This is a genomic window from Rhodomicrobium sp. (assembly GCF_047605405.1).
GTDB lineage: Bacteria > Pseudomonadota > Alphaproteobacteria > Rhizobiales > Rhodomicrobiaceae > Rhodomicrobium > Rhodomicrobium lacus.
Genome location: NZ_JASGFR010000028.1, coordinates 1 through 53451, shown reverse-complemented (window position 1 = coordinate 53451; position 53451 = coordinate 1). Strand labels below are relative to the sequence as shown.

49 protein-coding genes and 1 riboswitch are annotated in these 53451 nt (G+C 63.8%); of the genes, 18 read left to right on the top strand and 31 right to left on the bottom strand.

What is annotated here, in order from left to right; all coding sequences use genetic code 11:
• From QM659_RS12115 to QM659_RS12090, 6 genes are all read left to right on the top strand, one after another.
• Positions 1 to 1718, top strand: a 1718-nt coding sequence (locus tag QM659_RS12115) for an OmpA family protein (RefSeq protein ID WP_415188601.1), incomplete at its 5' end; no start/stop codon positions are given.
• A gap of 58 nt (positions 1719 to 1776) precedes the next feature.
• Positions 1777 to 2160: a hypothetical protein gene (locus QM659_RS12110; RefSeq protein ID WP_127077830.1), complete on the top strand. Its 384-nt coding sequence runs from the start codon at positions 1777 to 1779 to the stop codon at positions 2158 to 2160.
• 636 nt (positions 2161 to 2796) lie between these two features.
• Positions 2797 to 3096, top strand: coding sequence for a hypothetical protein (locus QM659_RS12105; protein WP_127077832.1), 300 nt, complete (start codon positions 2797 to 2799; stop codon positions 3094 to 3096).
• 23 nt (positions 3097 to 3119) lie between these two features.
• Complete coding sequence (locus QM659_RS12100) at positions 3120 to 3530, top strand: hypothetical protein (RefSeq protein ID WP_303484672.1); 411 nt, start codon at positions 3120 to 3122, stop codon at positions 3528 to 3530.
• Positions 3531 to 3606: 76 nt separating this feature from the next.
• A complete protein-coding gene (locus tag QM659_RS12095; protein WP_415188600.1) occupies positions 3607 to 4149 on the top strand; it encodes a hypothetical protein in 543 nt (180 codons plus the stop codon).
• A gap of 141 nt (positions 4150 to 4290) precedes the next feature.
• The gene (locus tag QM659_RS12090) at positions 4291 to 6420 is read left to right on the top strand and encodes a heavy metal translocating P-type ATPase (protein WP_303484669.1); all 2130 of its coding nucleotides are present in this window, start codon (positions 4291 to 4293) and stop codon (positions 6418 to 6420) included.
• A 39-nt stretch (positions 6421 to 6459) separates the two neighbouring features.
• On the opposite strand, the gene cobN is transcribed toward QM659_RS12090, so the two are convergent.
• Genes cobN through QM659_RS12075 form a run of 3 tightly spaced genes read right to left on the bottom strand, consistent with a single transcriptional unit; the run spans position 6460 to position 11228 of the window.
• Entirely contained in the window at positions 6460 to 9786 is a 3327-nt protein-coding gene (cobN, locus tag QM659_RS12085; RefSeq protein ID WP_415188599.1) for a cobaltochelatase subunit CobN, read from the bottom strand.
• A 3-nt stretch (positions 9787 to 9789) separates the two neighbouring features.
• Positions 9790 to 10821: a cobalamin biosynthesis protein CobW gene (gene cobW, locus QM659_RS12080; protein WP_415188598.1), complete on the bottom strand. Its 1032-nt coding sequence runs from the start codon at positions 10819 to 10821 to the stop codon at positions 9790 to 9792.
• The gene (locus tag QM659_RS12075) at positions 10821 to 11228 is read right to left on the bottom strand and encodes a DUF1636 family protein (RefSeq protein WP_415188597.1); all 408 of its coding nucleotides are present in this window, start codon (positions 11226 to 11228) and stop codon (positions 10821 to 10823) included. The genes cobW and QM659_RS12075 overlap by 1 nt, the downstream gene beginning before the upstream one ends.
• Positions 11229 to 11353: 125 nt before the next feature.
• Positions 11354 to 11546: riboswitch (cobalamin riboswitch) on the bottom strand.
• A 94-nt stretch (positions 11547 to 11640) separates the two neighbouring features.
• Between QM659_RS12075 and QM659_RS12070 the strand changes: the two genes are divergently transcribed.
• The gene (locus QM659_RS12070; protein ID WP_415188596.1) at positions 11641 to 13155 is read left to right on the top strand and encodes a cobyric acid synthase; all 1515 of its coding nucleotides are present in this window, start codon (positions 11641 to 11643) and stop codon (positions 13153 to 13155) included.
• A gap of 274 nt (positions 13156 to 13429) precedes the next feature.
• Here QM659_RS12070 and QM659_RS12065 read toward each other — a convergent pair whose 3' ends face one another.
• On the bottom strand, positions 13430 to 13651 hold the full coding sequence (locus QM659_RS12065; protein ID WP_127077846.1) for a hypothetical protein: 222 nt from the start codon (positions 13649 to 13651) through the stop codon (positions 13430 to 13432).
• A 210-nt stretch (positions 13652 to 13861) separates the two neighbouring features.
• Here QM659_RS12065 and QM659_RS12060 point away from each other — a divergent pair, with 210 nt between their 5' ends.
• From QM659_RS12060 to gor, 4 genes are all read left to right on the top strand, one after another.
• Positions 13862 to 15310, top strand: a complete 1449-nt coding sequence (locus QM659_RS12060; RefSeq protein ID WP_415188595.1) for an NAD-dependent succinate-semialdehyde dehydrogenase — start codon at positions 13862 to 13864, stop codon at positions 15308 to 15310.
• Entirely contained in the window at positions 15307 to 16032 is a 726-nt protein-coding gene (rpiA, locus tag QM659_RS12055) for a ribose-5-phosphate isomerase RpiA (RefSeq protein WP_415188594.1), read from the top strand. Before QM659_RS12060 ends, rpiA begins: the two co-directional genes overlap by 4 nt.
• A 145-nt stretch (positions 16033 to 16177) precedes the next feature.
• Positions 16178 to 17395 (top strand): hypothetical protein, encoded by a 1218-nt coding sequence (locus QM659_RS12050; protein ID WP_415188593.1) that lies wholly within the window; start codon positions 16178 to 16180, stop codon positions 17393 to 17395.
• A gap of 86 nt (positions 17396 to 17481) precedes the next feature.
• The gene (gor, locus tag QM659_RS12045; RefSeq protein WP_415188592.1) at positions 17482 to 18852 is read left to right on the top strand and encodes a glutathione-disulfide reductase; all 1371 of its coding nucleotides are present in this window, start codon (positions 17482 to 17484) and stop codon (positions 18850 to 18852) included.
• Positions 18853 to 19257: 405 nt separating this feature from the next.
• Here the strand turns inward: gor and QM659_RS12040 are convergent, their stop codons facing one another.
• The 5 genes from QM659_RS12040 to pufB (QM659_RS12020) all read right to left on the bottom strand — a co-directional run bounded on the left by QM659_RS12040 (position 19258) and on the right by pufB (QM659_RS12020) (position 22574).
• Complete coding sequence (locus tag QM659_RS12040; protein WP_415188591.1) at positions 19258 to 20706, bottom strand: PucC family protein; 1449 nt, start codon at positions 20704 to 20706, stop codon at positions 19258 to 19260.
• A 455-nt stretch (positions 20707 to 21161) separates the two neighbouring features.
• Positions 21162 to 21359, bottom strand: a complete 198-nt coding sequence (locus QM659_RS12035) for a light-harvesting protein (RefSeq protein WP_127077859.1) — start codon at positions 21357 to 21359, stop codon at positions 21162 to 21164.
• 32 nt (positions 21360 to 21391) lie between these two features.
• On the bottom strand, positions 21392 to 21547 hold the full coding sequence (gene pufB / locus QM659_RS12030) for a light-harvesting antenna LH1, beta subunit (protein WP_127077862.1): 156 nt from the start codon (positions 21545 to 21547) through the stop codon (positions 21392 to 21394).
• A gap of 648 nt (positions 21548 to 22195) precedes the next feature.
• Positions 22196 to 22393 carry a light-harvesting protein gene (locus tag QM659_RS12025; RefSeq protein WP_127077866.1) on the bottom strand — a complete coding sequence of 66 codons (198 nt, stop codon included), beginning with the start codon at positions 22391 to 22393 and terminating at the stop codon, positions 22196 to 22198.
• A 28-nt stretch (positions 22394 to 22421) separates the two neighbouring features.
• Positions 22422 to 22574 carry a light-harvesting antenna LH1, beta subunit gene (pufB, locus tag QM659_RS12020; protein ID WP_127077868.1) on the bottom strand — a complete coding sequence of 51 codons (153 nt, stop codon included), beginning with the start codon at positions 22572 to 22574 and terminating at the stop codon, positions 22422 to 22424.
• Positions 22575 to 22872: 298 nt separating this feature from the next.
• On the opposite strand from pufB (QM659_RS12020), the gene QM659_RS12015 reads away from it, so the two are divergent.
• Positions 22873 to 23493, top strand: coding sequence for a glutathione S-transferase family protein (locus tag QM659_RS12015; protein ID WP_303484650.1), 621 nt, complete (start codon positions 22873 to 22875; stop codon positions 23491 to 23493).
• A gap of 169 nt (positions 23494 to 23662) precedes the next feature.
• Here the strand turns inward: QM659_RS12015 and QM659_RS12010 are convergent, their stop codons facing one another.
• From QM659_RS12010 to QM659_RS11995, 4 genes are all read right to left on the bottom strand, one after another.
• Positions 23663 to 24259, bottom strand: coding sequence for an ABC-type transport auxiliary lipoprotein family protein (locus QM659_RS12010; RefSeq protein WP_127077872.1), 597 nt, complete (start codon positions 24257 to 24259; stop codon positions 23663 to 23665).
• 283 nt (positions 24260 to 24542) lie between these two features.
• A complete protein-coding gene (locus QM659_RS12005) occupies positions 24543 to 25478 on the bottom strand; it encodes an MlaD family protein (protein ID WP_415188590.1) in 936 nt (311 codons plus the stop codon).
• A 1-nt stretch (position 25479) separates the two neighbouring features.
• Positions 25480 to 26274 carry an ABC transporter ATP-binding protein gene (locus QM659_RS12000; RefSeq protein ID WP_415188589.1) on the bottom strand — a complete coding sequence of 265 codons (795 nt, stop codon included), beginning with the start codon at positions 26272 to 26274 and terminating at the stop codon, positions 25480 to 25482.
• Positions 26275 to 26276: 2 nt separating this feature from the next.
• Positions 26277 to 27434: an MlaE family ABC transporter permease gene (locus QM659_RS11995; protein ID WP_415188588.1), complete on the bottom strand. Its 1158-nt coding sequence runs from the start codon at positions 27432 to 27434 to the stop codon at positions 26277 to 26279.
• A 207-nt stretch (positions 27435 to 27641) separates the two neighbouring features.
• Here QM659_RS11995 and QM659_RS11990 point away from each other — a divergent pair, with 207 nt between their 5' ends.
• Both QM659_RS11990 and QM659_RS11985 read left to right on the top strand, forming a co-directional pair.
• Positions 27642 to 28133 (top strand): hypothetical protein, encoded by a 492-nt coding sequence (locus tag QM659_RS11990; protein WP_127077880.1) that lies wholly within the window; start codon positions 27642 to 27644, stop codon positions 28131 to 28133.
• A 413-nt stretch (positions 28134 to 28546) separates the two neighbouring features.
• Positions 28547 to 29221 carry a response regulator transcription factor gene (locus tag QM659_RS11985; protein ID WP_127077882.1) on the top strand — a complete coding sequence of 225 codons (675 nt, stop codon included), beginning with the start codon at positions 28547 to 28549 and terminating at the stop codon, positions 29219 to 29221.
• 224 nt (positions 29222 to 29445) lie between these two features.
• On the opposite strand, the gene QM659_RS11980 is transcribed toward QM659_RS11985, so the two are convergent.
• Entirely contained in the window at positions 29446 to 30645 is a 1200-nt protein-coding gene (locus QM659_RS11980; RefSeq protein WP_415188587.1) for an acetate/propionate family kinase, read from the bottom strand.
• A gap of 341 nt (positions 30646 to 30986) precedes the next feature.
• Here QM659_RS11980 and sauS point away from each other — a divergent pair, with 341 nt between their 5' ends.
• The 3 genes from sauS (at position 30987) to QM659_RS11965 (ending at position 33583) form a co-directional block, all read left to right on the top strand.
• On the top strand, positions 30987 to 32411 hold the full coding sequence (gene sauS, locus QM659_RS11975; protein WP_415188586.1) for an acylating sulfoacetaldehyde dehydrogenase: 1425 nt from the start codon (positions 30987 to 30989) through the stop codon (positions 32409 to 32411).
• A gap of 57 nt (positions 32412 to 32468) precedes the next feature.
• Positions 32469 to 32864 carry a hypothetical protein gene (locus QM659_RS11970; protein WP_415188585.1) on the top strand — a complete coding sequence of 132 codons (396 nt, stop codon included), beginning with the start codon at positions 32469 to 32471 and terminating at the stop codon, positions 32862 to 32864.
• Between the two features lie 179 nt (positions 32865 to 33043).
• Entirely contained in the window at positions 33044 to 33583 is a 540-nt protein-coding gene (locus tag QM659_RS11965) for a hypothetical protein (protein ID WP_415188584.1), read from the top strand.
• 29 nt (positions 33584 to 33612) lie between these two features.
• Here the strand turns inward: QM659_RS11965 and trmD are convergent, their stop codons facing one another.
• The 9 genes from trmD to QM659_RS11920 form a co-directional block, all read right to left on the bottom strand.
• Positions 33613 to 34311 (bottom strand): tRNA (guanosine(37)-N1)-methyltransferase TrmD, encoded by a 699-nt coding sequence (gene trmD, locus QM659_RS11960; RefSeq protein WP_415188583.1) that lies wholly within the window; start codon positions 34309 to 34311, stop codon positions 33613 to 33615.
• A gap of 1 nt (position 34312) precedes the next feature.
• The gene (locus tag QM659_RS11955; RefSeq protein WP_415188582.1) at positions 34313 to 34774 is read right to left on the bottom strand and encodes a metallophosphoesterase family protein; all 462 of its coding nucleotides are present in this window, start codon (positions 34772 to 34774) and stop codon (positions 34313 to 34315) included.
• Entirely contained in the window at positions 34774 to 35346 is a 573-nt protein-coding gene (gene rimM, locus QM659_RS11950) for a ribosome maturation factor RimM (RefSeq protein ID WP_415188581.1), read from the bottom strand. The genes QM659_RS11955 and rimM overlap by 1 nt, the downstream gene beginning before the upstream one ends.
• Positions 35343 to 35576, bottom strand: coding sequence for a hypothetical protein (locus QM659_RS11945; protein WP_415188580.1), 234 nt, complete (start codon positions 35574 to 35576; stop codon positions 35343 to 35345). The genes rimM and QM659_RS11945 overlap by 4 nt, the downstream gene beginning before the upstream one ends.
• A 96-nt stretch (positions 35577 to 35672) precedes the next feature.
• Positions 35673 to 36029, bottom strand: a complete 357-nt coding sequence (gene rpsP, locus QM659_RS11940) for a 30S ribosomal protein S16 (RefSeq protein ID WP_127077898.1) — start codon at positions 36027 to 36029, stop codon at positions 35673 to 35675.
• A gap of 92 nt (positions 36030 to 36121) precedes the next feature.
• Complete coding sequence (ffh, locus tag QM659_RS11935) at positions 36122 to 37639, bottom strand: signal recognition particle protein (RefSeq protein ID WP_127077900.1); 1518 nt, start codon at positions 37637 to 37639, stop codon at positions 36122 to 36124.
• A gap of 274 nt (positions 37640 to 37913) precedes the next feature.
• Complete coding sequence (locus QM659_RS11930) at positions 37914 to 39185, bottom strand: multidrug effflux MFS transporter (protein WP_415188579.1); 1272 nt, start codon at positions 39183 to 39185, stop codon at positions 37914 to 37916.
• Between the two features lie 130 nt (positions 39186 to 39315).
• Positions 39316 to 40668: an EipA family protein gene (locus QM659_RS11925; RefSeq protein ID WP_415188578.1), complete on the bottom strand. Its 1353-nt coding sequence runs from the start codon at positions 40666 to 40668 to the stop codon at positions 39316 to 39318.
• 251 nt (positions 40669 to 40919) lie between these two features.
• On the bottom strand, positions 40920 to 42311 hold the full coding sequence (locus QM659_RS11920) for a carotenoid oxygenase family protein (RefSeq protein WP_415188577.1): 1392 nt from the start codon (positions 42309 to 42311) through the stop codon (positions 40920 to 40922).
• A 126-nt stretch (positions 42312 to 42437) separates the two neighbouring features.
• Between QM659_RS11920 and QM659_RS11915 the strand changes: the two genes are divergently transcribed.
• Complete coding sequence (locus QM659_RS11915) at positions 42438 to 42947, top strand: NUDIX hydrolase (RefSeq protein ID WP_415188576.1); 510 nt, start codon at positions 42438 to 42440, stop codon at positions 42945 to 42947.
• Positions 42948 to 42962: 15 nt separating this feature from the next.
• Here the strand turns inward: QM659_RS11915 and QM659_RS11910 are convergent, their stop codons facing one another.
• The 8 genes from QM659_RS11910 to QM659_RS11875 form a co-directional block, all read right to left on the bottom strand.
• Positions 42963 to 44216, bottom strand: coding sequence for an acyl-CoA dehydrogenase family protein (locus QM659_RS11910; protein ID WP_415188575.1), 1254 nt, complete (start codon positions 44214 to 44216; stop codon positions 42963 to 42965).
• Positions 44217 to 44270: 54 nt separating this feature from the next.
• A complete protein-coding gene (locus tag QM659_RS11905) occupies positions 44271 to 45320 on the bottom strand; it encodes a phosphotransferase (RefSeq protein ID WP_415188574.1) in 1050 nt (349 codons plus the stop codon).
• A 5-nt stretch (positions 45321 to 45325) separates the two neighbouring features.
• On the bottom strand, positions 45326 to 46099 hold the full coding sequence (locus tag QM659_RS11900) for an SDR family NAD(P)-dependent oxidoreductase (RefSeq protein WP_127077914.1): 774 nt from the start codon (positions 46097 to 46099) through the stop codon (positions 45326 to 45328).
• A gap of 99 nt (positions 46100 to 46198) precedes the next feature.
• On the bottom strand, positions 46199 to 48286 hold the full coding sequence (locus QM659_RS11895; protein ID WP_415188573.1) for a 3-hydroxyacyl-CoA dehydrogenase NAD-binding domain-containing protein: 2088 nt from the start codon (positions 48284 to 48286) through the stop codon (positions 46199 to 46201).
• A 184-nt stretch (positions 48287 to 48470) separates the two neighbouring features.
• A complete protein-coding gene (locus QM659_RS11890) occupies positions 48471 to 50141 on the bottom strand; it encodes an ABC transporter ATP-binding protein (RefSeq protein ID WP_415188572.1) in 1671 nt (556 codons plus the stop codon).
• Positions 50142 to 50145: 4 nt separating this feature from the next.
• Positions 50146 to 51288, bottom strand: a complete 1143-nt coding sequence (locus QM659_RS11885; protein WP_415188571.1) for an ABC transporter permease — start codon at positions 51286 to 51288, stop codon at positions 50146 to 50148.
• Between the two features lie 3 nt (positions 51289 to 51291).
• Complete coding sequence (locus tag QM659_RS11880; protein ID WP_127077922.1) at positions 51292 to 52395, bottom strand: microcin C ABC transporter permease YejB; 1104 nt, start codon at positions 52393 to 52395, stop codon at positions 51292 to 51294.
• Positions 52396 to 52836: 441 nt separating this feature from the next.
• Positions 52837 to 53451 (bottom strand): ABC transporter substrate-binding protein (locus QM659_RS11875; protein ID WP_415188570.1); only part of this gene is annotated, 615 nt, incomplete at its 5' end.

The window sequence follows — 53451 nt, the reverse complement described above, 5'->3', positions numbered from 1 at the left end:
GCTCGGCGGGCGGTCAGGGCACCCAGCAGCCCGGCGGCGCGGGTCAGCCGCAAGGTGGACGCTTCGGCGAGGGTGCGCCGCAAGGCACTCCCGGCGGCAGGCAGCCACAGGGACAGGGCACGACCGGCTTCGGCTCGGCGGGCGGTCAGGGCACCCAGCAGCCCGGCGGCGCGGGTCAGCCGCAAGGCGGCCGCTTCGGCGAGGGTACGCCGCAAGGCACACCCGGCGGCAGGCAGCCGCAGGGACAGGGCGCGACCGGCTTCGGCTCGGCGGGCGGCCAGAGCACCCAGCAGCCCGGCGGCGCGGGTCAGCCGCAAGGCGGGCGCTTCGATCAAGGCGCGCCGGGTGGCGCTTCCGAGCAATCGGGCGGTTTGAAGCCCGGCTTTCCCGGCGGCCAACCGGGCCAGACGGGCGGATCGCAGGCGCAGGGACAAGGCCCGGCAGGATTCGGTCAGGGCGCGCAACCGGGACAGCCCGGTTTCCGCCCGGGTGATCGCCCGCAGTTCGGTGGTCAGCCCGGTCAGCCGGGCGCTCAGCCGCCGTTCGGTGGCGGTGCCGGTGGCCAGCCCCAATTCGGCGGTGCGCAGCCGCAGCCGGGTAACCGCCCGCCGTTCGGCGCGGGCTTCTCGCCCGAACAGCGCCGCGAGGTCGAGGAACGCGACACGCGCCGCATCGAACTGGGCCGCAAGATCGAGGAAGATCAGCGCCGTCAGGCCGACCGCGAGCGCAGCCGCGAGGGGCTTGAGGAGCGGACGCGCCTTCAGAACGAACGCTTCCGCGATATCCACGCGCAGCGGCACGAGCGCTTCGACCCGAACGGCGTCCGCTTCATCGAGGAGCCGGGCAACCGCAAGATCTTCCGGCTTAACAACCAGACGTTCATCCGCCACGACGAGACTGCGAACTTCGGCCATTTCGGCGGGCGCCCGGATCGCCGTCCGATTCCCGGCGGGGGCGAGTTCGCGACGTTCCATCGTCCGGACGGTTCGCGCGTGGAAGTGGAAGTGGACCGCTTCGGCCGTCCGATCCGCCGCGTTCGCATCCTGCCCGACGGTCGCCGCTTCACGCTGTTCGAGAACCGCGCGCTTGCTGCGGGCCTCGGCCTTGCGGCCATCGGGGCGGCGATTGTGATGCTGCCGCCCCCGGCCATCGCGATCCCGCGCGACGATTACATCGTGGACGCGGGCGTGGCGTCGGAAGAGGTCATCTACGATACGCTGTACGCTCCGCCGGTGGAGCCGCTGCCGCGCAGCTACTCTCTCGACGAAGTGCTCGCCAGCGCGAGCGTGCGCGACCGCATGCGCAGCGTCAGGCTGAACACGATCCATTTCGACTTCGGATCGTGGGAGGTGCGGCCCGATCAGGCGCCGCTGCTTCAGGGCATCGCGGATTCGATCAACCGCATCGTGCAGCACAACCCGGGCGAAGTGTTCCTGATCGAAGGGCACACGGATGCGGTCGGGACCGACGAGGATAATCTGTCGCTGTCGGACCGGCGCGCGCAGGCCGTGGCCGACGTGTTGACGCAGTATTATCAGGTTCCGCGCGAGAACCTTGTCACGCAGGGCTACGGCGAGCAGTTCCTGCTCATACCGACGCAGGGACCGGAAATCAGGAACCGCCGCGTCGTTATTAGGCGGCTCACGCCCCTTTTGCAGAGTGACCAAGGCCGCTACAGCAATAGCGAACAAGGGCCGCGGAACGATTACCGGCCCTGATCGCCAAAGGAAGTGACGAAAGCGGGCTCCTGCGCCCGCTTTCCGGCAGGGGGAAGCGATGGACATCCTTTCTTACATCTGGACAGTCCTGAGTTTCTTCCTGAGCGTCGTCTGGACGGTCGTGTGGTTCGTGCTGCGCGACCTCATCTCGACGGTGCTCTGGATTCTGATCGTTGCGTGGATGCTTCTCAGCGTCCGCTATCGAAGCTTTACCGGCGGCACGCTGGCGCTGCTGCGCTACGGGCGCTGGGCCTTGAACCTGTTCTGGCGGTGGCTTCGCGGGACGCCGAACCCGGCACTTCCGCCGCCCCCGCCGAAGGTCATCACCAAGGAAGTCATCAAGGTCGTGGGCAAGCGCCGCAAGCGCTTCGGCTCCATGAACGTGTCCGAGCAGCTGAATGTGCTGCTTCTCGGCGCAATCTGGCTTCTGTTCGTGATTTAGCCAGAGCGGGAACGGCTCAGGCAAAACCGGAACGAGAGCATGCCAAGCCGCGATAGGTAGCGTCCCCATCGACCCCGACCGCAAACGGAACAAGGCCGTCGACATGTGGGGAAGGAGAAGGGCTTGCGCCCGGAACCTCGGTATTCTTGTTCATCACCCGATCCACGCGCCGCGTTTTTTGAGGGAAACCTTCGAGCAATCCCCCGGTCGACAACCGTTGGATAGTTCGTCGTCCTTCGGGGTCATTTGCTGCTTGCCGCCAGGGATGTCGTCATGGCGCACGAAAATATCGGAGCGGGGACCGGCTTACGTTCAAGCTCACCGCAGGCACGGGTATCTTTCCATGGATAGGCAGAATGTTCGGCGGGGCGCGCCTCTCGCAGCCGCAATAATCTACAGAAATGTTAATCGACAAAAAGGATTCTATAATTAGAATTATTCCAGTTTTAATTTTTAATTACGCATTGACTTTTGGTTTCGTTGTTATGTAGCTGTATTCGTGGCGCGTTTATTAACACATGCATTGCACAATCGATAGAAGAGGCTCGTCTTATGGGGTTTTGAAAGCGAGCCCTCCGGCCTCCCGGCAGTACTTCCCCAGCCATCGACGTCGGTGCGAAACGTCCGGAGACAACGATGTCCTACGATGACACGCTTTCCAACCTGCTCCATGCCATGCGGCACGGCGATAAGCTTGTGGAGCAGCTTCTGCACGGCTCCCATGGATCGCCCTTCGATCCGATGGCACAAGTCGGTCTTCTGGATCGCGCGACCGTCTCGGATCGCCGCTTCTGGACGGGCGCCGCCATCGGTGCCGCCGCAGTGCTCGTCGCGGCCGCCGTTCGCAACAAGAGAACGGCAACCGTCGTGGAGGATGATCGGGACGCCCCGGCGACCGACGGCGACCGGCTGCGGAAGTCGAACGGACGGTATTGAGAGAGTACCCAAGGAGAAAAATCATGTCGCATAGGCACCATCTTCCCGGCGAAGCTGCAGATGCGGCGATTCGCTTCGGCGCTTTCGGCGCCCTCATAAGCGGCGGTATCGTTGCGGGCCAGTCCATTGCGGCGGCGCAGCAGGGGGACAAATCGGTCCCGCAGGCGGTGACGGACACCGTTGCTGCGGCGACGAAAGCCGGTATCGCGGCGGCGGTCGGCGGCGCGGCGGCTGCTGCAATCGGCGGGCACGGTTTTTCGCGCGCGGTGTCGTTTCTCGCGGGGGCCGCGGCGGCAGCCTGGATCATGTCGCCTCCGAAGCGCCAGAAAGCGCTCTCCGACGCAGCGGAAGGCAGAGACGAGCCTTCGGCAAAGCAAGGTGACGACATCATCCTCGCGTCATCGACGCAGGGCGCCAACCCGAAGGCGGTCTGATCCGGCGTCTCGTCACGCAACCCACAGAATTTCGAGTCCCGGACGGGAACCGGCAAGCTTGAGGCAGGAGACATTCATGAGCGATCACAACAACGAAAACAAGACGTATACCGCGCAGGGGCCAAACCCGGCACAAGCCCCGCAAGGCTGGTATCCGGGCTACCCGGCGGCGGCATATGGCGCACCTTACGGCTATCCGGGCTGGGGCCCGCAGGGTCAGCCGCAGCCGCAGGAACAGGCAGCCCAGCCGCAAGCCCCGCTCTGGTACGGTCCCGCTCCCGCCTATGGCCCCCATCCCTGGTATGGGCATCACCACCACCCGCATTTTCCTCCCTACGGTCACGGCCCGCAGGCGGCCCCTCAGCCGGAAGCCCCCGCGCAGCAGAAAGCCACCGGCGGCTTTTTCTCGTCGGGCTTCGACATCCATAACGACGCGCTCGTAAAGGGCGTCGTGATCGGCGCGGGCCTGACTTACCTCCTGACCAACGAGACGGTGCAGAGGAACCTGATCGGTGCGGCGGTGAAGCTCTGGTCGACGCTTCAGGGCGGGGTGGAAGAGGTCAAGGAGCGGTTCCGCGATGCGGAAGCCGAGATCCATACCGGGGACAACCACCAGTAACAGCCAATCGCGAGCAGTTCCTTGGCGCGTCTGTCCCAGTTTTGGAGGCGCTCCAAGGATTCGTTTATCGAAATCCCGGCCACATAATTGCTCTAGCGGAAGCGGGGCGCTTCGCGCCGTGCTTGTCGAGGGAAACGACGCATGACGATTCGCATTGTGCATGAGACGCCGAAGCGGTTGCGGTTCCGTGTCCGCGACGCCGCGACGATGGGCCAGCGGATCGCGGCCTCCATCGAAGCACTGCCGGGCGTTTCCTCGGTCCGCCTCAACGCGCCTGCGAAAAGCCTTGTCGTTCATCACGATGGAGATCGGCGCACGCGCGCGAGCATTGTGCGCGCCGTCAGTCACCCTGCGCCTGCGGATGCCGTTCCGGCAGCAGAGGAAGAGACACCCGACCTTGGCCATGTGTTCGTTTCGGGCGGCATCCTTCTCGCGAGTTTCATCCTGCCGCCGCCGCTGCGCGCGCTCATATCGGCGGCGAACGTCGCGCCGGTGCTCGTTCGCGGCGCGCGAAACCTCGCCGGTCGCGGCTTGACCGTCGAAGTGCTCGACGCCATCGCCATCACGCTGCCCGCGTTCCGGCGTGACTGGCGCACGGCAAACTTCACGCGCTTCCTGCTCGACCTCGGCGGCCACATCGAGGCGAGCACGTCGGCGCGGTCGGACACGCTGCTGCGCAACCTCCTGAAGGCCCGCCCGGACGCTGTGACGATTGAAACAGATGACGGCGCGCTCCGCAGCATTCCTTACGACGAAGTGACGGAGGGCGCGCGCGTGGTCGTCAACACGGGCGACCGCATCCCGGTCGACGGCGTCGTGCTTTCAGGCAATGCGTGGGTCAACCAGTCGGCTGTCACGGGCGAGAGTCTGCCCATTCCCCGCGAGGAAGGCGACGAGGTGCTGTCCGGCTCCGTCGTGACCGAAGGCCGTCTCGTCATCGTGGCTGAGCGCGTCGGCGACACCACGACCACGGCGCGCATCTCCCGCTATATCCTCGAAGGCTTGACCGATCCCTCCGGCATCCAGAGCGAAAGCCATCGCCTCGCCGACCGCCGCGTGTTCATCACGCTTGCATCCGGCGCGGCAGTCTTTGCCGCGACGGGCGACTGGCGGCGGCTGGAATCGGTGTTTCTCGTCGACTATTCCTGCGCGGTGAAATTCGGCACGCCGATCGCGGTCAAATCGGCCATGTATCGCGCGGCGAAGGAAGGCTGCCTCATCAAGAGCGGCCGCGCGCTCGAAACCGTGGGCTCGGTCGATACGGTCGTCTTCGACAAGACGGGCACGCTCACGCACAACACGCTGGAAGTGACGGACATTCATCGTCCGACCGACTCGAATCTCGATGACGAGGCCCTTCTGGCGCTGGTCGCGTCGCTCGCCGAGCACACGAGCCACCCCGTTGCCGCCGCCGTGGTCGATGTCGCGCGCCGTCGCCATCTTGCGCATATCAGCCACGAAGAGGTGGATTTCCTCGTCGGCCACGGCATCGGCTCGCACGTCAACGGGCAGACGATCCGCATCGGCTCGCGCCATTATCTGGAGGAGCACGAGGGCGTTTCGTTCGCGAGCGCGGAAGCGATCATCGAGCGGCTCGCGGGCGCGGGCAAGTCCATGCTGTTCGTCGCGGCTGAAGGCAGGCTGATCGGCGTCATCGGGCTGCGCGACCGGCTTCGCGAGGAAGCGCTGCCCGTGCTGCGCCAACTTCGCGAGAACGGCGTGAAGTCGATCATCATGATCACGGGCGACCACGAGGCGAAGGCGAAGCAGATCGGCCAGATCCTCGAACTCGACCGCGTCTATCACGACCAGAAGCCCGAGGATAAGGCGAGTATCATCGAAGCGCTGAAGGCCGAAGGCCGCGTCGTGGCGTTCGTCGGCGATGGCGTGAACGACGGCCCTGCGTTGATGGCGGCCCATGTCGGCATCGCCATGCCGCGCGCCGCCGACATCGCGCGGGCGACCGCCGACATCCTGCTGCTCGACGACCGGCTCGACGGTCTCGCCAAGCTGCGCGTCCTCTCGGGCGAAACGCTGAAGCTGATCCGCTCGAATTTCCGCGCGTCCGTCGGCATCAACTCGGCGATCATGGCGCTCGCGGTGCTCGGCAAGCTGTCGCCCATCGCGACGGCCTTCCTGCACAACGGCACCACCATCGGCATCCTCCTGCGCGCGCTCGCCTCGAACAAGCTGCCGAGAAAGCCTGCGGTCGCGCGCCTTGCGCCGCCACGCAAGCTGCCCGCGCCATCGCGACAATCCGCGATGAACTGACTTGACCGCGGCAGGTGCGCGCGCGGCTGGCGGCGGCGTTCACGATCCGACCGGGTGATCATCTTCGATGACGGCGATGACGCTGTTGCGCTGCGTTCGCCAGTATCCCGCCTCGATGAGCGCACGGAACTGGCTGCGCATTGCGGCGGCCGCTTTCGGATTCGCCGCTTCGAGGAAGGCGCGCACCTCGTCCGCTCCAAGCGTCGCGTCGTAATAAAGGTCGAAGTGATGGCTTTCGACCGCGCCCGCGAGGTGAGCGAAAAGCGCCATCTGGTCGAGCGTCCAGGCGATTTCCGCGGCGCCGCGAAAACCATGCCTCATCTGGCCCGCAACCCAGGCGGGGTTCGCGGCGCGCGCGCGGACCACGCGGGCGATTTCCTCGCCGAGCGTGCGCATGCGCGGTGCTTGCGCGCGCGCCGAGTCGGCATGATAGAGCGCCGGGTCGCCGCCGAGGGAGCGGGCCGCCGCCGCGAAACCGGCTTCATGGGCGGCGTAGTCGGGAGCCATGAGAAGGTCCGTTTCGGGCAGATCCTGCGTGTGAACGAACGCATCGGCGGAAGCCGCGCGGGCTTCGAGCGCGGCGCGGGCGGCTGTGCCATCGGCGCCGACACCATAGGCGAACGCGCTGGCCGAAAGCCACGCCGTCGCCGCCGCCTCGCGCGCTTCGTCGGTCAGCGCGGCCACGGCCTCGGCGACGCCCACGCCGTAGCTGCCGGGAGCCGGACCGAAGACGCGAGGGCCCTGCAAACCGCCGAGATACGGATTTTCCTCCACCGGCTCGTCGCGCGCCGCCAGAGTTGCCACCGTCTGCTCGAACAGCGCGGGCAGCGAAGGGAAAACGTCGCGGAAAAGGCCGGAGATGCGAAGCGTCACGTCGATGCGCGGTCGGCCGAGCTTTGCCAGCGGCACGATTTCGAAGCCGGATACGCGATCGGAGGTGTTGTCCCACACCGGTGCGACGCCGATCAGCGCCAGCGCCATGGCGAACTCTTCGCCCGCGGTGCGCATGGTCGCCGAACCCCAGAGATCCACAATCAGCGCGCGCATGTAATCGCCATGGTCCTGAAGATGGCGCGTGATGAGGGCGTCGGCGAGGCGCCTGCCCTGCTCGGCTGCGGCGCGGCTCGGCACGGCGCGCGGATCGACGGTGAAGAGATTGCGGCCTGTCGGCAGGACATCGCGGCGCCCACGCCAGGGCGACCCGGCAGGACCGGGCGGCACGGAGCGACCGTCGAGCGCGGCGAGAAGGCCGTCTCGTTCCGCGTTCGCGCAGGCATCGAACGGCATGGTGGCGAGCGCCCCGTCCGTGGTCTCCGGCAGTTTCGGCGCTCGCCCGAAGACGTGCAGCCCGTCGGAAAACAGCGCGTTCTTCACGTCGCAAACGAAAGCGTCGAGCTTCACCACGGCGTCGAGCGGCGCCATGCCGTCGCTGAGGCCGAGGTCGCGGTCGAGCTTCGCCTCGCGGGCCGCGTCCACGATGTTGCACGCGAGCCGCTCGCGGCGGCGCGGATCGAGGCCGTCCGCGTTGGAATATTCGTCGAGGAGACGCTCAAGCGTGCGGAACTCGGGCGGCAGTGCGGCGATGCGCTGCGGCGGCGTCATGTGCCCGATGGTCACCGCGCCGAGGCGGCGCTTCGCGGTCGCGGCCTCGCCCGGGTCGTTGACGATGAAGGGATAAGCCACCGGCAGGGCTCCGGTCAGCGCCTCCGGCCAGCATGCGCCCGACAAGGCGACCGACTTTCCCGGCAACCATTCGAGCGTGCCATGCGCGCCGATATGCACGAGCGCATCGATCTTCGCGGCATGGCGCAGCCAGAGATAGAATGCAACGAAGGCGTGGCGCGGCGGACGGCGCGGGTCGTGATACTCGGCGACGCGGTCGCGCGCACTGCCGCGCTCGGGCTGGGCCGCAACGATGACATTGCCGAAGCGTGCCGCGCGGAAGCGGAACGCCCCATCGCGGCAGGCGGGGTCTGCATCCGGCTCGCCCCATGCGGCGAACAAGGCCGCGCGCAGCGCCGGATCGAGCGTTTCGAGAGCGGCGCGATAGTCGGCGAACGGCCACGCCATCCGCTCTTCGAGAAGCGCTTCGATCAACGCGCCATTGTCGGCCGGCAATTGTTCTAAGCTGTAGCCCTCGGCGCAGAGCAGACGCAGAATTTCGACCGCACTTTCCGGGGCGTCGAGACCCACCGCATGGGCGATCTGATCGTCGCGGCCGGGATAGGAGGAGAGCACGAGCGCGAGCTTGCGCTCGGCGGGCGCGGTACGCCGCAGCCTTGCAAGCGCGCGCGCCTTTTCCGCGACCGCTTCGACGCGTTCGGCATCAGGCGCATGAACGACGCGGGCAAAGCCAAGCTCCGGGTCCGACGCCTCCGGCTCCTTGAAGGAGATCGCGCCCGCGAAGATGCGCCCGTCGATTTCCGGCAGCACGACGTGGATCGCGAGGTCGGCGGGCGACAGGCCGCGATCCGACTCCGCCCAAGCCTCGCGCGAAGACCCCGCCAGCGCGATCTGCAACACGGGTGCATCCGAAGCGTCGAACGCTCCGTTTTCCGCATCGCGCGCTGAAAACGCCGTCGCATTCACGATCACGTCCGGCACGATCCGGCGGAGCGCGTCGGCGAGCCAGGCGCGCGTCCTCTCGTCTTTGAGGCTCGCGACGAAGACGGCGGCTGGATCGAAGCCGCGCGTAGAAAGAGCATCGAGCAGCGCTTCAATGGGCGCGGTGTCGGCGGCGGCGAGTGCCGCGCGGTAAAAGACGATGAGCGCGCGCGGCGCATCGCCTTCGCGTGGCGGCGCGAGGGGGCAGATCGCGGGATCGCCCGCAAGGAAGCCGTGGCGCGGAAGCGGGTGCGCATCATCCGTCGTTTCCGTATCGAACCCGGCCGCGCGCGCAAGTTCAGCGAGGGCGGCCTGCGCTGCCTGCGCGCCGCCCTGATCGCACAGCGCCTGCAAACGCCGCAGCATGGCGACCGGCACCGTCGATGCCTCGTCGAGACGCGGATCGACGCGCCCGTCGCCCGAAACGAACGCCAGCGCGGTGCCCTTCGCTTCCGCCAGCGCGCGAAGCTGCTCGACACCGTAACGCCAATAGTCGATGCCGCCGAGCAAGCGGACAAGAACGGCCCGCGCGCCCGTGAGCGTCTTCTCGATGTAAAGATCGACCGAAAGCGGATGCCTCAGCCGCGCGAGGTTGGCGAGGCGCAGCGTCGGGAGATCCGCGCCCGCACGCCAGCCCGCCGCGAAGGCTGCGAGGTCGCTGTCCGCGAAGGAAAGCACCGCCAGGTCGGCGGGCGTCTGGCCGAGGTCTTCCGCCACCGCCGCCTCTTCGAGGCCGTGCCGTTCACGGAAAAGAATGTGCATGCGTCAGGCCCCGAGCGCCGCCGCAACCGCCTGCCCGTCGAAGCCCTTTTCGCCGATGACGACGAGCCGCGAGACGCGCTCCTCACTCGCGCGCCATGGCCGGTCGAACTGCGCGCGAACGCGGGTTCCGACGCCTTGCACGAGAAGCCGCATCGGCTTGCCCGCGATGGCGATATAGCCTTTTACGCGAAGGATGTTGTACGCACGGGCCGCTGCCTCGACCTTCGCCACGATGTCGGCCTGCGATGTCTGCTCCGGCAGCGTGACCGCGACCGTTTCGAAATCGTCATGGTCGTGCGGCTCGCCATGATCGTGATGCGTCGGGCGCGCGTCGAGGTCGTCTTCCGCAGCCGCGCCAAGCCCCAGCACGACGCGCGGATCGACGCGCCCCTCGGTTGCCCCGATCACGGGGATGGGGCGCGGCGATTCCGCCAGCACCGCTTCGCGCGCCACGGCAAGCCGCGCCTCGTCGACGAGATCGGCCTTGTTCAGGATCACGAGATCGGCGCAGGCCACCTGATCCTCGAACACTTCGCCGAGCGGCGTGTCGTGGTCGATGCTGGTGTCGCCCGCGCGCTGTCTCGCCACAAGCTCAGGGTCCGGCGCGAAACGGCCATCCGCCACGGCCTCGGCGTCCGCGACCGCGATCACGCCGTCGACGGTGATGCGCGTCTTCAGGTCGGGCCAGTCGAACGCCTTCAGCAGCGGCTTCGGCAGCGCGAGGCCGGATGTTTCTATGAGAATGTGTTCGGGCGGCTCCTTGCGGTTCAGGAGCGCCGTCATCGTCGGCACGAATTCGTCCGCGACGGTGCAGCAAAGGCAGCCGTTCGTCAGTTCGACGATAGCGTCTTCGGGGCATGCGGGATCGGCGCAGCCCTTCAGGATCTCGCCATCGATGCCGACATCGCCGAATTCATTGACGAGGACCGCGAGGCGGCGGCCGTTCGCGGTTTCGATCAGATGACGGACAAGGCTCGTCTTGCCCGCGCCCAGGAAGCCGGTGATGATGGTGACGGGGACTTTCGCGAGAGACATCAGAGGCTCCTTTCAGGAAGCGGCGGCACGCGCGCGATGAGCGCGCGGCGGAAGCAGGCGGGGCGCTCGTTCCACGGCACGAGGCCGTCTTCGGTTTCGGCGTTTGCTGCACAGCCGCGATAAATGCTCGGCGCGTCCTCGATCGTCAGTTCGCCGAACATGTAGGTCCAGCGATCCGGCCCGGCGATGGCGACGGTGAGGCCGCGATTGCAGTTCGACAGGCATTGCGCCGGTTCTATATGGAAGCGCGTGTCAGCGCTGGCTTCGCGCTCGGCGGCGAGCGCTTCGTAGAGCGCGCGGCCTGCGGGAGGCGCGGCCTTGTCGGCGGGGTCGCGTCCACAAAGCACGCACACGAAGACGGTGGCGCGGGGCGCTGGCGGGGCTTTACAGGTCGAGGGCGGCTCCATGCTTCATTCCGGGGAGCGGACGGCGAGCCGTCCGGCGCGTGCGGCGGGCGGACCTGCACTCCTCCCGTCGGACCTTGCGCTCCGGGACACCCCGCCCGGAACGGCGCTTCAAGGGAACGCGGCAACGCGATCCGGCAGGCGACGGCAGGTCTCCTGGCTCGCGGGTCACGGCCCGTGCCGCCTTCCCGGAACAGGTTCCAGTGGCAATTGGCGCAGGCTCGCCGCTCACAGTTGCGGGGGCAGCTCCGGCTTCGCACGATGTGGTGCGCCCGGTATTCCCTTTTCGTCCCCGAAGGGACCGTCGGCTGTCTCGATTTGTGATACGCCCGTGACGCGAAGTCAATCGGCGGGCGCTTTATCCGGCGCCGGGGCGGTGTAGAGATTTCGCGCTGAAGAAGGATCGACACCGGGCATGACACGTATTCGCGACGACGAGAGACGGCTGGGCGACAGGACGGCCCGCGCACTGATGTTTCAGGGAACCGGCTCGGATGTCGGCAAGTCGCTGATCGTGGCGGGGTTGTGCCGTCTGTTCGCGGATCGGGGGCTTTCCGTGCGTCCGTTCAAGCCACAGAACATGTCGACCAATGCGGGCGTCACGGCCGATGGCGGCGAGATCGGCCGCGCGCAGATGCTTCAGGCCCGCGCCGCGCGCGTGCCGCCCAGCGTTCACATGAATCCAGTGCTCCTGAAGCCGCAGAGCGAGACCGGCGCGCAGATCGTCGTGCAAGGGCATGTGTGGGGCAAGGCCGAGGCACGCGATTATCAGTCGCGGAAGGCAGCGCTGATGCCCGCCGTGCTTGAAAGCTTCGCGCGGCTGAAAGGCGAATGCGACCTCGTGCTGGTGGAGGGCGCTGGCTCGCCATCCGAGGTGAACCTTCGCGCGAACGACATCGCGAATATGGGTTTCGCGCGGGCGGCGGACGTGCCCGTGGTGCTCGTCGGCGACATCGACCGGGGCGGGGTGATCGCGAGCCTCGTCGGCACGAGCGCGGTGCTCGACGCCGAAGATGCCGCCATGATCCGTGGCTTCATCGTCAACAAGATGCGCGGCGATGCGGGGCTCTTCGCGGAGGGCATGCGGTTCATCGCGGAACGAACCGGCTGGGCGTCGCTCGGCCTCGTCCCGTGGTTTGCGGACGCGCATGCCCTGCCGCCTGAAGACGGCTTCAGCCGCGACTGGGTGCGCGAAGGCGCGAAGACCGGCCAGCGCGTGAGGGTCGCGGTGCCGGTGCTTCCGCACATCGCAAATTTTGACGATCTCGATCCGCTGCGGCTTGAGCCGGACGTCGATCTCGTGACGCTGGCCCATGGCGAACCGCTTCCCGCCGACGCGGATCTTGTCATCCTGCCGGGCTCGAAGGCCACCATTGCGGATCTCTCCGCGCTGCGTGCGCTCGGCTGGGAAGCGGACATCCTCGCCCATGTCCGGCGCGGCGGGCGCGTGCTCGGCCTTTGCGGCGGCTATCAAATGCTTGGGCGCTGGGTGGCCGATCCGGCGGGCATCGAGGGACGGCCGGGCGGGGTGCCGGGGCTCGGCCTGCTCGATGTCGAGACGGAGCTTTCGGGCGACAAGCGGCTTGCGGCGGTAACGGGCCGGACAGCGGCCGACGGCGTGCCGTTCTCGGGTTACGAGATCCACATCGGCCGCACCTTCGGATCGGACACCGCGCGCCCGCTTGTTCTTGTCCACGAGGACGGATCGTGCAGGCCCGATGGAGCGGTGTCGGCGGACGGGTGCGTGATGGGCACCTATGTCCACGGCCTGTTCGCGGACGACCGTCAGCGCGCCGCGTGGCTGGCGCGGCTCGGTGGCAAGCCTGCGGCGCTTTCCTACGAAACCGCCATAGACGACACGCTCGACCGCCTTGCCGCACACCTTGCCCGCCACATAGACATCGAGGCAATGCTGGGCCTCACCCGCTGAGGCATGGTCGCCGAACGATGCCTTTACGCCTCCAACGCGGAGGTCGCCGCCTCAGCGGGCGCCATCGGACGGCTCAGGCGCGGTTCGCGCAACGCACCGCAATGGGCCTGTGCCAATGCGCCTTTATCTGACGCAGAAAAGCAGACCGGCACAGGAAACATACCGCGTCATGCCACACGCGATTTGCGGCATGACGCTTGAAGGGATAGCTCAAAGGCCCGGTTTCAAGTCTTCTTTCCGCCGCCGATCAACACGCGGCGGTTGTTCGCGTCTGTCAGGAATGTTGCGGCTCGATCTCGGCAAGAGCCGCTTCGATCAGTTCGCGCGCGCGGTCGAGATCGGCATGACCGGCGATCAGGCTGAGTTCCTTCAGCATGTCGGCGAGATATTCACGGCTATCTTGTTGAGAAAGAAATGCGAAATCCGCGCTCTCGGCGGGCTGCGCTTGAGAATTGGGAGTGCTTTCTGACAGGACCGGTGATAAGACGCTCGTCATTGGGGGCTCCGTCGTTCCTGCCTGCGACTTGTCTCGCAGGGCTCTTCGCTCACATTAATATTCGGTTGCAGGGAATATCAAATGCATCCTGTGATTGAGCGCTGATTCGTTAAGAGTTTGTGGCTTTTTGGGAACAGGTGCCATAATCCGGTGGCGCTTGTAGTATTTACAGCGGCGCGGCATTATGTCTGACCCGCTGAAAGAGGAGTCATGGACCAGATTTTCAAGACACTGCTCCGTGATCGCTGTCTGATTGGAGGCGAATGGCGGGGCGAACCGGCACTCCCTGTCGTCAATCCCGCAACCGGCGCGTTCCTCGCGCGCGTGCCGAACTTCGGGCGCGTAGAAACCCGCGAGGCCATCGAGGCCGCGCACAAGGCTTTTCCGGCCTGGAGCGGGCTGCTTGCCAAGGAGCGCGCGGCGATCCTCAAACGCTGGCACAACCTTCAATTGGCCCACGCGGAATCGCTGGCGCGCCTCATGACCGTGGAGATGGGAAAACCGCTGCCGGAATCGCGTGGCGAAGTCGCTTATGGCGCGGCTTTCGTCGAATTTTTCGCGGAAGAGGCCAAGCGCATTCATGGCGAGATCGTTCCGACGCCGCGCAAGGGCGGCCGCGTCATCGTCATGAAACAACCTGTTGGCGTCGTCGGCGCGATCACGCCCTGGAATTTCCCCTTCGCAATGATCACGCGCAAGGTTGCGCCCGCGCTTGCTGTGGGCTGCACCGTGGTTGTGAAACCCGCGCCTGACACGCCGCTGACGGCGCTGGCTCTCGGCGCGCTCGCCGAGCAGGCAGGCTTTCCGCCCGGCGTCATCAATATCGTAACGGGCGATGCGGAGGCCATCGGCAGCGAACTGACTGCGAACCCGCTTGTGCGCGCGATCACCTTCACCGGCTCCACGCGCGTCGGCAAGCTGCTCATGCGCCAGTCGGCGGATACGGTGAAGAAGGTTTCGCTCGAACTTGGCGGCAATGCGCCCTTCATCGTCTTCGACGACGCGGATCTCGACAAGGCCGTGGAAGGCGCTGTTATCTCGAAATTCCGCAACATGGGGCAGACCTGCGTCTGCGCGAACCGCATCCTCGTGCAGGACGGCGTCTATGATGCCTTCGCCGCCAGGCTCGCCGCGCGTGTGGCCGCGCTCAAGGTCGGCGACGGATTGCAGGCAGGCGTCGAGCAAGGGCCGCTCATCAATGAAGCCGGCCTGAAAAAAGTGGAAGAGCACGTCGCGGACGCGCTCGCGAAGGGCGCTCGGCTCCTTGTCGGCGGCAAGCGTCACGCGCTCGGCCGCACCTTCTTCGAGCCGACGGTGCTCGTGGACGCCACGCCCGACATGCGCGTCGCCACGGAAGAAACCTTCGGTCCGGTCGCGCCGCTGTTCCGCTTCAAGACCGAGGACGAGGCCATCGCGTTCGCCAACGGCACGCCTTATGGGCTCGCGGCTTATTTCTATTCCCGCGACGTCGCCCGCGTATGGCGCGTGACGGAGCGCCTTGAATTCGGCATTGTCGGCGTCAACGAAGGCATTATCTCGACAGAAGTCGCGCCGTTCGGCGGCGTCAAGGAATCTGGCCTCGGTCGCGAAGGCTCACGCCATGGCGTCGAGGAATTTCTCGAACTGAAATACATGTATCTTGGGGGACTTTCGGATTGACCGACATTCAAACCTTGAAGCGCCAGGCAGCAGCCGAAGCGCTTAAATTCGTCGAACCGGGCATGGTGCTCGGCCTCGGCACGGGCTCCACGGCTTCCGCCTTCATCGAACTCCTCGCGGAGCGGCTGAAGACGGAAGACCTCGATCTGACCTGCGTGGCGACCTCGGAGCAGACGAAACGCTTCGCGGAAGAACGCGGCATCAGGATCGCGGATTTCAACACCATTGCCGATGTCGATCTGACCATCGACGGCGCGGATGAGATCGACCCGCAGTTGAACCTTCTCAAGGGCGGCGGCGGCGCGCTTCTGCGTGAGAAGATCGTCGCCTTCGCATCCGACCGCGTCATCATCATAGCGGACGCGTCGAAATATGTGGAGCAGCTCGGCGAGTTTCCGCTGCCGGTGGAAATCGTGGATTTCGGCGTGGCTGCCACGCTCGCCATGATCGAGGCCGCGGCCGAGGATGCGGGCTGTCAGGGCAGCATCGCGCTTCGCCGCACAGCCTCGGGCGAGCCCTTCCGCACCGATGGCGGACATCTGATCGCCGATTGCGCCTTCGGCTCCATACCGGACCCCGAGACGCTCGCGGACCTGCTCGACATCGTTCCGGGCGTCGTGGAGCACGGGCTGTTCCTCGGGATCGCCGATGACGTTTTCCTCGCCGCTCCCGATGGCGTTCGCCATTATAGCGCCGCAACGGACGACGAAGACGAAGACTGAGCGAAGCCCGTGCCGTCGATGCGGCGTCGGGCAATGAACGCAGCCGTTCATAAAAAGAAGACGCCGCATCGCAAGAGACGAGACCTTTTCGCGCAGAGAAACGCGAAGGGGCTCTGGAAGGCGGGGCTGATACAGGAGCAACGGCATGCGCTTGAGATCGATCGTCCCCGCAGTTTTCATGGCAAGCGCCGCCGTTACCGGCGGCGTGGCTCTTGCGCTGGAAACGCCTCCGCCTCCGGCCGCTTCGGCGCCCGCCAGCCCTGATGCGAGGCCCGTCGACCCCGAGGCGAAGCGGCTCGCGCACGCGCTGATCGAGGATGTCCTCACGGCCAGCCACGCAGCGGAAATCTACGGCGATTTGCAGCGCACCCTGCGTGACGTTTACATCCCCATGATGCGCGAAATCATCCAGGGCGGTTATCCCGGCGTGCCGGACCCGACCCCGGAGGTCACGACGCAACTTGCGAAACTTCTCACAGCCATGGACTACATGCGCAAGGCGGGCGAGGAACTCGACGTCGCGCTCGCCGAAAATCGCGGTGCCATCGTCTCCGACTTTGCCGCGCAGCTTGCCCGCGAGGCGAGCCGCGACGAAATCGCCGATGTCCGCGCGATGCTGGAGCTGCCGGCCGTGCGAAAGGGCTTCGATGTTCTTTACGCGGCGTCGAAACTCGTGACCGGCTACACCTACGAAGACAGCCGTGTCGTGTCGGAATTCTCGGCATGGGCGAAGCAGCTCGACGCGGCGAAGAACCTGAAGGGTCTGCCGGGGCTTGACACGAGTTCGGTTTCGGTGCCGTCGGCGGCGAAAGTCCGCAAGGCGCAGGCCGTGGTCGACGATCTCGTTCGCATCTCGCATCTCGAAGACAACGTGGCGCGCGTGAAGCGTTTCGCCCGCGACGTGTACCTGCCGACCGCTCCCGTTTCAGAGGAGGAGCGCGCGAAATTGTCGGCGCAGATCGACGAATTCGAGTTCACTTATAATGTGCGCAAGGGGCTCGTGCTCGCGCTCGCACCCTCGATCGTTGCATCGGTGCTTTCGGACTCGGACCTCGACACGTTCCACCGCTTCGTTCTCACGCCGTCGTTTGCGAAGGGCTTCGATCTTCTCGGCAATGCGGTGGTTGCCGCCACCGCCTTCACGAAGGACGACATCGTTCAGGCGCAGAAATCCTTCGAGGATTTCGACCGCAAGGCGCAGGTGCGCGAGCGCGCGAAGAAGGACGGTGAGAAAGTCACAGACGAATGGCAGGCGCTCATCGATAAATGGCGAGAGAAGCTAGCGGACCGCCTGTCGCCGGAAACGCGTCAGGGGCTCGAACGCTCGCTCGAAGATTTGGACAAGACCGGCTCGCCGATCTGACGACAACGGCGGCGAGGCCGCTATCGTTTTGGCGATCAATGAGGCTCGTGCGATCACCGCCCGAGCCTGCAACCATAAAGAAACTCATGACATTCGATTACGATCTCTTTGTCATCGGCGGCGGTTCGGGCGGCGTTCGTTCAGCGCGCCTCGCGGCCAAGCTCGGGGTGCGGACCGCCATCGCCGAGGAATACAAGTTCGGCGGCACCTGTGTGGTACGCGGCTGCGTGCCCAAGAAGCTGTTCGTTTACGCGAGCGAATTCGGCCGCGCCATCGACGACGCACGCGGCTATGGCTGGACGGTCGAGGGCAAGCGGTTCGACTGGAAAGCGCTCGTTGCTGCGAAGGACAAGGAAATCGAACGCCTCAGCGGCCTTTATTCAGGCGGCGTGGAAGCGGCGGGCGGCACCGTGTTCAACAGTCGCGCCGAAGTGCTCGATCCGCACACCGTCCGGCTCCTGGCCGAGGATCGCACCGTTACGGCGGAACGCATCCTGATCGCGACGGGCGGTCATCCGTTTCTGCCTGACATTCCCGGCATCGAACATGCCATCACCTCGAACGAGGCTTTTCATCTTGAGGAACTGCCGAAGAAGATCGTGATCGTCGGCGGCGGTTATATCGCGGTGGAGTTCGCGGGGATCTTCAACGGCCTCGGGGTCGACGTGGAACTGGTTTATCGCGGGGGCGAAATCCTGCGCGGCTTCGATCACGACATGCGCGAGGGGCTGACCTCGATCATGCGCCAGCATGGCGTCACGATCACCTGCAACACGGAACCGGTCGCCATCGAGAAGACCGGCGCAGGGCTGACGGTCGCAACAAATCGCGACACGCGCATCCCTTGCGATCTGGTGATGTTTGCCACGGGCCGCCGACCCAACACGGTAGGGCTTGGACTTTCGAAGCTCGGCGTCAAATGCGGCTGGAACGGTCGCGTCATGGTCAACGACAGTTATCAAAGCTCCGTGCCGAGCATCTATGCCGTGGGCGATGTGACCGACCGCGTGAACCTGACGCCGGTCGCGATCCGCGACGGGATGGCCTTCATCGAGGCGGTCTACAAGAACAACCCGAACCCAGTGGATCTCGCGTTTCTGCCGACGGCGGTCTTCTCGCAGCCTGAAATCGGCACGGTCGGTTATACCGAGGAAGCGGCGCGCGAGATGTTCCGCGCGGTGGACATTTACAAGGCTGCCTTCCGTCCGATGAAGAACATTCTTGCCGGGCGCCCCGAACGCACGATCATGAAGCTGGTTGTCGATGCCGATTCGGATCGCGTGCTGGGTGTGCATATCCTCGGGCCGGACGCGGCGGAGATCATTCAGGCCGTCGCCATCGCGGTCAAGATGGGCGCGACCAAAGCCGATTTCGACGATACGATCGCGCTGCACCCGACGATGGCGGAAGAACTCGTGACGATGCGCGAGAAGTGGACGCCGCCTGCGGGGGCGTGAGTCGGGCGATCCAGACGCCGGAACGCGATGGGGCGAGAGCCCGCATCGCGCCCGATCCAAAAAAGCGCCACGTCAGATGCGGGGCGTGATCGTGTTCCGTTGCGCACTGGCCTCGCTTCTTCGAGTGGCGCCGCTCCACTGCCATTTGCATTTCGAAGGCAGATGCATATGACGGCAGGATAAATCTCCGATGGGAATCGAACTTGACACCGGCCGCGAGCCGGAAGCTGTGCGGGCGGGAGCGCCTCGATAGCGCGATCTTCGCGGGCCCTCGACGAAAGATGAGACTCTTGACCGTGAAGAAAGCGCTCCGACCGGATCGCGCGAAGCAATCCGGTCGTGTCTATTTCAAGCTTCGACAGGTGCCGATCAGGCCGATATCGACCCGATCGGACTGATCGTAGCTCAGGCGTCGAGCGGCATTGCGGTTTGACGCGCGTCACTTGCCGGCGGTTCATCCCGCACGGGCGCAACGGTGCTCGTGCGGAGGAGCGGGATCATGGCGATCAGGGCCGCCACGAGAAGAACGACTTCGATCGAATAGACGACGATATATCCGGTTGCCGGGCCGAAGGACTGCTCGCCGAAACTCGCGATCACGTCGCGAATGATGCCGCCGCTCGCAACGGCGAAGCCCGCTGCCGTCGCCTGCGCGGCACCCCAGGCGCCGAGCGCGAGCCCGGTCTGATCCTTGGGCGCGAGGTTCATGGTGGCGGTCAGGGTGCCGTGGCCGAAAAGGCCGGCGCCGAAACCGATGAGCGACGTGCCGACCACGAACAGCCACGGCTGGGATGTCGGAGCCGCCATGATCACCGCGAGGAAGGCCGGAATACCGACCAAAGCTCCATAGAAGGCCATCCGGAAGGGATCGAAGCCACGGCTCAGCACACGCGATGCCAGCGCGAAACCGAGGAGGCCGCCGACCGCCAGCGTGGCGGTGAGCTTCGTCGTGGCGCTGACCGAGAGGTGCAGGATCTGGCCGCCATACGGTTCGAGCAGGACGTCGTGCATGCTGAAGGCAGCAGTGCCGAGAGCCACGGCGCCGAGGCGCCGGATCGCGTTGCCGCCCTGCACGAAGACCGCCCACGATTCCTGGAACGTGGGATCTTTCTGATTCCGCTCTTCCTCCGTCAGCAGGCGGGACGGACGGCGCGCCTCCTGTTTCCACAAGGCGATCGTGTTCAGCACGAGCGTTGCGACAGCCGCGCCCTGAATGACCTGGATCAGTCGGCCCGGCGTGAAGTCGGTCAGAAGAAGGCCGAAAAGGATCGCGCTCAGGATCATGCCGAACAGCAGCATGACATACATCAAGCCGACGACCTTCGGCTGCGATTCCTTCGGCGCAAGGTCGGTGGCGAGCGCAAGGCCGACCGTCTGGACGGTGTGGAGGCCAGCGCCAACGAGCAGGAACGCGATGCCCGCCGCGAGATGCCCGATCCAGGCCGGCACGGCGACATCGCCCTGCCCGGACAGGATCAGAATGGCGAACGGCATGATCGCCAATCCGCCGAACTGAACGAGCGAACCCTGCCAGATGAAGGGCACGCGCCGCCATCCGAGGACAGATTTATGAGTGTCGGAGCGGTGCCCGATAAGCGCGCGGAACGGCGCGAAAAACAGCGGCATCGACACCATGATCGCGACGACGGAAGCGGGAACGTTCAGTTCCACGATCATCACGCGGTTGAGTGTGCCGACGAGAAGCACGAGCGCCATGCCGACCGACACCTGGAACAGCGACAGGCGCAACAGACGGGAGAGCGGAAGTTCAGGCGTCGCCGCGTCCGCGAAGGGCAGAAACTGCGATCCACGAGTGAATATGAAAGTCGTCACTCGCTGGCTTATACGAGTCATCGATCAAGCAACTCCAACTGAAGGGGCCATGGCGGCCACGGGAAACCTTCGCCGAATATGCGACCGGAAAGTAGCGCTACTCTCGGAAACGCCATAAAAAGCGCCGCAAGACGACCCCCGTCGCCTTCGCACCGCTTCACCTGACCGTGTCGTAGCCCAGCCAGCCTATAGGCCGTTTAGCCCGAGTAAGTTGCGCTGGTCGTGCCGCCAAGCGCGGCATTTCGTACCCTCAAGACGCCGCATCTCTTACGGCAGCCTGCGCGACAGCAGCCTTGCGGGCCGCGCGCAGGCTTATACCTTCCGGCTTCGACGGGGTCCGATTGCCCGGACCAACCGTTCGAAGTCTCCCGCAAACGGGAGACGCCGAAAGGTGCCGCCTCGCTACGCCCGCACCAAAGAACGCCCAAGATCCGGGAGGATCCGGGCCCTATGTGCGGGCTGCGAGACGAAGCGAATTAGCGAACGATCGTGGTTTCGATCGAAGCGGTCTTCGCAGCGGCGCCGTTCCAGTACTTCGGGAACCAGCTCGTGTGACCGACCAGAGCGGCGTGCACGAGGATCGCGATCAGCGTGACGGTGCCGAGAAGGAGGGGGAGACCAACCTTCGGGGGGACGACGAGCCAGATGCCGGCTTGGCCATCAGTATCAGCCATAGTGAATTCTCCTGATTAGTGGATGAGAGAGATTAGTGGAGCCAGGGGGTGTAGATGTAGGCCAGGACGTGAGCCACAACCGCAATCGCGCCGAACACGCGGGTGCCGTTGATGACGTGGCCGTGCAACTCCTCGGCTTCCGCCAAGGTAAGACCCGTCGGATAAACCTTCACCGGATCAGCCATGATAGTACCTCCTTAAAAGGACCTGCTGGTTTTCGTGCTGGAACCCGCACGTGGGTGCTCTCAAGCTGCCTGTCGAGCGGACACGTTTCTTGTGGCAGCTTGGGTGTAAGCATATGCTGACAATCGCATGCGTCAACCGGATTTGACAGGCAAAACTGGCTTTGGGGCATTATGACGCAAGGTTGCCGAGCAAGAAACAAGAGGCTCCCGTGCAAAACGTCGCGGATAAACTCGAAATGCGCGACATTCCGTCCAGTTAATAAAGTAAAGACAGAAAAAATACGCCTCTTTTCTTGGGTTGCGACAAAAAAGATTTGGTGAAAAACTGTGAATTAGCCGCAACCGTCAAAAATAGTTAAGGCGGAAACGTGACCGGTGTGCGGTACGGATCGAGCAAGCCATAAGGACAAACGACGGCATTTTTGAGGAGCGCGCGAGGAAAAGGCGGGACGATTGGAAAACCGTGCCGGCACGCTCGCCGCACACCCGAGGCGCCAAACAAAAAATATGCCGCGCTGCCTGTCACGGCCTTGCCCGGCTTCGAATGATATGGCGCCTGCGTGCGGGAGAAGGGAATGCCGCGCGCAGGCTGTGGATGCAAAAGCACCGCCTGACCGAGCATGAAGCCCAGCCAGACGGCACCTAGCGAACTTACTTCACGATGGAAGTTTCGATCGCTGCAACCTTCGCGGCCGCGCCGTTCCAGTACTTCGGGAACCAGCTCGTGTGACCGATCAGAGCGGCGTGCACGAGGATCGCGATCAGCGTAACGGTGCCGAGAAGCAGCGGGAGACCGACCTTCGGGGGGACGACCAGCCAGATGCCGTGTTGACCATCAGTATCAGCCATTTTCAGCTCTCCAGTTTGCTAAGAGTAATTAGTGAAGCCAAGGCGTGAAAGCATACGCAAGGAAGTGCGCGACGAGCGCAACGGCGCCGAACACGCGCGTGCCGTTGATCACGTAGCCGTGCAGCTCTTCAGCTTCCGCCAGCGTCAAACCCGTCGGGTAGACCTTATTTGGGTCAGCCATGTGTAACTCCTTCAAGGATTTGGTTTTTCTCTGTGAGGGCCGCGTGCGGCTCTACGGCTTGACCATATTCCAGAGGCATTTGGTGTCAATGACAATTGACAGAAAAGCGGGGATTTGTGTCAATCTGCCACAAGCTCAGAGGGGTCTTAAGCCTTGAGAACGCTTGTGAAAAAAGAATTAATCTAGGGTTTCAAGTATAGCGTCGTTTCGGTATGCAGAGAAAATCCGCCCCTTCGTTTCGTAGTTTGACCTGAGCCTGAAAAGTTTGATAGTCGGACCGGGCCTTCGGGAGCAAGCAGTGATCGAGATTTACGGACGACCAACAGCATGGAATGTCAGGAAGGTCCTCTTCTTTACGGAAGATGCGGGCATTCCCTACCGGTGTATCGATTACGGACGCGAATTCAGGCCGACGAATACGCCAGAATTCCTGGATCTCAATCCGAATGGACTGGTGCCCGTGCTCAGGGATGGTTCGTTCACGCTGTGGGAAAGCCATGCGGTGCTGCGTTATCTGGCCGCGAAATATGGCCCTCCCGGCTATTACCCCGTTGATTTTCAAGGGCGCGCAATCGTCGACCAATGGCTCGATTGGAAGCTCGGCCACGTGTCCCCAGCACTTCGGGTGCTCTTCATGAGATATTTTCTCAGGATCGGGGAGTTTACGGACCGGGAAGCCGCCGATCGTGAGGCCGAAGCGAATCGCCTTTTTACGGTCCTCGATGGTCGTCTCGAAAAAACGAGCGCCTATGTCGCGGGGCCGGAGATCACGATCGCCGACAGCGCCCTCGGCATGGCGGTCCATCGCTGGCTTAATCTTCCGCTGCGTCGCCCCGACCTTCCGCACGTGATTCGCTATTATGAGAGGCTGCAAAAGTTGCCGTCATTCGAAAAGACGGTATGCATCGGCATACCGTAGGGCGATTCAAGCAAAAGCGGGAACCGGCTTTGCGTGCGGAATTGCTTCAGCGCAGCGCGCCGGAGCGGTCCTGCGATTTGGAGGAAAGCGATTACGGTCCGCGCCGGAGCATGACCGCGCGGGCATCGATTCCCCTTCCGCAAGGAGCAATCGTAGCGCGAGAGCGGATTTAACCGCGGCGCGCCACCCACGTCGTGATTTCCGCGGCCACCTGCTGGAACGCGGTATTCAAAGCATGAATGCCTGCGTTCGGATCGGGGGACGCGGCGGCCACGCTGGCGTGAAAGCGCTTCGTGGTGACGACGGAAGAGGTTCGCTCGTCCACGAGTTTCACGTAAACGTCGACGACGGCCTCGGCCGAACCGGAGGTGGCATCCACCTGAAAATCGCGGATTTCGATCGCCAGCGACAGGTCGCCCGTCACGCGGTCCTGATTGGTGAGCACCGCTCGAAAGGCGCCGGAATTGGCCAACGTCTGGACAAGCCGGGCCTGAAACAGAGCGGGAAGCCTGTCACCCCAGGCCGCTCCGGAAAAATAGGCGACACGGCCATTCCCGCCCTTGACGAGAATTTCAACGGTGTCGATTGTCTTGACGGCCACCGGAGGATAAACGGTGATTTGGATGCCGCGAGCGTGCATCCGCTCAACCTGCGGTGCTTCGAGGTCGAATGTCGCGGGTGCCGACGCGCCGACAAGCCCGCTTACGGCACAGCCGCCCAGCATCCCCGCCGCCATGATGGCGGCTATCTCACGCATCAATCGCATGATGCCCCAAAGCCCCTCTCGATTCGTACGGCGACTATAAGCGATATTTCCCGTCTCGACGGCTCATTTTCCCTCGCCCGAGCGTTTGAAAACGATACCGGCGTCATAAAGAAAACGCGACAAATCATGTGTATAGAGCTTTGCCTGCGTTACAAAGAAACGAGAACAAGGCTCTTTCCGTTCTGATCTGACTGAATCGCAATCGGATCGGTAGAACGGTCTCATCTTGACTCTCCGAGGCGGCTTCACCGATCTGGTTGGAACAACCCAATCGAATCCGCCTCTAGTATTTCGGCGACTGCTGACCGCCGAGCAGAAAGCCCGCCGGATTGCGGTCGATTTTCTGGACGACGCGGTCGAGGCTGTCGACCAAGCGCCTGCCATCCTTGGCTAAAAGTTCGAATTCCCGAAGCGAGCGATCAGCCTGCTGCGTAAGCGCGCCGGACTTGTCTCCGATGGATTTGTCGAGCTTCTCGGAAAGCTGCCGGATTGAAATCGCCGCCTGTTGCACTTGCGACACGATCGAATTCGGGTTGTCCGAGGATTCACCGGCCAGCCTGTCGACCGCGGAGTCGATCTTCGCACTGACGGCGGCAAGCTTCTCGGAGAGCTGCCGCACATTCTGGATGACGGCGGCCACGTCGTCTTTCCGCTCGGCCATCATGCCGGTGAACGTTTCGAGATTGGTGACGGTGCGCCGGAGCGAGTCCTCGTTGTTTGCGATGAGATTGTTGAGGCGCACGGCGAGAGCGCTCGCTTGACCGGCGGCGTCGGACACCCCCGCAAAGAGGGATCCCGATGCCCCCGGATCGGCGAGGATCACGGGTATGCGCTCGCCGGGTTTCGCCTGAAGCATAGGCATGTCCGGCGTGCCTGGTGTGATCTCCATCGCGACCCATCCGGCGAGCCCCTGCTGCGAAATGCGCGCGTGGCTGTTGGTGCGCACCGGGGTGTCCTGCCTGACCGAAATCAGGATGCGCACCTTCCGAGTATCCTCCGGCAAAAGCTCGATCTGGCGAACCGCGCCGAAGCGGATGCCGTTGAACATGACGGGTGAGGCAACGGTGATGCCCTGCACCGAGCCGTCGAGTATCACGTGATATTCCTTCCCGGCGCCGCCGTCGGAATCGTGCTTCATCCAGTAGATGAAGCCGAGCAGCGCCGCGATCAGCCCGAGGACGAAGACGCCGACGATGAGGTAGTTGGCCCGTGTTTCCATCTCAGGATGCCTTTGCGATTTGTCGTCCGCGCTCGCCGCAGAAATAATCCCGCACCCACGGATGGCCGGGATCGCGGACGAGGTCCATCGGCGCGCCTTCGCGCACGACATGCTTGTCGGCCAGCACCGCCACGCGGTCGCACACGGCGAAGATGCTGTCGAGGTCGTGGGTGATCATGTAGACGGTGAGCCCGAGCGTTCGCTGCAGGCTCTGGATCAGCCGGTCGAACGCCGCCGCGCCGATGGGATCGAGCCCCGACGTCGGCTCGTCGAGGAAGACGATGCGCGGATCGAGCGCCAGCGCCCGCGCCAGCCCCGCGCGCTTCCTCATGCCGCCGGAGAGTTCCGACGGGTATTTGTATGCCGCGTTCGGGGGAAGCCCCACCATGGCGATCTTGAGGAGGGCCAGCGCGTCCATGGTCTTCTGCGGCAGCTTCATATGCTCGCGCATCGGCACCTGCACGTTCTGGAGAACCGTGAGCGAAGAAAACAGTGCGCCGTCCTGAAACAGGACGCCGACCTGACGTTCGACCTTCACGCGTTCGGTCTTCGAGAGTGACGCGAAGTCACGGCCGAGGATTTCGACACGTCCTGCCTCGAAGGGCAGAAGCCCGAGGATCGTGCGCAGCAGCACGGATTTGCCCGTGCCCGACCCGCCCGCGATGGCAAGGATTTCGCCCGCGCGCACGTCGAGGTTCAGGTTCTCGAAAATGAGCTGGCTGCCGAAATGCTTCGTGAGGCCGCGAATGCGGATCGCATAATCCGGCTGGGTGTCGATCAAGTGGGGGGCCGTCATGTTCAGAACCCCGCCGCGGAAAGGAAGATGGCGAAGACCGCGTCGAGCACCAGCACGAGAAAGATCGCCTTTACCACCGCCGTCGTCACCTGTGTGCCGACCGACTCCGCGCTGCCCTGAACGCTCAAGCCTTCGAGACAGCCGACGAGCCCGATCACGAGCGCGGCGAACGGAGCCTTGATAAGCCCCACATAAAGATGCTTCGTCTGCACGGCGCTGTTGAGCCGTTGCAGATACATGTCGGTTTCAAGCGAGAGATAAAGCTTCGCCATGACCGCGCCGCCCGCAAGCGCCATGATGTCGGCCAGGAAGACGAGAAGCGGAAGCGCAATCATCAGCGCGAGCACGCGCGGCAGCACCAGCGTTTCGATCGGATCGATGCCGAGCGTGCGCATGGCGTCGATCTCTTCGCGCATCTTCATGGTGCCGATCTGTGCGGTGAAGGCCGAGGCCGAGCGCCCCGCGACCATGACGGCGGCGAGGATCACCCCAAGCTCGCGCAGCGCCAGGATGCCGAGCATGTCGATCGACATCGTTTCCGCGCCGAATTTCTGGAGCTGGAATGCGGCCTGCTGCATCACGACGCCGCCGATGAGGAAGCTCACCAGCGCGATGATCGGCACGGCGGAAAGGCCGGTCTGCTGAAGCTGGTGGATGAAGGCCTTTATCCGGAAACGCCCCGGACGCACCACAACGCGGGCGAACGCCGCGGTCGTTTCGCCGAGGAAGGTGGTGAGGCGGATAGCGTCCCGTGCGATGGCCGTGGCGGCGGAAAGGAAACGGCGGAGAGATTCTATCGCGGCGCCATCGCGCGGTGGCGCTTCCTCGAACGAGGCCGGGGCTGCGCGCGCAATTTCATCGAGCAGGATGCGGTGTTCGGGACGCGCGCGCGCGAAATCGGCGGTTGTGGCGGCGAGCTTGCCGTCCCTGAGACCTATGAGGGTCAGCGCGCCCGCCGTATCGAGCCGCCGCATATCGCCGATGTCGATCTCGTGAGCGGGGCCGCTCGACGCTTCGACGGCTTCGACGGCTGCCTGCGCCTCGCGCAGAGCCGCGAGTGTCCAGTCGCCGGACACAAGGATACGACGCGTCCCGCGCTCCTCGGCGGAGCGGAGGGCCGGCTTCGCAATCCGGTCCAGAACTTCGTCGTAATCGTGCATCCGTCTACTTCATGAAAGAACTGTTAAGCCATAGCGAGGATCAGGTCTCGAGTCTGTGAAAAACTGTCGCAAATCTTCGTGGGGTGTTCCTGCCAGCCAACCATGACAAGAACGAGACGCCAAAAGACGGGGCTATTTTGTCAAGCGTTTGGAAAGGTTTACTCAGTAGTGTTTCTACAACCGATTTTCGAACACCCGGCGGCGAGTATGACAATCCTTCCCATGGCTCCCCTGTCAGAGGCCGACTACTGCGCGATTGAAAGCGCCCTTCTTGCGACCGAAAAGGGTCGACGCTTCCTGCGCGCCTATGTCGACCGCAACCGCGGGCTTGAGACGCTCCGCCTGCTCCGCTCGATTTCGCGGCTGCACCGCGCGGCGCTCGGAGTGCCCGGCCTCAACGCCGAGGTTTGCCGGGATCTCTCCGGCATTCTCAGCACCGTCTCCAGACATCGGCACAAGGCGTTCGACTGCTTCGACGATGGCGACAAGGCGGAACTCCTGTCGAACGGTCTCGAGGAAATCGAGGCTGCGGTGATCGCGCTCATCGAATCGATCGAGGATCGCATGGCCGACGCCCTGAACGAGGAACTCGAATCTCAGGCGCAGCGCTCCGATTCGCCTGCCGCTCCCTATGCTTCGGATCGCACCGCCAAACTGTTCGGTGAGCTTTCCTCCTATTTCACGACCGAGTCGCGCTGAAGCTTCCATACAGGAATACCGCCGCAACCCGCTTCGGGCGAGGATGCCGCGGATTCCTCCCGCGCCGCCCAGACTGCCGGCGCATTCAACCCAGACACTTCCCAAGTATCTCCTACTGAGCATGCGCGAGGCATTCCGTGCCAGCGCGCTCCCGCAGCTCGCCTGCCCTCTGAGCCGGATCTCCCGTCATTTGAACGGCTTACGTCTTAATGGCTGCGGCGCGCCAATAGCCCCCGTTTGAGCTTGGCCCGAAGATTACGCTAAACCTACTCCAGGTTGAAGCGAGGCATTCTTGCAACGCTCTGCGATTTAACGGGTTGCGCGTATCCCAGCACGACAATCAGAGATTGATACAGCCACAGGTTGCGTTTAAGTGGTTAATCGAAACTTAGTTGTTTTGAAACGGAAAAGCCATGATTGTCATCGTCGACGAACGCGAAACGGTGTTGAATGGATATGCCGCCTGGTTCTGCCGGGAGGGGGTTTCCGCAACGGGGCTTGCACCGCATGATTTCCGGCAGTGGGTGAATACCGCTCCGGAGCCGGATATCGACGCGGTCGAAGCCTTTCTGCTCGGTGACTTTCAAAATCGCGAGGAAGTGCCGATCAAGATCAAGTCGCGGTCCGGGGCGGCGGTAATCGCCATGAATGAAACGAAATCCCTGAACGACACGCTCGACCTGTTCGCCGCCGGTGTGGACGACGTTGTGCGCAAGCCCGTGCATGTTCGCGAAATACTTGCCCGCATCCGCGCCATCAGCCGCCGCTCGCAGCAGGAGGCGCAGAACCAGCCGCTTTCCGGCCGTATCCGCGTCTTCTCGGATGGCCGCGATCCTGAGATCGATGGCGAGCCGCTTCCGCTTCCGCGCCGCGAACGCCGCATCCTCGAATATCTCATGGCGAACAAGGGACGCCGCGTGACGAAGTCGCAAATCTTCAATTTCGTCTATGGATTGTTCGATGATGGTATCGACGAGAACGTCATCGAGAGTCACATCAGCAAGTTGCGCAAGCGGTTGCGTCAGCGGTTGGGCTCAGACCCGATCGACTCGCAACGCTTCCTTGGCTACCGTCTCACGCAGGACTAGATCAGCCTGCGTGAATAGGAGCCTGATGTGACGCGGAAGCGGATCGATGCGTCCGGTTTGCGGCACGATGCGGTGATCGCGGGGCGCGCGTGACGATCATGCCGGAAGTGCCTGGCCTCTGATCGCGCATCGTTTGCAACGTGTGAACGGATTTCGATCGTTCCGGCTCGCCGGAGATCGGTAATTCGGTGATGGCGTCAGCATCTTTCGCCGATATCGATTGCTCATGGTGCGGAATAACGGCTTTCCTGCCGGGGCGGGAGAAACGAAAGCGTATGTTGGGCAATGGTTTTTTCCTCATTCGCCGCCACGACGAAGATCTTCACGCGCGACGTATCCGCACTGAGGAGCCGTTCGTGTCGCGCGTTGCGCTGCGCGTCGAGGGAAAGGCCGAGCCAGTCGAAATCGGCGCAGATCCGCGCGCGAAGGTCGGCGGCATGCTCGCCGATGCCGCCTGAGAAAACGAGCACGTCCAGTCCCCCGAGGAGGGCGGTGAGCGCGCCTATTTCGTAGCGGGCGCGATGGACGAAATAGGTCAGCGCCGCGCGCGAGCCGGGCGTGTCCGCCTTTTCAAGATCGCGCACGTCATGCGAGAAGCCCGACATGCCCTTCAGGCCCGAGCCGCGATGAAGAAGCTGCGTCACGGCGTCGACGCTCATGCGGCGCTCGGTCAGAAGATGCAGGACGACACCGGCGTCGATCTGCCCGCAGCGCGTTCCCATGGCAAGGCCGTCCAGCGGCGTGAAGCTCATGGTCGAACTGACGCTGCGCCCTTCCTTCATCGCGCACATGGAGGCGCCGTTGCCGAGATGGGCCATGATCACGCGCCCCTCGGCGATTTCGGACGCGAAGCCGCGAAGCTCGTCCACGAGGTGCTCGTAGGAAAGACCGTGAAAGCCGTAGCGGCGCACGCCCGCGTCGTAATATTCGGGCGGCAAGCCGAAGGTGTCGTTTTCCCAAGTGTGCGAGCGGTGAAAGGCGGTATCGAAACAGGCGACCTGAACGGCTGCGGGGAACACCTTTCGCGCGGCGAGGATGCAGCGGATGTTGTGCGTCTGATGCAGCGGAGCCAGCGGAATGAGTGTGCGAAGCTCCAGCAGAGCGTCTTCGTCCACGCGCAGGGGCTTCGTGAACTTTGTGCCGCCATGCACGATGCGGTGGCCGACGCCGACGATCTTCCGCTCGCCGCCGTGGTGGTGAACGAAATCGAGCACTTCGTGGAGCGCTGCCACATGTGACGCGGAAACCGTCGGCCTTGGCGCGAAGGATGGCATGTCCGAACCCGGCGCGGCCTTGACGGAAAACTCCGCCGCGTCGGTGTGCAGGCCCTCGACCTGCCCGCGGAACGTCTCCGCGATGCCATCGTCTTGAATATCGAAAAGCGCGAATTTCAGCGACGAAGACCCCGCATTGAGGGTGATCATGGCATTCTTCATCTGTCGGGTTCCGCAAGTCGCGCGCATGCAAACGCAACGGGCGCGTGTGTGATGTGTGAAGTCAGCCGCTCGTCTTCTCCGGTTTGCCTTTCGGATTCCCGGACGCGGCGCAGTGTCTGCCAAACCGGATACATCGGCAACCTCGAAACCGGATTCTGCGCTGGTCTTGCAGGCAAATCCGGATCGCCGGACCGCGCCATGCCGTCGACCGCGTTCGCACCGCGCAATGTCCGCCTTTCGGACAAGACCCGCCCCGCGAAAACACCTTCCTCAAATGGCCCGCGCCCCTGTACAACTCCAGGCGGAAACAGCGGCAATCGGAGGATGGAATGTCAGCGGGCGATGCCGAGGCAACGAATACGGAAAGCCGGAAGGTTGTCGCGGTGCTGATGGAGCGCGCCCGTATCGCGCAGGCCGCGTTCGCGGGGAGCGATCAGACGCGCGTCGACGAAGCCGTCCGCGCCATGGCCTGGGCGATCTACAAGCCCGAGCACGCGGAAGAACTCGCCCGCATCGCCGTCGCCGACACGGGCCTTGGCAACGTGCCCGACAAGATCGACAAGAAGCAGCGCAAGACCTTTGGCACATTGCGCGATCTCCTGCGCGTGAAGTCGGTCGGCGTGATCGAAGAAGACCCGGCGCTGGGCATCGTCAAATATGCGAAGCCGGTTGGCATCGTCGGCGCCGTGACCCCCTCCACCAATCCGGGCGCGACGGCGGCCAACAAGGGAATGATGGCGATCAAGGGCCGCAATGCCATGATCGTTGCGCCGTCGCCGCTCGGCTACACCACGACCGCGCGCGCCGTGGCTCTCATGCGAGAGGGGCTCGCGCGCATCGGCCTGCCGGAAGATCTGCTTCAGGTCTTGCCGCAGCCCGTCACCAAGCATCTCACGCAAGCGATGATGGAGGCGGTCGACCTCGTCGTCATCACCGGCTCGCAGGACAATGTGCGGCGCGGCTACATGAGCGGGACGCCCGCCATCGGCGTCGGCACCGGCAACGTGCCGGTGATCGTGGACGAGACGGCCGATCTCGACGCGGCGGCGGCGAAGATCGCGCAATCGAAAATCTTCGACAATTCCACGTCCTGCTCGTCGGAAAACGCGGTTGTGATCGTCGATGCGGTCTACGAGCGCGCGATCGCGGCGCTGGAGCGGGCGGGAGCGTATCTCTGCGCGCCGGAGAAAAAAGCCGATATCGAAACCGCGCTATGGCAGGGCGACAAGCTCAACCGCCATCTCATCGCGAAGGATGCAGGCGTGCTGGCGCGGGCGTTCGGCCTGCCTCGCGATGCGGACGCCGCGCGGTTTTTTCTCGTTGAGGAAACCAGCATCGGTCCCGATTTTCCGTTGTCGAGCGAGAAGCTCTCGCTGGTGCTGACGGTCTATCGCGCGCGCGATTTCGCGGACGCGAAGGATATCGTGCGTCGCATTCTCGATCATCAGGGACGCGGCCACTCGCTCGGCATCCACACCGCGAACATGGACCGCGCGCGCGAACTCGCCGCCGACCTCGACGTGGTGCGCGTGCTCGTGAACTTCGCGCACACCTTCGCGCATGGGGGCTCGTTCGATTCCGGGCTGCCGTTCACGCTCAGCATGGGCTGCGGGAGCTGGCAGAAGAATTCGATCTCCGAAAATCTCAATTACAAGCACTTCCTGAACATCACGCATCTCGTGACGCCGATCCCTGAAAGGCGCCCAACCGAGGCGGAGTTGTTCGGCCCGCATTGGGAGAAGTACGGGCGCTAGCGAGTCTGTGCGTCCAGCAACGTTTTTCGGCTAAACTCGTCATTTTCAGAGGACGTCATGCTTCTTACTTCCGAATGGATTCGGCTGGTACAAAAGGGCGATTTTACCGCGATACCGAAGCCGTTTGTCTGGAACGATTCCATCGAGTTCGCGCACCTGATTAACGGCTACGCGGCCGCTTCAGAGATCGGTATCGACCTGCCCGATTTTGCGAACATGAAAGCGAGCGCGGCGCGAGCGACCGGCTCGTGGGACGGGACAGCGACAGAGCTTTGGCTTTGTCTGTTTTACGAGCATCGGCGTGCAAGGCATTCCGGTGAGCCGGAAGAATACGGGGAAGGCGCAAACCATCTTGATCCGCTCTGCGCCACCTTGCGCTCGAAACTTCAGGACATCGGCGCGCGGGAGAGGGGGCTTTTGCTTGCGTTGCTGGCGGGATCGCCGCGTGGATAGCTCGCCCAGACGTTTCCGCATGCTGCCCGGCGGTTCGCACCTTGGAGCGCGGGCCCTGTCGCCCGCGTGGCGAAATCGTGGCGCGGGGTTCCATTTCGATTGGCTGCCGCGCAGAAATTAGCTACAATCAAGAGTAGGGGCAATTCAATCTCGCCGGCTTCGATACGGAAGGGGAGATTATGAGGCTTGTTATTGTTATCGTCGCATTTTTAATTGCACTGCCTCAAAGATCGTACTCGGCTGAAGCGGACGATTTTTTCCATGACAAGCTCGATGCGGTCGCATTGCGATTTTCGTCTCTGAATATACCAGATCTTGAGAAAATTCAACTTCCGCAGGCGCAGGCCGACGGATCGCTTATATTCCTTTATGTCTGGCTGCCGAGGACGCACGCTCCCACGCCTGAATCCTTCGAAGCCAATATCGCCGATTATTTCGACATCACGGCTCCGCTCGGAAATGCTTTCGCGGGCTGGTGCTATCTGCGCAAGCCCGAAACCTACGTCCTCAAGACCGATACGGGCGAGATCGCGGTGCAGCGCATATGGGCTCAGGCATTCCGGGTGAGAGTGCCGCTCACGCGCTGCCACGGCGGCATGCCGGGCGCGGCGGGACGGCTCGGCCAGACGCAGGTTTTCGTCGATCCCCGTTCAGGCGTGAAATCGATGATGAGATCCGGCCATCCCACGCGGTTCCCGCTCGTGGCGCAGGTGCAGTGATCCGGTGTGAAGTGGCGGGATGCCGCCGCTCATTCATCGCGCTTGAGCCGCGCGGCGAGGTCAGGACGCCGCTCACGCGTCAGGGCTTCCGACTGCTCGCGGCGCCAGCGTGCGATGCGGGCGTGATCGCCGGACAGCAAAACTTCGGGAATTTCGTGTCCCTCAAACGTCCGCGGCCGCGTGTAATGCGGATATTCGAGGAGGCCGTTTTCATGGCTTTCCTCCCCGAGTGACGCCTCCGCGCCAATGACTCCCGGCAGCAGTCGCACGCACGCATCGAGAAGCACCATCGCCGCAAGCTCCCCGCCCGACAGGACGTAGTCGCCGATGGAGATTTCTTCGAGCTGGCGCGCCTCGATGGCGCGCTGGTCCAGCCCCTCGAAACGCCCGCAGAACAACAGCACGCCCGGTCCCGCGGCAAGAGCGCGTGCGCGGGCTTGCGTCAGCGGTGTGCCGCGTGGCGAGAGATAGATGCGCGGCAGGTCCGGCGCGTCGGCGCTGGCCGCGTCGATGGCCGCCGCCGCCACATCCGCGCGAAGCACCATGCCCGCGCCGCCGCCCGCCGGCGTGTCATCGACCGAACGGTGCCTGTCGGTCGCGAAGTCGCGGATGTTGCGCGTCGAGAGCCTCCACAGCCCATCTGCAAGACCGCGCCCGGACAGGCTCAGACCGAGCGGACCGGGAAACATTTCGGGAAAAAGAGTCAGAACGCTGGCATGCCACACCATTTCAAACATCCAGCATCTTGAGCCGGGCTTCGGGTTTTTGCCCGCGCGCCAGCCGCAGAAATCCTACCGACACGGGCAGCGCAAAGCGGCGCGGTCCGGCGCTGCCGGGGTTCACATAAAGCACGCCTTCCTTCTCCTCGATCAGCGGCTTGTGCGTATGCCCATGGACCACCACCGACATGCCCGCTGCCGCCGGATCGATCGCGATATCGCGCAAGATGTGCACCACGTAAATATCGACGCCGTCGAGGCTCGCAATCGTATCGAGCGGCAGCGATGCCAGTTCGCAACCGTCGACATTGCCGCGGACCGCGAACACCGGCGCGATGCCGCGCAGCGCCGCGAGCACGTCCGGCGCGCCGACATCGCCCGCGTGAAGGATCGCGTCCACGCCCGCCAGCGCCGCCGCAGCTTCGGGGCGAAGCAGGCCGTGCGTGTCGGATATAAGGCCGAGGACGGTCATCAGCCCGTTCCGCTCTCTTCGTCGGCGTTGTTTTTCTTCGCAGCGCGCCCGTCCTCTTCCCCGCCCTCATAGGAAGGCCGGACCACCGTCACGCGCCCACCGCCGAGATCGACACGCGGCACGTGCGCGTTGTCGAACGGGATCAGCACCGGCTGGCGATCGCCGTCGAAACGCACTTCGATGAGATCGCCCGCGCCGAAATTATGCACGCCGACGACCTTGCCGACGACGTCGCCTTCCGGCGAAACGGCGGAAAGTCCGATAAGGTCCGAATAATAAAACTCGTCCTCGTCGTCGGGCGGCGGGAGCGCGTCGCGGGGGACGTAAAGCTCGATGCCGTTGAGCGCCTCGGCCTGCGTGCGGTCGGCCACGCCCTTCAGCCGCGCGATCACGGAACCCGCCGATACGGCGCGTATGCCGGAGATTACGAACACCCGTGTGCCGTCAGCGCTCGAAAGCGGTCCGTAGGCCGTGATGTCTTCCGGCGCGGCGGTAAAGGTTGCGATTTTTACCTCGCCGCGCAAGCCATGCGCGCCCCCGATACGGCCGAGCAGAACCTTGTCATCTGTCATGCGCTTTGCCTTTTGACGCCAAGGCGGCTGCGGAAGCGAGCCAGCGCGACGACCGACCAGATCGCCTCAACAAGCCCGAACGGCCACGCGCCTTGCAGGAAACCGTAAGCGCTGGCGAGGAGGCACGATCCCGCAAAGGCAAGGATGAACCACGGGCTTCTCTCTTCGAGCGCATAGAAGAGCAGCATCAGCGACACCGCCAAGAGACCGAAAAAGGTCAGCCCGTCCATCGCGGCTCCTATAACAAGCGGAGCGCCTCCGCGAATGCGGCAGGCGCTCCGATAAGTCTACATCCCGCATGACGCGGGCGTAAAGAAGCGAGCGGCTTACGCGGCTTCGCTCGTCTCTTCGGCCTTTTTGCGACGCTCTTCGGCACGCTCGACGGCCTTGGTGCCCGGCTCGCCCTTCTGCGGGTTGTTGCGCTCCGGGCGCTTCGCGAGGCCGCGCGCGTCGAGGAAGCGAAGCACACGATCCGTCGGCTGCGCACCGACCGAGAGCCAATGCTTCACGCGGTCTTCGACAAGCGTCACGCGGTCGTTATGGTCCTTCGGAAGCAGCGGATTATAGGTGCCGAGCTTCTCGATGAAGCGGCCATCGCGCGGGGCGGTCGCCTCTGCGACGACGATGCGGTAGTACGGACGCTTCTTCGCGCCGCCGCGGGACAGTCTGATCTTCAGGGGCATGTTCGTCTCCGTTAACTGTTCGGTCTCTGATCTTGCGAAAATTCTGTTCTGCACGAGCCTCGCCCGCGCGGTTGACAGCACTCTTAGCGCTCTCATTTCTTTTTCCCTGGCAGGCCGGGAAGGCCGCCGAAGCGTCCGCTGCCCGGCATGCCCGGAAGGCCCGGCAAACCGCCGCCTCCGCCTCCGAGAATTCCCGGCAGCTTCATGCCCGGCGGGAGCTGCATCTTGCCCGCCTTCGCTGCTTCAATCATTTCGGGCGTGGGTTCCGGCATCTTTCCACCGATGCCGAACAGCTTCGCAAGTCCGCCCTTGCCCTTGCCGACGACCTTCATCATGTCGGCCATCTGCCGGTGCATCTTGAGAAGCTGGTTCACCTCCTGCACGGTGGTGCCGGACCCGGCTGCGATGCGGCGCTTGCGGCTCGCTTGCAGGATTTTCGGGTTGCGGCGCTCCTGTGGCGTCATGGAGGAGATGATTGCGGTCTGCCTTTTGAGCAGTTTTTCGTCGAGATTGGCGGCTTCGAGCTGCTTTTTCATCTTGCCGATGCCGGGCAGCATGCCAAGCACGCCCGACATGCCGCCGATCTTCTGCATCTGGCGGAACTGGTCGGAGAGGTCTTGCAGGTCGAACTGGCCCTTGGCGAGCTTCTTCGCCATGGCCTGCGCTTTTTCCTGATCGATGGTCTCGGCCGCGCGCTCGACGAGGCTCACCACGTCGCCCATGCCGAGGATGCGGCCCGCGACGCGCTCAGGGTGGAAGTCTTCGAGGCCGTCGAGCTTTTCGCCCGTGCCAAGCAGCTTGATCGGCTTGCCGGTGACGGCGCGCATGGAGAGCGCGGCGCCGCCGCGTCCGTCACCGTCGATGCGGGTCAGCACGATGCCCGTGATGCCGATGCGCTGGTCGAAGGTGCGCGCGAGGTTGACCGCGTCCTGACCGGTGAGGCTGTCGGCGACGAGCAGCGTTTCGTGCGGTTGCGCGATGTCGCGCACCTGCTCGGTTTCGCGCATCAGCTCGTCGTCGATATGGAGACGGCCGGCGGTGTCGAGAATGACGACGTCATAGCCGCCGAGCTTCGCCGCCTGCATGGCGCGCGTCGCGATCTGCTGCGGCGTCTGGCCCTTGATGATGGGGAGCGTATCGACGCCCGTCTGCTTGCCAAGGACTTCGAGCTGCTCTTGCGCGGCGGGGCGGCGGGTGTCGAGCGAGGCCATCAGAACCTTGCGCTTGTCGCGGTCGGTGAGGCGCTTCGCAATCTTGGCGGTGGTGGTGGTTTTACCGGAGCCTTGCAGGCCGACCATCATGATCGGCACGGGCGGGACGGACTGGAGGTCGATGGGGTCGGCTTCCGCGCCGAGCGTCTTCACGAGTTCGTCGTGGACGATCTTGACGACCATCTGGCCGGGCGTCACCGAGCGGACGACTTCCTGACCGACGGCCTTTTCCTTGACGCGGTCAGTGAAGCTTTTCACCACGTCCAGCGCCACGTCGGCCTCGATCAGCGCCCGGCGCACTTCGCGCATCGCTTCCGAAACATCGCTGTCGGTCAGCGCGCCGCGTCGGGTGAGCTTGTCGAAGATGCCGGAAAGGCGGTCGGATAGGGATTCGAACATAGGAGGCTTTCGCGTTTCGCTCGGTTCTGGGGAGGTCCGGTTTATCTGTCATCGGCGCGTCGCTCGCGCCCTCAAACGAACTGTCTCGGTCCTGTTTCCTTCAATGCCGACGCTGTGGGCATGTTCCAACACAAAACGCACCCGCGGGCGAACTCTCGCTGGCGGGTGACGGATATGTAATGCAGCCTCGGTATAGACGATTACAATTGCTCTTTCAAATGCGATTTTAGGCGAAATGACGACATTGTGACATTCACCTAAAATGCCGATGCCTTTATGCCGCCTTCACTTTCACGTCGGGCGCATCGCAATGCTTCATGAGGCGCCCGCGCTCCGTAACCAGCACGGTGACGAGCACGGCCGCGAATTGCAGGGTGATGCCGATGCAGAGCGGGCGAACCGAACCGTCGAAGGAATGCCCCACGATCGTGCCGAGCGCCGTCGCCGCGACCGTGGTGTAGAAACCGATGAGCGAAGAAGCGGTGCCCGCGATGTGGCCCATCGGTTCCATGGCGAGCGAATTGAAATTCGCCGACATGAGGCCGAAGCAGAGAAATACCGCCGACATGAAGATGCCGAACGCCCAGAGCGGCGGCTTGTCGGGAAAGCCGAAGGCCGCCATCACCCCGCAAACGGCCAACCCGCCGATGATCGCGCGGTGGGACACGCCGCGCATGCCCACGCGGCGCACGAGTTTCGCATTGAGGATCGAAGCGGCCGCCAGGAACGCCGCGATGAGGCCGAAGGCGATCGGAAAGTCCGCGCCCAGCCCGTAAACGTCGACGAAGATCTGCTGCGACGTGATGATGTAGGAGAACAGCAGGCCGAACGAAAAACCGAGCGCAACCGAGTAACCGGCGGTCTGTCTCGTGGTCGCAACCGCCGTGCACGCCCTCCAGATGGTGCGGGCGTTGAAGGGCAGACGGTCGTTCTGATGGAACGTCTCCGGCAGCCGGAAACCGGACCAGAGCGTCGCGACAAGCCCCATCGCCAGCAGAACCCAGAATATGATGTGCCAATCCGAAAACCGGACGATGGCTTCGCCAAGCGTGGGCGCGAGGATCGGAACGATCACGAACACCATTGTCACGAATGACATGATGCGCGCCATCTCGCGCCCGGCGAAGCGGTCGCGCACCACGGCGATGGCCACGATACGCGGAGCAGCCGCGCCGAACCCCTGAAAGGCACGCGCGAAAAGCAGCATCGCAAAGGACGTAGCCGTGATTGCGAGCACCGTTCCGATTGTGTAGAGCGCGAGGCCGAACAACAGCGGATTGCGCCGCCCGTAGGAATCCGAGAGCGGCCCGAAAAGGAATTGTCCGGCTGCGAAGCCCGCGAAATAGACGCTCAGCACGAGCTGGCGCTCGTTCTCCGTCGTCGCGCCCAGCGCGCTGGCGATCTTCGGGAGCGCAGGCAACATGATGTCGATGGAAAGCGCCGTCAGCGCGGTCAGCAGCGCGATGAGGGTGACAAATTCCGGGGTCGACAAGGGAAATCGGGCCGCCTGGTGGGGCTGGGAGGCGTCGTCGGACTTTACAAGCATCTGGTGTGAACTCGGCGGACCTGGATTGGTTCGGTACAAAAAACAAACAGCGCCGATCTGGATAACCGGCGCTGTGCTCGATCGTAAATGCGGAACTTATCTCTGATTGTATCGCGCGTTCGCCGCGATGTCAGAACGGGTTCAGGCTCGCACGCTCCGTGAACTTGAGATAGGCGACGCTGGCGCCGATCCGAAGGCCAAGCCCGGTGCGGATCGGCACGATGAGCGTGTCGCCGTTCTTGTAGACCGTCAGCCCGACGCCGCCCGCGACATACGCCGAACCGTCGAGCCCCGGGAAGCGTCTGTAGAGAGTGTGCGCACTGTCCAGATTGTAGACGAGAAAAAGCGCGCGCGATCCCGTCGCGCCGATATCGGCGCCGAGCGACGGGCCCTGCCAGAAGATTTTCGTCGGGCCGCTTTCAACCCCGTTCACCCGCGAATAGAGCTTGCCATCGCCGTAGCGCAGCCCCGCGAGGAAAGCGCCGCCGCCCTCATCTCCCACGATATAGGCGTTCGGCTGGCCGAACTTCTGGAACGCGTAGTTCATGACCGCGGCAAGCTCGGCGGTGACCGAGCCGAACACGCCCCGTCCCGCATCGCGAATTTCCTGCACCGAGTAAACGGGAACGGACGGGGGCGGCGAATATGCAGGAGGCGCGTATGACGGCGGCGGGGACGTGACCGTCACGGGTGGAAGCGTATCGCGAGGCGGCGTCAGCGCCGCGACCTTCTCCTCCTGCTTTGGCGTTGGCTTCAGCGACAGCGGCGCATTTGGATGCGGCGCGACGGTCGTCGCATTCGCGGCGGCAGGACGTGTCTGCGGTAAAGGCTGCGGATTGCGCAACGCCTGCGAAACGTTAGCCGACCACGGCACATCCGTGGGAGACGTATCGGGCGCCACCGGCGAATTTTCGCGCGCGGCTTCCGCCGTTTGCACAGGGTCGGGGGCGATCGGAGTCGCTGAATTGGTTTGCGGCAAGGCGTCTGCCTTCGGCAGAGCATCGCTCTTTCCGCCGGCTCCCGCAATCTTGTAGGGGTTCGGCGCCGGTTTTCCCGCCTCGGCTTCGAGCTGCGCGAGGATGAAGCCGGCCTTCTGCCTCATCACGCCGATGAGCTTGTCGTTGATCGATTTGAGTTCGTTGAGCCGGTCGCAGGAGATTTCGTTCTTCGGCGTGGCGTTGAGCGAATCAAGGCGCCCGACCAGATCCTCGATGTCCGAATTGAAGGATTCGAGCTTGGTATCGTCCATCGCGGCCGCGGCATGATCTGCCCGCTCGCTTTCGCTCCAGCCCTTCGCTTTTGCGATGGCGATCAAGCGATCCTGGAAACGCACCTCGCTGTCGCGGTTAAGCGTACGGAGTGCCTGCGCGGTCTGATCGATCTGTTGACTGAAGGCCCTTGCGTCGCAGTTCTGCGCGGCGTGGCCCGATGCAGGCAGGATTGCAACAAATGCGGCGACTGCAAAATAATATCTGAAAGTCATGGCTGCCCTCGCGCTCTGGTGGCATCCCCACCTGCGCACAATGGAGCGATTCGCGCCTCGACCCTAAGGCAAACAATGGCAGCCTCCCGCGTTCTCAAAAGCTTATGCGCGGGTATTCGATGCCCATCACTTATGCAAATCGCGTCTCCGAACCTTTAACCCGGCGCGACCATTGCTCAAGGGCTGGGCGTTTTCAAGGCGGAACTGCGAATGATTCCAGAGAGCAAACTCGCCTCACCGATCAGGTTGGCTCAATTTGATCCGATCCAGCTCCAAGGAAAGGCGGCGGTGTCGCGCTTCCGCGGCTCCGATGCGATCCATGTGCCGTGAAAGCCCTGCGGCACGCGAACGGGGAGGCGAACGCGCGCGACGGGTTTGCCCCCGATGTCGCCCGCATCGAGGATGACGAGATCGCTCCTGGCGCTCGCACGGTCGTAAACATAGCCCATGAGCCAGCCTTCGTCCTCCCCCGCTGCCTCTGCTGGGGAAACCATCGTGAACTCGCTCGGAAGTTCGCCGTCGAAGGGGCGCCGGTCTGCGCGGCCGCTTTTCAGGTCGTATTTCAGAAGTTCGGTGAAGACGCCATCGGCGAGGCTCCCTTCGGTCGCGAGCGCATAGACGATGCCATGCGCAAGGCCCGTGCGGCGATCGTCGATGCGGGGGAACTCGATGCTGCGATCGTCGAGGCGCGTTTCCTCGGCGCGCGTCGCTCCCGGCGGAATACGCCAGCGCGTAAGCGCGGCAGTGTCGAAGGCATTGCGCTTGGGGCCGCCGCGCCAATGTTCGTCATAGCGAGCCACGTCGAGAACGATGGCGCCGTTCGCCTCCTCGAAGGCGTTCGCGACGTGATAGACATAACACGGCTCGATATCGATCCAACGCAGCGCATCCGCGCCACTCCCGCGCGGAAGCACGCCGAGCCTCGCGCCATGGCTCTCGCTCCAGTGAAACGGCATCGTGCTGCCAGTCATGGCCGTCGGCATGTCGAACACCACTGGCAGGTCCATGAAGATCGCGTGACGCGCCGTCAGCGCGAAATCATGAATCATGGTCGCGGCCTTGACCGGGATTTCGACGCTGCGGACGAGCGCGCCCGCAGCATCCGCCACGTGATAGGTGAGGTAGGGCGGAATCACGCGATAGCCGAAGAAATGCATCTCGCCCGTAACCGGGCAGATCTTCGGGTGCGCGGTGCAGGACGTCGCGAGGCGCCCGCCGAAATCATTGAAGCCGCGCGTCTCAAGCTCCCGCGAAATCTCCATCGGCAGCGCGTTTTCGACGAGCGCCATGATGCGGTTCGCATGGGCGACCACGCTCGTGTTGGAGAGTGCATAGCGAATGTCGAGGCCGGAAAGCAAAGTGCGCGGCGCGCCTTCGTAGATCGGCGTGCGCACATAGCGGTTGCGATACCACTGTGCCTTGCCGCCCTCGATCGCGATGCCGTGGAGCATGCCGTCGCCTAAGAACCAGTGGCTCGACTGGCCGTGACGCGGGTTTGCGCCGTTTCGGACGTAGAGGCCGGAAAGCTCCGGCGGTATGGCGCCGTCGACCGGAAGGTCGAATGCGGTGATTTCTTCCGTCACCGGGGCAAAATTGCCCTTCATCCAGAAGGGCGGCTCGACTCGATCTTGCATCGGTTTCATGTGTCTCCCGCACATTCAACCTGCCGTGCAATACGATTGTTCCGCCCGTGCAATGAAACGGGAAGCCCATCAAGAACTGGATAAGTATGTCTTGAGAAACGGGTCGCCCTCTGCTAAACGATCCGTATGCAAACGGATGAGATCCTCGACCTCGTCGACGAAAATGACATCGTCGTCGCAAGCAGGCCGCGTTCCGAAATCTATGCGGAAAATCTGCATAATTTTCGGGTGATCAACGCTTTCTTGGTCAACGGCAACGGAGAGATCTGGACTCCGCGGAGAACGGCGCACAAGCGCATCTTTCCGCTCGCGCTGGACATGAGCGTCGGCGGCCACGTCGAAAGCGGCGAAACCTACGATGAAGCCTTCGCCCGCGAGACGCTCGAAGAACTCAGGATCGATATTGCAGAAGTGCCATGGAGGCTTCTTGCCTACCTCACGCCGGCGCCGGGCGGCGTTCGCCCGCGCCAGTTCATGAAGGTCTACGAGATACGCGGCGACGAGACGCCGGACTACAACCGGGACGATTTCGTAGAGTCATTCTGGCTCAGCCCGCGCGAAATCCTCAACCGCATCGAGGCGGGTGAGGCCGCGAAGGGCGATCTTTCGGCGCTCGTGAAGCGATTCTACCTCTAAGCCCCGCGATTACAGTCAATCCCCCGACTGCTTCCGATGCCGCTCGACGCCCGGATCGCGATATTTCCGAAGCTCGATCTTCGCGACGTGGTTGCGGTGCACCTCGTCCGGGCCGTCCGCGATGCGAAGCGTGCGGATCGTCGCGTAATCGTAAGGAAGCCCGAAATCGTCGCATACGCCCGCGCCGCCATGCGCCTGGATCGCCCAGTCGATCACCTTGCACGCCATGTTCGGCGCGACGACCTTGATCATCGCGATTTCCGCCTGCGCGGCCTTGTTGCCGACCGTGTCCATCATATACGCGGCCTTGAGCGTGAGGAGCCGCGCCTGGTCGATCATCATGCGGCTTTCCGCGATGCGTTCCATCCACACGGTCTGGTCCGAGATGCGCTTGCCGAACGCGACGCGCGCATCGAGCCTGCGGCACATCTTTTCGAGCGCGCGCTCCGCCCGCCCGATGGTGCGCATGCAATGGTGGATGCGGCCCGGACCGAGGCGGCCCTGCGCGATCTCGAAGCCGCGTCCCTCGCCGAGGATCACGTTCTCCTGCGGCACGCGCACGTCGTGAAAGGAGAGTTGCCCGTGGCCGTGCGGCGCGTCGAGATAGCCGAATACCGGCAGCATGCGCTCCTTCTTCACGCCCGGCGTATCCATCGGGACGAGGATCATGGACTGCTGGCGGTGGCGGTCTGGATTGTCCGGGTCGGTCTTGCCCATCAGGATGAGGATCTTGCAGCGCTTGTCGCCCGCGCCGGACGTCCACCATTTGCGGCCATTGATGACGTAGTCGCCGCCATCCTTCACGATGGAAATCGCGATGTTGGTCGCATCCGACGACGCCACTTTCGGCTCCGTCATCGCAAAGCCCGAGCGGATCTTGCCGTCGAGCAGCGGCTTCAGCCAGCGCTTTTTCTGTTCTTCCGTGCCATAGCGAACCAGCACTTCCATGTTGCCGGTGTCGGGCGCGTTGCAATTGAAGATTTCCGGCCCCCAGTGCGAGCGGCCCATGATTTCCGCGAGCGGCGCGTAGTCGAGGTTCGAGAGGCCCGCGCCAAGCTCGCTGTCCGGCAGGAACAGGTTCCAGAGCCCCTCCGCGCGCGCCTTCGCCTTCAGTTCCTCCATGAGCGCAAGCGGCTCCCAGCGGTCTTCCTGCGTGTCCGCCGTCTCGAACAGCGCCGCCTCGCTCGGATACACATGCTCGTCCATGAAGCGTTCGAGCCGCGCCTTGTATTCGGCGGCCTCGGGAGAAAGCTGCAATATGTCCGCCACGTGTCGCCCCTTGGTCGTTTCCCCGTTACCGTTACTATTGTTTCGATGCGGCGTTCAGTTCCCCGCGTTCGCCGCGATCTTCCAGCCCTCCTGCGCGAGCACTTGCGCGGCCTGCTCGGCGAGCGGCGCGCGCTTGTCGGCGGCGTTGCCCTGCAGGAAGCGTGCATAGACGCCCTGCGCGATGGCGGCGAAGCGGAAGAACGACAGCGCGATGAAGAAGCTGAGATCCGGCACGCGGTCGCGGCCCGCCCGGCGGCAATAGGCCGCGACGATTTCTTCCTCGGACGGGATGCCGAGCGCGGCAAGGTCGACGCCCTTCAATCCCTTCAGCACCGGCAGATCCTTCGGCGTCCGGTAGGCCATGCACACGTACCCCAGGTCGGCGAGCGGGTTGCCGAGCGTCGAAAGCTCCCAGTCGAGCACCGCAATGACATGCGGCGCATCGACTTCGAACATCACGTTGTCGAGCCTGTAATCGCCATGCGTGAGCGCGGGGGCATCCTCCGCAGGCAGGTTCGCGTCGAGCCACGCGATGAGATTGTCCATCGCCTCGTTCGGCCCGGTTTTCGACGCCTCGTATTGCTCGGTCCAGCGCTTGAGTTGGCGCGCTGCGTAGCCATCGGTGCGCCCGAAATCGGCGAGCCCCAGCGCGCGGAAATCCACCTCGTGGATCGCGGCCAGCGTCTCGGCGAAGGCAATGTAGACCTCGCGGCGCTGGTTCTGACCGAGTTCCGGCAGCTTGTTGTCCGCGAAGATGCGGCCGGGGTAATAGTCCATCACATAGAACGGCGTGCCGATCACGGACGGGTCTTCGCAGAAAAGCTGCATCGAGACGACCGGCACGGGCGTGTCCTTCAGCGCCATCTGCACGCGATATTCGCGGTCGATGGCGTGCGCGGACGGCAGGAGCTTGCCCGGCGGCTGCTTCCGCAAGACATACTTTCGCGATGCGGTCGTGATGAGGAAGGTGGGGTTCGACTGCCCGCCCTGGAATTGCTGGATCGTCGGATCGCCTACGAAATCCGCGAGATGCCGCTTGAGGTAGTGCCGGAGTTTCGCCTCGTCGAAACGGTGGCCTTCGGGAATGTCGATGAGTTCTGCCATGATGATCACCCGATGGGGGTAAAGATGGATGCGCCGCCGTCCACGAGGAGGAACTGGCCCGTGATGTAGCGTGCGGCGTCAGACGCGAGGAACACGGCCACGCCGGCGATGTCCTCGGGCTCGCCGAGGCGCTTGAGGCACGTCATGTTCGCCACCGTCGCCGCCGCCTTTGGATTTTCGTACAAAGCCTTTGCAAAATCGGTTCTCACCACGCCGGGCGCGATGGAATTGATGCGGATGCCGCGCGGTCCCCACTCCACGGCGAGATTGCGCGCGAGTTGCGCTTCCGCCGCCTTCGATATCGCATAGACGCCGATATTGGCCGCGCCGACGGTGGCCACGATCGACGACAGCAGGATTACCGAGCCGCCGCCGTTCTCCGCCATACCCGGCAGCGCGAGCTGGCACAGCCAGTTGGTCGCGGTGAGATTCGTGGTCAGAACCTTGTTCCACACCTCATCCGATACTTCGGACGACGGGCCGTAGGCGGGGTTGATGGCGGCATTGGGTATGAGAACGTCGATGCGGCCATATTCGCGAAGCGCATGCGCGACGAGCGTTTCGAGATCGCCCTTCACGCCGACATTGCAGGCGACAGCCGTCGCGCGGCCACCGCTTTCGCGGATTTCATCGACGACACGCTGGCAGGCGTCGAGCTTGCGCGACGAGACCACCACGCTCGCGCCCGCTCGCGCCGCTTCCAGCGCGATGGCACGGCCGATGCCGCGCGACGATCCGGTGATCACCGCGACGCGGCCAGTCAGGTCGAACAGACCCATGACGCTTCCCCAATGTTGAGGCGGTCTTGCGCCGCCACTTTATTATTTGTTGCGAAGCGGCATCTGCGCCGCTCAAAACATGCGTTTGCCGCTACATCGTCAGCGCGGCCATTTCGGCTTGCGCGCCGTGACGAGCGATTTCAGAAGCGGTGCTGGCTTCCAGCGGTCGCCGAACCGCATATGGAAGATGTCGAGATCGGAGAGAACCTCGGCGAGACCACGCAGCTCCGCGTATTTCATCGGACCGCCGCGCCAGGCGGGGAAGCCGTAGCCATTGATGTAGATCGTGTCGATGTCGCCCGAGCGATAGACCACGCCCTCGTCGAGGATATTCGCGCCCTCGTTCACGAGCGCATAAATCGTGCGCTTCACGATCTCCTGTTCGGAAACCGATTTCACGCGCGGGCCGACTTCCCGGCGATACGCCTCGATGATGGCGTCCGCCTCCGGGTCGGGAAGCGGCGCGCGGCTGCCGGTCTCGTAGCGGTAGAAGCCCTTGCCGGTCTTCTGTCCGAAGCGCCCGGCGTCGTAGAAGCGGTCGAGCAGCGCCGAACCGTAGGGCTTGCCCTGCTTGAGGCGGCGCTGGCGGATGTGCCAGTTGACATCGATGCCCGTCAGGTCGAAGACGGCGAACGGCCCCATGGCGAGGCCCCAGCGCGTGAGCGCCGTGTCCACCTCGGCTGGCGTTGCGCCCTCTTCGAGGATGATCATCGCTTCGGTGACATATTTCTCCAGCATGCGGTTGCCAGCGAAGCCGTCGCAATTGCCGACCGCGACGCCGATCTTGCCGATCTTTTTCGCAACCGTCATGGCGGTAGCGAGCACGTCGGCGTTCGTCTGCTTCCCGCGCACAACCTCGACGAGGCGCTGCACATTGGCGGGCGAGAAGAAATGCATGCCGATCACGTCGCCGGGGCGGCGCGTGAAGCCTGCGATTTCGTCGATGTCGAGGGTCGATGTGTTGGATGCGAAAATCGCGCCCTTCTTGCAGGCGCGGTCGAGGTCGCGGAACACCTGCTCCTTGATGCCGATATCCTCGAAAGCGGCTTCCACCACGAGATCGACGTCGGCGAGATCCTTGTAATTGACCACGCTGCGGATCGCGCTCAGGCGCTTGTTCATGCCCGGCTGATCGAGACGGCCACGCCGGACCATGCTTTCATAGTTTTTCGCGACGACGGACAGCCCGCGCGACAAGGCCGCCTGATCGCGGTCGAGCACGATGACCGGGAAACCCGCATTGGCGAACGCCATGGCGATGCCGCCGCCCATGTGGCCCGAGCCGACGACCGCCACGCTTCTGATCTCGCGCGGGGCTACGTCGGTGCGAAAGCCGGGGATCTTGGCCGCTTCGCGTTCGGCGAAGAACGCGTGGATCAGCGCCTTGCTCTGGTCGTCGTCGAGCGCCTCGTTGAAAAGCTCGCGCTCGCGCTTCAAGCCTTGGCTGAACGGCAGGTGTACTGCGCTTTCGATGGAATCGACGCAGCGGAACTGCGCGTGCTGAAACGGCTGGCGGCGGCGCAGTTCGTCGCGCCGCTCCTCGAACAGATGCGACCCGCGATCCGGTGCGATCCTGGCGCTCAATTCGCGGGTTTTCGGATGCTTGGCAAGGACGGACTTCGACTTCGCGAAAGCAATGGCGGCGGTGAGAATGTCGCCGTCGACCACCTCATCGACGAGGCCGATCGCCTTCGCCTTCGCCGCCGGGACGAGGTCGCCGGAAATGACGATGTCGAGCGCGGCCTTCGCGCCGACGAGACGCGGCAGCCGCTGCGTGCCGCCACCGCCCGGCAGAAGCCCGACCTTCACCTCGGGCAGGCCGAGGAAAGCGTCCTTCGCGGCGATGCGGTAATGACAGGCGAGCGCGACTTCGAGACCGCGCGCAACGGGAGTGCCGTGAAGCGCCGCCACCACGGGTTTCGGCAGATCTTCGAGAGCCGCGCCGATGTCGTTGATGTCGGCGCCCGAGTAAGGATGCGTCAGCTCGTAAATGTCCGCGCCTGCGGCGAAATTCCGCCCCTCGCCGATCAGGACGACCGCCTTCGCGACAGGGTCCGCCTCTGCCTTGCGGATGGCGAGCATGAGCCCGTCGCGCACTTCGTTCGAGACGACGTTCAGCGGCGGGTTGTCGACGGTAATGACACCGACGCCGTCCTTCGTTTCGTATCTTACGGGACTTCGGGCCATCATTTCTCCCGGGGGAATCGTTATGTTCGTTCTATTGTTCGGCCACTCTGAACATTACCGGTTGCGGGAGGGAACCGTCAACGTCCAACGGGTCGCGTCAGAGGTCGCGCCAGCGCATGCCACAAAGCCGGCGGCCGGGATAGATAGACCATGCGCGTAGAGCGGGCGGCACCGCTCGCCGTTCCTAGGCAGCCTGAACGGCGAGCGTGCGGTGATCGAGCGCGGCGGCGATGAGCGCCTTCGTGTAGTCGCTCTTCGGATGTTCGAAGATTTCCCGCGTCGGCCCTTCCTCTACCACCACGCCGTTGCGCATCACGATGACGTAGCTCGCGAGCGCGCGCATCACCTTGAGGTCGTGGCTGATGAAGAGGTAGGCAAGGCCGCGTTTTTTCTGGAGGCCGCTCAAGAGGTCCACGATCTGTGCCTGCACAGACACGTCGAGCGCGCTTGTCGGCTCGTCGAGCATGAGAAAGCGCGGCTCCAGGATCATGGCGCGCGCAATGGAGATGCGCTGGCGCTGGCCGCCGGAAAACTCGTGCGGGTAGCGGTCCTGCCACTCGGGCTTGAGGCCGACTTCATCCAGCGCGGCAGAAACACGCGCGCGGCGCTCCTCGCGGCTCATGCCGGGGTTCTGGATGAGAAGTCCTTCCTCGATGATCTGGCCGACCGAAAGGCGCGGGCTGAGGGAACCGAACGGGTCCTGGAACACGATCTGCACCTCGCGCCGAAGCGGGCGCATCTCGCGCGACTTCAGCCCGTCGATGCGCTTGCCCGCATAGACGATCTGCCCTTCGCTCGATATGAGCCTCAGCATGGCGAGGCCGAGCGTGGTCTTGCCGGAGCCCGATTCGCCCACGATGCCGAGCGTCTGCCCGGCGCGCAGCTTGAACGAGACGCCGTTCACCGCCTTGATGTGATCGACCGTCTTTTGCAGGAAGCCGCGCTTGATCGGAAACCACACCTTCACGTCGTCGGCTTTCAGCACGACGGGCGCGGTTTCGTCGAGCGGCGGCGCTTCGCCCTTGGGCTGCGCGGCGAGAAGCTGTTTCGTGTAAGCGTGCTGCGGATTGGTGAACACCTCCTCCGCCGGGCCGCGCTCGACGATCACGCCGTCCTTCATCACGCAGGTGCGGTCCGCCATCTTGCGGACAATGCCGAGGTCGTGCGTGATGAGCAGGAGCGCCATGCCGAGTTCGCGCTGAAGGTCTTTCAGAAGGTCGAGGATCTGCGCCTGAATCGTCACGTCGAGCGCGGTTGTCGGCTCGTCGGCGATGAGCAGGTCCGGCTCGTTTGCAAGCGCCATGGCGATCATCACGCGCTGCCGCTGGCCGCCGGAAAGCTGATGCGGATAGGCGCCGAGGCGGCTTTCGGGATCGCGGATGCCGACCTTGGTGAGCAGTTCGAGCGTGCGCTTGCGTGCCGCCGTATTCGACATGCCCTTATGGACCTTCAGCACCTCGCCGACCTGCTTCTCGACCGTATGCAGCGGATTGAGCGACGTCATCGGCTCCTGAAAGATGATGGAGATGCGGTTGCCGCGCACGCGGCGGATGTCCGCCTCCTTCGCCTTCAGGAGATCCTGCCCCTCGAACCAGATTTCGCCGATGGGGTTCGTCGCGTCGCCGACCGGCAGAAGACGCAGGATCGAAAGCGCCGAGACCGTCTTGCCGGAGCCGGACTCGCCGACGAGCGCGAGCGTCTCGCCCCTCCTGATGTCGAAGGAGACGTCGCGCGCCGCGAAGACGTCCGGCGCGGTTCCGTTGAACTTCACGGCAAGGTTGCGCACCTCGATCAGGGGCGCTTCGGCGGGCGCGGATTCGGCCGGGGCCGCTTGCGTCGCTTGCGTGTCGGTCATGGGCCTAGCTCCCCGTCGCGATATGGTTCACGCGCATCGTCTTCCTCGGGTCGAGCGCGTCGCGCACGGCCTCGCCGACGAAGACGAGCAGGCTCAGCATCAGCGCGATCACGAAGAACGCGGTGAGGCCCAGCCACGGCGCCTGAAGGTTCTGCTTGCCCTGCTGAAGGAGTTCGCCGAGCGAGGGCGAGCCGGGAGGCAGGCCGAAACCGAGATAGTCGAGCGCCGTCAGCGCCGTGATTGCGCCGCCGAGGATGAACGGCGCGAAGGTGACGGTCGCAACCATCGCATTCGGCAAGATATGCTTGAACATGATCTGCACGTTAGACAGGCCGAGCGCGCGAGCGGCCCGCACATATTCGAAATTGCGCCCGCGCAGGAACTCCGCGCGCACCGGGCCGACGAAGGCTGTCCACTCGAACAGCAGCATGATGAACAGAAGCCACCAGAAGCCCGGCGCAAGGATCGCCGACAGGATCAGAAGGATGTAGAGTCTTGGCAGCGATCCGATGATCTCGATAAAGCGCTGCATCAAAAGGTCGGTCCAGCCGCCGAAATAGCCCTGGATCGCGCCGAGCGTCACGCCGATCAGAGCGGAGAAGATGGTGAGGAACAGGCCGAACAGCACCGAGATACGGAAGCCGTAGATGACGCGCGCGAGCACGTCGCGGCCCTGATCGTCGGTACCGAGCCAGTTTTCCCATGACGGCGGCGCGGGCGCGGGCACCGGCAGGTCGAGCTTGATCGTGCGATAGCTGTACGGGATGAGCGGCCACACCATCCAGCCGTTCTTTTCCTGGATCAGGCGCTTCACTTCGGGGTCTCGGTAATCGGCTTCGGTTTCGAACTCGCCGCCGAACTGCTTCTCCGTGTACATCTTGAAGATGGGCGTATAGATCGCGCCGTCATATTTCACGAGAAAGGGTTTGTCGTTCGCGATGAACTCGGCGAACAGCGTCACGAAGAACAGGATCGTGAAGAGGATGAAGCTGTAGAAGCCTCGCTTGTTCGCCTTGAAGATGCTCCAGCGCCGCCGGTTCAGCGGCGACAGGTGGAACAGGCCACGTTTCTCAGTCACGGGAGCGGCGGCTTCCGTCGGCGCGGTTTCTGCGGGCGCGTCCGCCGCGCGTTCGACACGAATGTCCATGGCCTAGACCTCCCTCGTCTCGAAATCGATGCGCGGATCGACCCATGTATAAACGAGGTCCGACACCAGGTTGAGCAAAAGGCCGATGGCCGAGAAGATGTAGAGGGTGGCGAACACCACGGCATAATCACGGTTGAGCACGCTCTCGAAGGAGAGGCGGCCGAGGCCATCGAGCGAGAAGATCGTCTCGATCAGGAGCGCGTTGGTGAAGAACGCCGAAATGAACGCCGCCGGGAAGCCCGAAATCACGAGCAGCATCGCGTTGCGGAACACATGCCCGTAAAGCACGCGCGTCTCGGTGAGGCCCTTCGCCCGCGCCGTCATCACATATTGCTTCCTGATTTCGTCGAGGAACGAATTCTTCGTGAGGAAGGTGATGGTCGCGAGAGACGAGATAACCATTGCGGTGATCGGCAGCGCAAGATGCCAGAAATAATCGAGGATCTTTTCGGGCCACGAGAGCTGCGAGAAATTGTCGGAGACGAGGCCGCGCAGCGGGAACCAGTCGAGGAAGGAGCCGCCCGCGAACAGCACGATGAGGAAGATCGCGAACAGGAAGCTCGGGATCGCGTAGCCGATGATGACGACGGTCGACGTCCACACGTCGAAGCGCGAGCCGTCCTGCACGGCCTTGCGGATGCCGAGCGGAATCGAAATCAGATAGGTGAGCAGCGTCAGCCACAGGCCGATGGAGATGGACACCGGCAGTTTTTCCTTGATGAGCTGAAGGACGCTCACGTCGCGGAAATAGCTCTGGCCGAAGTCGAAGGTGAGGTAACTCGTCATCATGTGCAGGAAGCGCTCGACGGGCGGCTTGTCGAAGCCGAACTGCTTTTCGAGGCTCTTGATGAGTTCGGGATCAAGGCCGCGCGCGCCGCGATAGGAGCCGCCGCCCGCATCTTGGCCCGGCGCCGCCATCTTAGAGAAATCGCCGGTGGACGAACCGCCGATGCGCGCGGTGGCATCGACATTCGTGCCCTGCAATTGCGCGATGATGCGCTCGATCGGGCCGCCGGGGGCGAACTGGATGATGATGAAGCTGATCAGCATGATGCCGAGCAGCGTGGGGACCATCAGGGCCAGGCGTCGGACGATATATGCGGTCATCTTTCCCTGTTGTTTGCTGGAGCACGACCTCCGCTGGCGCGACTTCGTTCGCGGCTCTGCGGCGGATCGCGCTCGCCAGAATATCAAGGCCGTGACGGCCCGTTCACGGGTGGCGTCACGCGGCGCGCATCGGTTACGCGTTCACTGCCATGGTGCGATAGGGCGCTTGCCTCTTCCTTTCGGCCTGAGGCGCTTGGCATGGCGCGGGATTATGTCCGCTAATCATGGCATGCGCCCCATATATCTCCACTATGGTAAATGACGGTAATATACCCTTAACGATTTTCGGTGTCTTGCAAGCATGAGCTGAAGCATTATCGTTTCCAGCTATTTGCAGATCAGATAGCGTATGAAACGATGCCCGCAATCGCAAGGGATAGACTTGCCTTTTAGGGGAGTCGCCGCCACCCTGGCGCAGGCCGGATCGGCTTATGCTTCCGTTTATCCTCCGAGCTTTGCCGCCTTCTCCGCATCGTACCACCACGTATCGAGAATGGCCGGATCGTAGGCGGGCTTCACGGCGGGACGCGCGAACTTGTCCCACATCGCGATGTTATGAGCTGCCTTGTACCACTGCGGCACCCAGAAATGCCCGGCGCGAAGCACGCGGTCGAGCGCGCGGCACGCGGTACGAAGTTCGTCACGGCTTTTCGCCGCAAGCACCTTGTCGATCAGCACGTCCACGACCGGATCGGCGATGCCGGAAAGATTATAGCTGCCGTCTTCCTTGCCCGCCTCGCTGCTCCAGAAGGCGCGAACCTCCGGGCCGGGCGTCTGCGAGAGGGAATAGCGCTGCGTGCTGATGTCGAAATCGTAGCGCCTGATCCGCTCCTGCTCCTGCGTAGGGTCGACGCGGCGCAGCGTCGCCTTCACGCCGAGATCGGACAGCCTGCCCGCGTAGGGGCCGACGATGCGCTCGGTGACCGGATCGTCGATCAGGAACTCGAATTCGAGTATCTCGCCCTTCGCGTTTTTCCTGACGCCGCCGTCGAGCTTCCAGCCCGCCTCGTCGAGAAGCCGGGATGCCTCGCGGATGCTCGGCCGGAAGCGGCCCGA

Coding starts and splice junctions, on each gene's coding strand:
- QM659_RS12110 (WP_127077830.1), top strand. CDS start 1,777: ATGGACATCCTTTCTTACATCTGGACAGTCCTGAGTTTCTTCCTGAGC.
- QM659_RS12105 (WP_127077832.1), top strand. CDS start 2,797: ATGTCCTACGATGACACGCTTTCCAACCTGCTCCATGCCATGCGGCAC.
- QM659_RS12100 (WP_303484672.1), top strand. CDS start 3,120: ATGTCGCATAGGCACCATCTTCCCGGCGAAGCTGCAGATGCGGCGATT.
- QM659_RS12095 (WP_415188600.1), top strand. CDS start 3,607: ATGAGCGATCACAACAACGAAAACAAGACGTATACCGCGCAGGGGCCA.
- QM659_RS12090 (WP_303484669.1), top strand. CDS start 4,291: ATGACGATTCGCATTGTGCATGAGACGCCGAAGCGGTTGCGGTTCCGT.
- cobN (WP_415188599.1), bottom strand. CDS start 9,786: ATGCACATTCTTTTCCGTGAACGGCACGGCCTCGAAGAGGCGGCGGTG.
- cobW (WP_415188598.1), bottom strand. CDS start 10,821: ATGTCTCTCGCGAAAGTCCCCGTCACCATCATCACCGGCTTCCTGGGC.
- QM659_RS12075 (WP_415188597.1), bottom strand. CDS start 11,228: ATGGAGCCGCCCTCGACCTGTAAAGCCCCGCCAGCGCCCCGCGCCACC.
- QM659_RS12070 (WP_415188596.1), top strand. CDS start 11,641: ATGACACGTATTCGCGACGACGAGAGACGGCTGGGCGACAGGACGGCC.
- QM659_RS12065 (WP_127077846.1), bottom strand. CDS start 13,651: ATGACGAGCGTCTTATCACCGGTCCTGTCAGAAAGCACTCCCAATTCT.
- QM659_RS12060 (WP_415188595.1), top strand. CDS start 13,862: ATGGACCAGATTTTCAAGACACTGCTCCGTGATCGCTGTCTGATTGGA.
- QM659_RS12050 (WP_415188593.1), top strand. CDS start 16,178: ATGCGCTTGAGATCGATCGTCCCCGCAGTTTTCATGGCAAGCGCCGCC.
- gor (WP_415188592.1), top strand. CDS start 17,482: ATGACATTCGATTACGATCTCTTTGTCATCGGCGGCGGTTCGGGCGGC.
- QM659_RS12040 (WP_415188591.1), bottom strand. CDS start 20,706: ATGACTCGTATAAGCCAGCGAGTGACGACTTTCATATTCACTCGTGGA.
- QM659_RS12035 (WP_127077859.1), bottom strand. CDS start 21,359: ATGGCTGATACTGATGGCCAAGCCGGCATCTGGCTCGTCGTCCCCCCG.
- QM659_RS12025 (WP_127077866.1), bottom strand. CDS start 22,393: ATGGCTGATACTGATGGTCAACACGGCATCTGGCTGGTCGTCCCCCCG.
- pufB (WP_127077868.1), bottom strand. CDS start 22,574: ATGGCTGACCCAAATAAGGTCTACCCGACGGGTTTGACGCTGGCGGAA.
- QM659_RS12010 (WP_127077872.1), bottom strand. CDS start 24,259: ATGCGATTGATGCGTGAGATAGCCGCCATCATGGCGGCGGGGATGCTG.
- QM659_RS12005 (WP_415188590.1), bottom strand. CDS start 25,478: ATGGAAACACGGGCCAACTACCTCATCGTCGGCGTCTTCGTCCTCGGG.
- QM659_RS12000 (WP_415188589.1), bottom strand. CDS start 26,274: ATGACGGCCCCCCACTTGATCGACACCCAGCCGGATTATGCGATCCGC.
- QM659_RS11995 (WP_415188588.1), bottom strand. CDS start 27,434: ATGCACGATTACGACGAAGTTCTGGACCGGATTGCGAAGCCGGCCCTC.
- QM659_RS11990 (WP_127077880.1), top strand. CDS start 27,642: ATGACAATCCTTCCCATGGCTCCCCTGTCAGAGGCCGACTACTGCGCG.
- QM659_RS11985 (WP_127077882.1), top strand. CDS start 28,547: ATGATTGTCATCGTCGACGAACGCGAAACGGTGTTGAATGGATATGCC.
- QM659_RS11980 (WP_415188587.1), bottom strand. CDS start 30,645: ATGATCACCCTCAATGCGGGGTCTTCGTCGCTGAAATTCGCGCTTTTC.
- sauS (WP_415188586.1), top strand. CDS start 30,987: ATGTCAGCGGGCGATGCCGAGGCAACGAATACGGAAAGCCGGAAGGTT.
- QM659_RS11970 (WP_415188585.1), top strand. CDS start 32,469: ATGCTTCTTACTTCCGAATGGATTCGGCTGGTACAAAAGGGCGATTTT.
- QM659_RS11965 (WP_415188584.1), top strand. CDS start 33,044: ATGAGGCTTGTTATTGTTATCGTCGCATTTTTAATTGCACTGCCTCAA.
- trmD (WP_415188583.1), bottom strand. CDS start 34,311: ATGGTGTGGCATGCCAGCGTTCTGACTCTTTTTCCCGAAATGTTTCCC.
- QM659_RS11955 (WP_415188582.1), bottom strand. CDS start 34,774: ATGACCGTCCTCGGCCTTATATCCGACACGCACGGCCTGCTTCGCCCC.
- rimM (WP_415188581.1), bottom strand. CDS start 35,346: ATGACAGATGACAAGGTTCTGCTCGGCCGTATCGGGGGCGCGCATGGC.
- QM659_RS11945 (WP_415188580.1), bottom strand. CDS start 35,576: ATGGACGGGCTGACCTTTTTCGGTCTCTTGGCGGTGTCGCTGATGCTG.
- rpsP (WP_127077898.1), bottom strand. CDS start 36,029: ATGCCCCTGAAGATCAGACTGTCCCGCGGCGGCGCGAAGAAGCGTCCG.
- ffh (WP_127077900.1), bottom strand. CDS start 37,639: ATGTTCGAATCCCTATCCGACCGCCTTTCCGGCATCTTCGACAAGCTC.
- QM659_RS11930 (WP_415188579.1), bottom strand. CDS start 39,185: ATGCTTGTAAAGTCCGACGACGCCTCCCAGCCCCACCAGGCGGCCCGA.
- QM659_RS11925 (WP_415188578.1), bottom strand. CDS start 40,668: ATGACTTTCAGATATTATTTTGCAGTCGCCGCATTTGTTGCAATCCTG.
- QM659_RS11920 (WP_415188577.1), bottom strand. CDS start 42,311: ATGAAACCGATGCAAGATCGAGTCGAGCCGCCCTTCTGGATGAAGGGC.
- QM659_RS11915 (WP_415188576.1), top strand. CDS start 42,438: ATGCAAACGGATGAGATCCTCGACCTCGTCGACGAAAATGACATCGTC.
- QM659_RS11905 (WP_415188574.1), bottom strand. CDS start 45,320: ATGGCAGAACTCATCGACATTCCCGAAGGCCACCGTTTCGACGAGGCG.
- QM659_RS11900 (WP_127077914.1), bottom strand. CDS start 46,099: ATGGGTCTGTTCGACCTGACTGGCCGCGTCGCGGTGATCACCGGATCG.
- QM659_RS11895 (WP_415188573.1), bottom strand. CDS start 48,286: ATGGCCCGAAGTCCCGTAAGATACGAAACGAAGGACGGCGTCGGTGTC.
- QM659_RS11890 (WP_415188572.1), bottom strand. CDS start 50,141: ATGACCGACACGCAAGCGACGCAAGCGGCCCCGGCCGAATCCGCGCCC.
- QM659_RS11885 (WP_415188571.1), bottom strand. CDS start 51,288: ATGGACATTCGTGTCGAACGCGCGGCGGACGCGCCCGCAGAAACCGCG.
- QM659_RS11880 (WP_127077922.1), bottom strand. CDS start 52,395: ATGACCGCATATATCGTCCGACGCCTGGCCCTGATGGTCCCCACGCTG.